Below are 52,974 nucleotides of genomic sequence, written 5' to 3'. Positions count from 1 at the left end.
TGTTTGGTTGGTGGTGCTTCCAAAAACTACCGCAAGGCGGGGTCAAATGCGACTCCGCTTTTTTATTTTCTTACTATTTTCCCCGGACAACAGTGTTTTGGAACCAATGTTTTATTTGCTGAACCAGCGCGCAATCAGTTGTCAGCGGGATATGAGATGATATAGTCCCATTTTCCATCTTCAATGTTCACAGTCTGGATACGGCCGTCGTACCAGTGGATTTCGATCTGTTCCGCCTCCGCTTCGGCTCCCATCACCTGGGTCACGCTGTTTTGCGACCAGTAGCCGGAACCCGCCTGTATTTCTCGCAGCGGTCCCCTGGTTTCCCGTCCCGCGTAGACCAGCCGAATGCCGGAACCGATACCATCCCGGTTTTCCGGGGGGCCTTCCAGGCTGACTCGATACCCCCTGTTTTCGGTCTGGTTCACGTAGAGCCTGGTGTCATAACTGTTTTGGGATACGGCCAGGTCCACCCGGCCGTCGCGGTTGAAATCACTGAATGCCGCGCCGCGCTGCTCCCCATAAATCCTGATGCCGGAGCGACTTCCCGGGACCGGTAGCAGGCCACCCTCTCCGTCACCTTTGAGCCACAGTCCCCTTCCCGCATCCTGCCGCGGTACCTGCCGGGGAAACGCGAAAAAGTTTTGGCTCAAAAAGAGATCTTCGTTTCCGTCGTTGTCCATGTCGGCCACTCCTGCGTGAAAAGCCACGCTGAACTGGGCTTCCATCGGGAGCGGGTGGGCTTCAAACCCGTTCTCTGAACTGAGAAAAAGGGTATGCTGCAGGGTATTAATTTCTTTGTAGGGGATATTTTGAAGCCGGGACCCGAAAAGTTCTCTCAACGTCGTGTTGGCAAACTGCTCGTGGCTTCGGATGCGATTGGCGATGGCCGGAACCGACCCGTAGTTAAAGAGCCGTTTTCTGGGTACGTACTCCCCTTCCGCTGAAGCATAACTCTCAATTATTTCCACCCACTGGTCGCCGTTAAAATCACTGAAATAGAGCCGGAGCGGCTTGCCCATCTCCAGCTGGTACGAACTGTTGAGTCCCCGGTTCGTGGCAACCAGGTCGGGCTTGCCGTCGTTGTTAAAATCTCCCGTGGCAATGCCGTGCCACCAGCCCTTGTATTCGTCGAGCCCATACCGTTCCGTGGCATCAGTGAAGACACCGTTTTGGTTTTCCAGGAGCAGCAGGGAATCCCATCCCCGGCTCAGCACCAGGTCCTGGTCTCCATCGCGGTCGATGTCGGTAAAGACAGCCCCCGTTACCAGTCCCGCCTCCTGCAGGGTTCGGGAATTCTGTCTATCCAGAACCATTGTACCCTGCTCGTTCCGGTACAACCGGGAAGGGGCATCCATCGGGTAGTGTCCGGGGACGAAGCGTCCCCCCACAAAGAGGTCCACCTGCCCATCGTTGTCGTAGTCGGCCGCAGCCAGCGGGCCGGTGGTAGAGATATTGTCAGGCAGGGAATCCCGGCGGACATCCGTCAACCCGTTGACCTGGTACTGGTACGCCGACGGCACCCGGAGCTTGCCCTGCTCGTAGTTTGCGCTCCCGGTAAAAAGCCGTACGCCGTGCTCCCCTTCCCACCCCACAACAGCGGTCTGGTCGCCGGGCGCTGTGCTGCTCAACTCATTAACCGTCAACTGACGAAACGCGGCGTCACCGGTATTATCATATACAGCGGTTTCCCCTCCCTGACCCGAACTTATCAGCAGCTCATCGTCCCGGTCCCCGTCGATATCGATCCACGAAATACCGGGCCCCAGCTTGCTCATGCCGATCGGCAGCAGCGGCTGCAGCTGAAAATCCTGGAAATCATTTTCGTGGTGGCGGTGACCAATCCGGCTGGAAACATCCTCAAATAATGGTGGAGCAGCTTCAGGGTCGGTTCTTCCTGGTTTAACGCGCTCACTCGCGGATTCCTCAATCTCATATATCCGGTCGGGATGTATATCGTCAATACGACTTACTGTGCCATCCGGCCAGGTAATCGTCAGGCGGTGATCGGTATTTTCAGGGTCGGCCGCAAACACCACCAACGGATCTGATCCTGAAAGGTAGTCTCCTCCCGAGGAGATCTCTTTCTGCTGAACGACCGGTCCCCCCTCCAGCTTTACTTTTGCTCCTATAGCCTGGGTATTGGGGGCTTCCCCGATTAATCGGACCGCAATACGCGGTCGTGTCGTATTATTTTGATATACGCCCGCCTCCTCGTTCATGCGGTTCATGACGAGGTCGAGCGCCCCGTCATTATCGAGATCAGCCACGGCCATGCCGTGGGAAATATCCGCTCCCACAAATCCGAGATCCGTGCTCTGGTCCCGAAACGTAAGGTCGCCGTTATTCATCAGAATCCTGTTCTGCAGCTCCAGGTCCGGGGCCCCCTGCATGAATTCGGTAAAATGCTCATCCATATTCCGGCCTTTCCGCATCATCCCGATCTGTGCATCCATATCCAGGATATGATAGAGGTACCCGTTATTAACGATCAGATCCTCATAGCCGTCCAGATCTATATCCAAAAAAGTGGCATCCCACGACCAGCCGGTGGCCTCCACTCCACTTAGGTACGAGATTTCCGCATAGGTTTCATCCTCCCGTTTCAGGTACAGCGAGTTTCGATTGTTGGTGGGGCGTGCTTCCGTGTTTCTGTAGTCATCGGGATTGGGATCGTCGGAGCCCACCTGGCGCAGCCGCTCGCTGTGTTCAGAGCTGAGCATCTCGGCCGTGAAAATATCGAGCTCCCCGTCGCGGTTGATATCGGCCATATCGACGCCCATGCAGGCGAAGCTCAAATTGCGGATGGCGTTGCGGGATATCGCCTGGAATACACCCTCTCCCTGGTTTATCCATACCCGGTCTTTGGTAAAAAAGTCGTTGCAGACATACAGGTCTGGCAAGCCGTCCCCGTTCAGGTCCTGGAACTTGGCCGTTAGTCCCCAGTCGGGCTGCAGGCCGTAGGGAGCTCCCTCCTCATCCAGGAACACCGGGCGCGTATCGGCAACCTCCTCAAAGGTTCCTCCCTGGTTTAGATAGAGGTCATCTTCCTGCCCGGTTTCCGCCAGGCCCGCCAGGCGGTTCTCTTCATCCATAAAGATCTCGTAATGCTCATCAAAGGGGGGGACCAGGGTATAGGGACCGGTTTGCTGCTGCTCATTATACGGTTCATTCAGGATGGTATTCCAATCAAGCTCTTCGGTTGTGTAGATATCCTTGACCGATTTCTCCTTGTATTTTGCCACGTAGAGATCCAGGTCCCCGTCGCCGTCAATATCGGCCAGGGTCATGGTGGTGCTGCCCTGCCCCGGGCCCAACCCGCTGTTTTCTTCGAGCGTGAAATTGCCATCCCCGTCATTGATGTAGAGCGCAATATCCTTATAGATAGAGGTCACCAGCAGGTCCAGGTGCGAGTCGCCGTTGACATCTGCAAAAACGGCACCCGTGGAGTAGTGGTCTTCGTGGGCAACACCGGCGGCTTCAGTCACATCCTCAAACTGCATGTTTCCCCGGTTTTTGTACAGCTTGTTCGGGTTTTTCAGTCCCGCAAAGTAGAGATCGACCCGCCCGTCGCCGTCCACATCTCCCGCGGCGACTCCGGATCCATTCAGGTAGTGGCGGTTGTCCGAAAGCTCCTGTTCAGTTATATCGTTTGAAAAAGTGATATTCGTTTCAGAGGAAGCGAGTTCAGTAAACCCGACCTCTCCACTCTCAAAAAAACCGGTGGCAGGCTCCGCCCAACGGTAGCCGTCCTCCTGCTGCCACTGTAGTTCTTCGGAACGATTGCAGCCGGCAACCAGTAAACCGGCAACTAGCACTCCGATTATATATCGCAGAGAACGCAGTCTTTTGTTTCTCAATAGATCAAGCATATTCTTTCAATATTTGATATGGCAATCTTCAAATCCGGGGGGCTTTTCTGGTAGTCACTACAAAAGCTTAACCTGATATATCAGATGTTACAAATTAAAATATTCTCGATAAATTCTGAGAGGCTCGTTCAAAAAGAAAGAATGGTCGCTGTCTTCGGTATACTATTCATCCCCGGTCGCTCATCACCATTCTTCCACGGCAGCTTATCCAATAATTTTATCGGCCGGCAGTGTAATGACTTCCGGCTTGATCTCTTCTTCTGCACCGATCTCCGAAACCAGCCGTTTAAACGCGCTTTCACCGAGTCCAAACGAAGGTTGATCAATACAGATAAACGGGTGCGCCAAATATTGATTATACTCGCTTCCGCCAAAGGTAAGAATAGGAAATTCTCCGGAATCGATGCCGTGATCCTGCATATACCGAAGGGCTCCGATACCGACCGGGTAGGTGACACAAAAAAGGGCCTCCGGCTTGCCGTACTGCTCCAGCAGCCGACCCATCGCGGCGTAGCCATCCTTCTCGCCATATGCCCCTTCTACAACCGCATTCTCATCGAATTCCAAACCGGCCTCCTCCATGGCATCCCGGTATCCCAGGTACCGCTCCTGGCCAATTTTCGCAATATTGCGATCCTGCCCGTTATCCACTTCAAGAATTCCCGAAAGATGTGCAATTTTTTTATATCCCCGTTCGATCAGGTGCAAAACACCTCTGCGTGCCCCGCCCCGATCTTCCACTTTTATATAGCTAAAGTTGTCACTAATAAATCCGCGATCATAAAATACCAGGTGCACCCCCATATCATGTACCATTTCGAACGTTTTCATATCTTTTGTTCGCTCAGATATGGAAACCAAGAGCCCTTCCACCCGCATATTAAGCATCGACTCTATATGTTTTTTCTCCAGCTCGGGATCCTCCATGGAGATTCCCAGGATCACCTCGTACTTTGTCCGCAGGGCCGCCTGGTAAATCCCCTGGATGACCGAGGAAAAAAAGGTATGGGCAATTTTGGGGACGATAACACCAATGGTATTGGTCTTTTGAGAAGTCAGCGAACGTGCCACAAGATTCGGGCGATACCCCATCTTGTCTGCCATCTCTTTTACTTTTTTCCTGGTTTCTTCAGATATATCCGGATGATCGCGCAGCGCTTTAGAGACACTCACCTTGGTGAGATCCAGTTTTTTTGCGATGTCTTTTAACCGTACATTTTTCATTGGTTATTATCTTAAGATTAATAACGCCAAATAAAAGAAAGTCCGCCTGTTTTACCTTTTTAATGCAGATCCAAGCTCTCCCCGTTGAGCTCTTCAACGCTCTTTAAAAAAGGTATTTTTTTAATATTAATACAGTTACAGTTTTTATCTTTGTAAAATCGCTGCCTTCAAAACATACATTGACGTGATTCCAGGTCCGGAATTCACCGCCGTGTCATTTTCCCTGTGTAAATATGAGCTCTTTGCAAAACCCTCGACTCGTCATTGTGAGGGCGCTGCAGTTCCGCCTGCGAGATCGTTGGGCCCCTGCAAAGCAGAAGGTTCTGCAAAGTTCCCTGTAAAAAGTCGAGGCATTGCAATGAGCCTGTGCAATGCCTCGAACGGATGTATCCAACATGTGTCAGTGATTCGCTCAGGCTCCGCGGGTTGGATGCGGCGTGAGCGACGTTAAATCATCTATGCGAACCGGTTTGCCGGATTCAATACTCTTGCGAGCTGCAATGCCCACCAGTATTGACATGGCGCCATCCCGGCTGCCGGCAGAGTGACCCAGGGGGTCATCCATATCGGTGTTACGGAAAATCTGGTTCTGCAGGCGAATATCTCCACCGCCGTGCCCGCCACTCTCCTGGAACACCTTGATCTGCTCATGCTTGCTGCTGAAGTTATCCATCACCATGATCTCTTCATAGTCAGTTGCCTCGTCCATCTCGTCCTGGGACATCTCCTGGCTGTGCAGCTCGGCCTGGCTCACTTTTTCCTGTTCTCTCCACGGGATGCCGTGCCATGCATCAATCCGGCCGTCAAATCCGTTGAAAGCGATCTTCATACCTTCATACGGTGAATACGTGGTAAGCGAGTAGTTCACCTGAACGTTATTTGCATACTCAACCTGGACAGACATCTTGTCGTATATATCGATTTCGTGCCTCCAGAGACAGTTGTCCCGGATATAGCCGTCGTGGTGCTCATTATCCACATACAGGTCCATGTAGGTGTCGTTCTGGGTAATATCCCAGTAAAATCGGCACTTGTCTTTATGAGGACAGGTTCGACACTTGTTCCCACGGAACGGATGATTGCTTCCATAGTGCTCCAGCGCCCCCTCGGCGTACACCTCAACGGGATCGGAGTCGAGCCACCAGTTCAGCAGGTCGAAATGGTGCGTGGCCTTGTGTACCAGCAGTGTTCCCCCACTGGATTCTTCTCCGTGCCAGCGACGGAAATAGGAGGCCCCGTGATAGACATTCAGGTACCAGTGAAAATCGACGGATGTGAGTTTGCCGACCCGCCGGTTCACCAGCATCTCCTTTAGCTTGGTGTGATGCGGACTGTACCGGTAGTTGAAGCCCACGATGACCTCGGCTTCAGAATTGGCCTCGGCATCCAGCACGCGCTGGCATTTAATTTCGTCCGTGGTCATCGGTTTTTCTGTAAGCACGTCTATATCCCGCTCAAGGGCCCCGATGATAAACTGGTGGTGCGTGGCATCCACCGTTGTGACGATCAGCATATCCGGGTTTACCGTATCCATCATCTCATCAAAATCGGTAAAGGTAGGGCAGTCGGCCCCGATAAAACCTTTACCATACTCCAGGCGACCCGGGTTGATATCACACAGGCCGACAAATTCGATGATATCGCCGTACCGTTCCCGAATGGTCCGCCCCCAGAACGTGATACCCCGGATTCCCGTACCTACCAGGGCGATCCGTTTTTTCTGGGTTTGCGGATTTTGAGGACTTTTCGAAAACGCCCCCGCCGGGGTGGCAAGCATGGACCCGGCAACAGCTCCGGTTGTACTTTTTAAGAAATCCTTACGTGTAAACTTTTTTTGTGACATATGAATATCCCGTCATTTGATTATTAACTATGTGTTGTTTAAACCTTCCGTTAAGGCTGTATACTCTGCACGCCGAAACATTCGGCTGAGGATACAACCCTCTGATCCCAAAACCTTTTATGAATCTACCAATACAAGCCGGAGTGTTTCAGGAATACAAAAGAGGAGTGCATAATACCACAGCCCTTTATCATCCCAATAAATACCGGTTTTGTGCCTTCCATCCGATAGCCATGACCCCCGGCCATCGATCCGTTACCGGTTCCCAACAACCCGCCCGACCACCTTGCAGCAGTCGAACCCTATCACTAATTAACCGGTTACTTTGATTATAAAGTATTAGTTAATTTTTAAAAAGACAATTTTATCCATCCCGTGTTTGCTAATGGGCCCTTGGGACAATTCCCGGCACAGCCCTGTGCATAACACCGGGCTTGGCTGCTTTCCGGCAAACAGGTCAAACTCCTCCCATCGCCAAGCCGCGAAAAACAAGGTACCCGCCCAGGGCCACCGCCAGCCAGGGCAATACGTGGTTGATACGCCGGCGCAGCCTCAGGCTGATCAAATTTGGAGCCATCGCCATCAGCATCATCGCGGGGAAGGTACCGAGGCCGAACAGCGCCATATAGCTCATTCCGCCGATAACCGACTCCGTGGTAAGCGAGGACGCCAACCCGACATACACAAACCCGCAGGGCAGCAACCCGTTGAGAATTCCTGTCACCAGCATCGTACTGTTTCCACGCCGGCTCATCTGCTGTTTAAGCTTTTGCCGAAGCCAGTCGAAAAACCGCTGAACAGGCTTGATGCGCTGTATTCCGGCGGAAGAGATCACGGGAAGAAAGGCGCCTGCGATAATCAGCATGCCAAGAAAAACGGAGAGCGGTCGCTGCAGACCGGCAAGAGAAACGGCCCGCCCCGCTCCCCCGACTACGCCCCCGAGCAGGCTGTAGGTAAGAATCCGCCCGAGGTTGTAGATCCCTTTCCGGGTCAGTTCGGCGGCCATCCCTGCCCCGGAACCGGGCAGTGCCATTGCAATGGGCCCACACATCCCCACACAGTGGAAACTCCCAAACAGGCCGATCGTGAAGGCGGTCCACAGTTCCATGCAGGGCTTTGTTTTATATTACGGGTTGAAGGTTAGTCTCACTTCGGTTTTGTTCTCCGCAGAGGTTATTGAAAACATGCGGTCGGTATCTTTTGATCCGTTAAATACTAAAGAAAAATGGATTCTTCCTCGAAATATTCTTTCTCCCCCGACTGCCACGTAACCTGAACCAACCACTTCCCTTTTGCAAGGCTTCGGGTCGAAATCAGCTGTTTACCATCCGCGTCAAGCGACAAGCTAACTGAGTGATCGAGGCTGGAATTGCTGGGCCGGTAAAGTCGGATTGTACCTTTGGGTTTCAGCGATAGCTGTGCCGCGGGAAATTGAATGTGTATCTCCCGCGATTCCGTCTGGCTGATCCTGACAGAATTTTCAAGAGACCGCGCGTGTTCGATACGATCAATCTGCTGCTGGTATTTGGCCGCCTGCTCGTAATGGTTTTCACTGACCATGTAGTAGTCCAGACTCACCAGGTAAAACACCACGCCGAGGGTCGTAATCACAAACAGGGCGATGACGACCGCAAGGCCTTTGCCCCAGTTCCAGAAGACTTTTTGTTGATTGTTACCAGGTTGCTGGCTCATATTCCAATTTTCAATTACAGATTTCCTTTGAACTGGTGCGAGCGTCCCGCTCGTACCATATTGTGAAGCATCGATTATAGATTTCCGATATCACTTATAAGGCTCACTGCGTATTAAGTCACCGTCTGTTAATTTAGTTATCGGTTATTAGGAATTAGTTATTAGTCGTCAATACTCGCCAACTAATAACCAGTAACAGATAACTAAATCGCGCCTTTGCTTCATTTACTCCGGGCGGTTCACGAATACCAAGGCCACGCTATTTAAAATCATTTCTAATTCTTAATTCTTCATTTTTCATTCCTGATTCCCTTCCGAACCTGGTCCGATAAATCCTGAAGTAACCGTTTCCACCTTTTCACCGTTTGCATAGACATCGAACACCAGTTCTGTCGATGCCGCATTCAGCTGGTTCCCGTCAAGCGTGACCAACAGCCGACCCTGCGCAGAACCCTGGGCCGGAATAGCGCTGATATCTCCCAGCTCCGAGAGCTCTCCCTCCGGCTGACGCAGGCGCACCTCGTAGTCGATCTCCTCAAAGGTTTTGTTGATCGCCCTGATTTCATAAATGTTGCTGTACCGGTTGTTTGGCAGCTCCTGGTAGAGCGTACCCGGCTGGCGCAGAATGCTGGTTTCAGTATCCGGACGCATACTAAGCAGAGTAACAAAAATACCCAGCAACACCACCAGTATGCCGCTGTATCCCGCCACGCGGGGCGTAAGAATCCTGCTCTTGCCCTCTTTTATCGCTTCTTCAGAAGAATATCGAATAAGCCCGCGCGGCTTGTCGATCTTGTCCATTACCTCGTCGCAGGCATCGATGCAGGCGGTGCAGTGCACGCACTCCAGCTGGGTGCCGTTGCGGATGTCAATTCCCATCGGACACACGCGCACGCATTGCTTGCAGTCTATACAATCTCCGTAGCTGGTGGGGCTGAGCCCGAGATCCCCGAGCGTCGCTTTCCGGCCAATGTCGTCGCGCTCCGACACTTTGCCCCGGGGTTCGCCGCGCACGTAATCGTACATTACGTTGATGGAATTGTTGTCCAGCAATACCGACTGCATACGCCCATATGGGCAAATAAAGTGACAGACCTGCTCCCGTAGAAATGCAAACACCCCGTAAAACACGCCGCTGAAGATGATCATCGCTGAAAGCCCGGCGATATGCTCTGAAGGCGGATCAGTGACAATGACATACAGTTCATCCACCCCGATGATGTAGGCCAGAAAAAGATTTGATATGATAAAGGCCAAACCAAAGAAAATCCCGTGCTTAAGCGTCTTTTTCCAGATTTTAGTCCAGTTCCAGGGCGCCCTGTCCAGCCGGATTTGCGCACCACGGTCGCCCTCAATCCAGTACTCTATTCGCCGGAACACCATCTCCATAAAGATGGTCTGCGGGCAGGCCCATCCACACCACAACCTTCCAAAAACCGCGGTAAACAGCACAATGAATATCACAATGGAAAGCGCCCCGAACACCAGCAGGTGTAGGTCCTGCGGCCAGAACGCCACCCCAAAAAACACAAATTTGCGCTCCAGGATATTCAGCAACAGCAGCGGCTGCCCGTTAACCGTGATAAACGGGGCCGAAAAGAAGAACAGCAGCAATATTACGGCAACGACATTCCGAGCCTTGTAATACCGACCGCTCGGTTTTTTGGGAAAAATCCAGTTTCGCCTGCCCTCTTCATCGACGGTAGACAGGTGATCCCGGAAGGATTCCCGGCTGTTGCGTATGTCATCTGATCGTGCCATCTGCTTCTTTTGAAGTACTGTAAATTGTGATCTCGCTACTTATTCTAATGTGGCAGCAAAGACTCTATTAATCCGGATTATTCACTAGGCCTGTTTGCACTATTTTAACTTCAACTCATCACATGATCAAATTTCGCAGCCGTTTCGAATAATATCCAAATGTTAGCTACAGATCATTTTCATTATGTGAAATAACCTCAGTTCGATATAAGAAACTGCTAAGCAAACAAGGCGCTTTCAAATCCCTCCTTCAGGAGGGTGCCGAAATTCCGTGTGTTTTCGGAATTTCGGCGGGAGGTGTCAGGTATCATGCATGAAGCTTCCGACACCCCTCAGATATATTTGAGGAATAACTCAAATCTATCATCTCCCCTTAAGGGGAGATTTAGTCGAGCCCTAATTACGAACCTGAGCTCAGCGGACCTTCCTGGCACGGCTGGGTGCGGCTCATATCCGCCTCTTTCGCGTCCGGGGGGTCGGTCCCCTGCAATGAGGCGATGTAGCTGACCAGGTGCTGCACCTGCTCGTTGCTCAGCTTCGTGCCGCTGCCGTATGGCAACATTCCCATATCGGGGTATCCGTTAATAATACTCGCGGCGATATCCCTGGGCGTACAGCCGTGCATCCAGTACTCGTCCGTCAGGTTGGGCCCCACCATGCCCTGCCCCTGGTTGCCGTGGCAGGTAAAACAGAGCTGACCGGGATTATCAAACAGTGCCTTTCCCGCGGCGATATCCTCCTGATCGGTACTGATGGTCCAGGAAAACTCCTCAACCGGATCGCCCTCCTCTTCAGGAGTTCCGAATCGGGCTTCAGCCGCCGCTACCTCCTGCTGGTATTCCTCGTGCTGGGTGGGGCCCCACCCGAGCACCTGGTAGTAGAGCAGGTAGCCCACCCCAAACGCAATGGTGAAATAAAACAACCAGAGCCACCAAACCGGCATATGATTGTCGAGCTCACGAATTCCGTCATACTCGTGATCCAGCAACTTATCCTTTTCGTCGTCAAATACTTTCATGATCCTTTTTGATATTGGGTTTCAATTTCTTCGTCGGTTTCCAGAGGCAGACGGGCGGCATCCTCCCAGTGGCTGTTTCCCTTCCTCAGCAGACAGATTACCAGCCAGGTAAAAAAACCGAAAAAAATCACCAGCGAAATACTGGGAAAGATACCGATACCCTCTATAGATCTGAGAACTTCTTTATACATGATGTTGTATTGCTTTTGGCCAGCTGTGACACTGAGCATCCCAGCCAGATATTCAATTTATGTTCACAAGTTGATTTCGTACCAATGTCACGTCAAATCCTGGATTTTGGTCTCTTCCTGACCGAACGCGAACAGCTCCGATCCTCCCCCTGTTCTCCATCTCCAGGGTGGAACTCTTTGACCGCATCTGGATTATTGCCGGGCCTTTATCCCGCATTGGCTACTCGCTTTCCGGTCGTTGTTCCAGTTCGGCGGTTCCGATCACCTTGCTGGACGGGAGTCCCTCAAACGGGTTGTTATCGCCCTTGATATCGACTCCCAGCCGCTGCAGGTAGGCGATCATCGCGATTATCTGCTTGTCGGACGTGATCTCAATGCCGTCCACCTCCTTGAACCCGGCCTGGTGCAGTTCCTGGGTAATCTCTTCTGCCTGGGCCTTCATATCAGCCAGGGCCTGCTCCTCATATCCCTCGGCATAGGGAACGCCCACCGACCTGAGAGCTGAAATCCGGTTGCCGATCGACTCCATATCCATTTGCTGGGAAAACATCCAGGGATACGCAGGCATAATGGAGCCCGGGGAAGTGGATTCAGGATCGTACATGTGCCGCAAGTGCCAGGAATCAGGATATTTCCCCCCGACCCGGTGCAGATCGGGACCGGTGCGCTTGGAGCCCCACAGGAAGGGATGATCATAGACAAATTCACCCGCCTTGGAGTACTCGCCATACCGCTCCGTTTCGGAACGGAACGGGCGGATCATCTGCGAGTGACAGTTGTTGCAGCCCTCGGCGATGTAGATATCGCGGCCCTCCACCTCAAGCGGCGTATACGGTTTTACGCTGGAGATAGTCGGCACATTGGAATCGATCAGGGCAGTCGGGACATACTCCACAATGCCCCCGATCAGGATTACGACCAATGTCAGCGCGGTAAGCTGAATCGGGCGACTTTCCAGGCGCCGGTGCCAGGTTTCTTTGGCGTTGGCCGAAGGATCGGCAATGGGCTGGGCCTCGTCCTCTTCGGCGGCGACAAACTGTCCGGAAGCGGCGGTTTTCCACAGATTATACACCGAGATGATGGCACCGGTAATAAAGAGTGTACCCCCGACCGCACGCAAGGCGTACATCGGGATGATTTGCTGAACCGTCTCCAGGAAATTGGGATACTGCAACACGCCTTCCGCGGTGAACTCTTTCCACATCAGGCTTTGGGTGATGCCGCCCCAGTACATCGGGATGACGTAGAAGATCGCCCCAAGCGTGGCGAACCAGAAGTGAACGTTGGCCAGCTTCGTGGAATAGAGGTCGGTCTCATAAATCCTGGGCGTAATATAGTAGAGCATCGCAAAGGTCAGTCCGCCGTTCCAGAGCAGGGCGCCCAGGTGTACGTGACCGATAATATAGTCGCTGTAGTGTGCCACGGCGTTCACGTTTCCGATAGAGAGCATCGGGCCCTCAAAGGTGGCCATCCCGTAGGCGGTCACTCCAACCACGAGAAATTTCAGCACCGGGTCTTCCCGAACGCGATCCCACGCCCCCCGCAGTGTTAACAATCCATTCAACATGCCACCCCAGGATGGCGCGATAAGCATGAGGCTAAAGACGGTTCCGAGCGCCTGCGCCCATCCCGGCAGCGCCGTGTAGAGCAGGTGGTGCGGACCCGCCCAGATGTAGATAAAGATCAGTGACCAGAAGTGCACAATCGACAGCCGGTAGGAAAAGATCGGTCGGTTGGCCGCTTTCGGGATAAAGTAGTACATGATGCCGAGGAACGGCGTCGTCAGGAAGAAGGCCACCGCGTTGTGCCCGTACCACCACTGCACCAGCGCATCCTGCACTCCTGCGTACACCGGGTAGCTTTTCAGGAGGGTGGCGGGGATCTCAATAGAGTTCACCACGTGCAGCACCGCCACCGTCACAAACGTGGCGATATAAAACCAGATCGCGACATACAGGTGCTTTTCGCGACGCTTCCAGATCGTCATCAGCATGTTGATGCCGAATATGACCCATATAACAGTGATGGCAATATCGATCGGCCACTCCAGCTCGGCGTACTCCTTGCTGGTATTAAAGCCCATCGGCAGGGTTATTACCGCGGATAGAATGATCGCCTGCCATCCCCAGAAGTTGATTTTACTGAGCAGGTTGCTCCACATCGGGGCCTTGCAGAGCCGGGGAAGCGAGTAATACACACCGTAAAAAATGGCGTTACCCGCAAACGCAAAGATCACCGCGTTGGTGTGGAGCGGTCGGAGTCGCCCGTAGGAGAGTTCCGGGATCAGGCCCAGAAAACCCGGCCAGATCAGCTTCAGGGCTATCGTCAGACCGACCAGGAACCCGATGATTCCCCAGAAGATGGTGGCTATCCCGAACTTCCGGACGATCTCGTTATCGTACTTAAATGTTTCTACAGCCATTAATCTTGATCTTGTTTATGGGTTGATGATTGTTTTTTATTGGATTTCGTTGTGTTGTCAAAAAGAATCCTTATCGACGGGGTGTGAGGGTCGTCAAACTGCCCGGACCGCACGGCCCAGAAAAATAGTCCCAGGAAAATCAGGGCTACCAGCAGGCTGAATCCTATGAGCATAAAAATTACTTCCATGTGGCCAGCCCCATCTTTTTTGCTGTTAAAAGGGTTGTTACGCTCGTAAATACCATGATGCTGATGGAACTCAGCGGCATCAGGACCGCCGCCACCAGGGGTGAGAGGTGTCCTGTTACGGCAAAACTGAGTCCCACAACATTGTAGATCAGCGACAGACCAAAGCTCCAGAGAATGATGCGAATACTCTTCTGCGCAAAATGGATGAAGCGATTCATCGAGGAGATCGCATCACCATCCAGGATGGCATCACAGGCCGGGGTAAAAGAACTGAGATTGTCGGTCAGCGCAATCCCGAAGTTGCTCTGCTGAAGGGCCCCGGCGTCGTTCAGACCATCGGCGATCATCAGGATGTTCCTGCCTTCGTTCTGCAGATTTTTGATGAAATCGAGTTTATCCTGCGGCTTCCGGTTGAAAAGCAGTGAATTGTTACTGAAATAACTCTCTAGCTCCGCTTTCTGCCGGTCGTTATCGCCGGAGACCAGGAAGATGCCGAAGCGCTTTCTGAGATCATCAAGCAGCGTGGCAACGCCCGGACGATAATGGCTTCTCATTTCGAACCAGCCTTTCCACTCCCCGTCAATGGCTACATGGACCCGGGAGGCGTATTTGGCAGATAGATCCTGATTCATCATGCCCAGACCGGTTTCTTCGGTTACAAATTCTGCAGATCCGATAACCAGCTTTTTCCCATCCACGGTGGCTTTAAGGCCCTTGTTAATAACTTCCTCAAACTCATTAACCACTTTGAGCGGCATCGACTCCAGCCAGCCCACGATTTTACGGCTCAGCGGGTGTACCGACTGCTTGCAGACCGATTTGACCATCCGGTATTCCTCTTCGGTCAGCTTACCGCCCTCAAACGAAACATCGGCCTGGTCAGATTTTGTCAAGGTTCCTGTTTTATCGAATACTACATCCGTAATTTTGGATAGATTTTCTATGACCTCTATGCCCTTGATGTAGAGCCCGTTGCGGGAAAAGATATTGAGTGCGGAACCCAGCGTAAACGGGGTAGAGAGCGCAAGCGCACAGGGGCAGGCGATGATCAGCACGGCCGTGAACACGTTAATGCCCTGACCGGCCCCCTCCGGCAGCCACATCAGTCCGGCCACCATGGCAATAGTTAGCACTGAAAGCGTAAAATGGGGACTGATGCGATCGGCCAGCGAGCTCACATTACCTCTTGTCGAAGCCGAATCAAATGCAGCGTCATTCCATAGTTTGGTCAGGTAGCTGTTGGAAACCTCACTGGTGGCGGTCATCAGCGCAGATTTGCCCACGATGCGTCCGCCGGCATAGATGGTCTCGCCCTGTTCAATTTTAACTGGTTCCGATTCGCCGGTGATAAAACTGTAATCCACAAAGCACTGCTCAGAAAGCAGAGTGGCATCGGCCGGAACAAGCTCCTGGTTGCGGATCAGCATGCGAACACCTTCGCCAATTTTGTGGATGGAGGTGGAGCGTTCTATCCCGTTCTGACCCAGGATGGTCACTGAAAGCGGCAGGTATGATTTGTAATCTCGATCGAACGCCAGCCGCTCGTAGGTTTTTTTCTGGATCATGCGCCCGATCAGAAGGAAGAAAACAAGGCCGGTAAAAGAGTCCATGTATCCCGTACCGATACCGGTCATGATTTCATATACGCTGCGGCCAAACAGCGCCAGGATGCCGATGGAGATCGGCACATCCAGGTTGATACCGCCCTGCCGCAACGCCGTCCAGGCCGACTTCAGGTAGTCGCTGCTGCTGTAAAGCAACACGGGCAGACCGAGGGCAATGTTCAGAATCCCAAAAAAGACAGCGAAGTAACCGTGACTGTCCAGGTCGGTGGCGCTACCGGCCAGGTAATCCGGGAAACTGAACAGCATGATGTTGCCGAATGCAAAACCGGCCACCCCCATCTTGAGCCACAGCCGCCGATCGGGGGTGGACCGTTTCTTATTTTCAACCTGGTCCAGCCGAAATTCCGGTTCATACCCGATGGAGTGGAGCAGCTCTGAAATAGTGCGCAGGCTGGTCTGCTGATGATTAAAGGTGAGGCTCAGTTCCCGTTTCAGGAAGTTGACACTGCTCTGAGTTATGCCATTATCCAGCTTGTAGATATTTTCCAGCAGCCATACGCAGGATGTGCAGTGAATTCCCGGGATATAAAGACGAACCGAGGTTTTTGCGCCATCCCGGAAGTCAACAATTTCGTCCAACAGTGCCTCATCTTCCAGGTACTCAAACCGCCCGGACCGTTGTTTCCCGTTCAGCGAGATGCCCGGCTGCTCCTGCAGGCAGTAGTAGGTTTCCATCTCGTTTTCATCCAGAATCTGGTACACCATCTTGCAGCCTTCGCAACAGAACGACTTTTCATCAACGGCAACCGCATCAGATCCACAGGCCTCCCCGCAGTGGTAACACGCTGTCGATCTGTCTGTCAGTAGCTGTTGCTGCATTCGATGCTTCCGCTGGTTCTTTATTTAATCGTTGTTAAACTGGAACCTCAGGTCGAACCACGCCTGCGACATCGACTGCTCGCAGTCGGCAAACGTGGTATTGGCAAGCCAGTCCTGGATTTTGTCTCGCTCTTCTGACCAAAAATTGTGAAACGGGCAGGGTTCAATGGTACCGCACCCCTCGATACCGAGGAAGCAGTGCTCAAAAAAGTCCATCCCGTCAATCGCCTTTATCACGTCGATTAACGGTATCTCTTCGGGATCGCGGACCAGATACACCCCACCGTTCAGTCCGCGCCGGGATTTGAGTATGCCTGCAGGCTTTAGTTTGGACAGCACCTGCGAGAGATAGGCCGGCGGACAGTTCAGCGGTTCTGCCAGTGCGGCAGCTGAAACCGTTGTACCCGGTGATTGTTTAGCCAGCGTAATAATTGCTGAAATGGCGTATTGAGCGCCCTGAGAGATCAACTTCAATGCTCAAGAATGATTTAAATCCTTTAAAACCGATAATCGAATATGATTATTCGATTTTACGGTTCTGGCTGTTTAGACTCAATATGAATTAAAGGTATTTTACTCCTTTATCTATTTTTAGCCCTGAGGAACGACAGGCACTCCAAGCAAGCGGGACGTGCCCAAAGCTCCCCCGTACATTCTTATTTGGGGGGGGGACCTTTACAGAACCTGCTTTTGGTTGGGAGGTGGTTATACCACCGACCTTATTGACCTTGTAAACGGGAATAGAACTCCCTCAGAATGAGGAAATGAGGGTTTTACAAAATCCTCATTTACCTCAATGACCATCAATGAACCAGAAGATTTTGCAATACCGTTGGCGCGTTATGTGCAGTTAAAAGTAGAGAATGGGATGTTCTTCGAATTAGGTTTGACTAACTGCTTGAATAGATTAGAAGAGTATAGCTTGCTATAAAAACCCTCGCGGATTACCTCTCAACAGACTCAAGTTTTTTTACCTATAACTATCATCCACCCGATGAGCAATCGATTTATATTTGGTGCGAAATACTTGTGCGTTTTCTCTTTAGTTTTTGAAAATAGGTGGGATGCAGCCCGGTGAACTTTTTGAATTGAGCGATTAAGTAGTGTTCGTTTTTGTACCGAAGCTTTTGGGATATTTCCGCCAGGGACAGGTCCTCATACAGCAGAAGCTCTTTAACCCGTTCAATTTTTTGTAGCAGGATAAACTGCATAATTGATATCCCCTTTACATCCGAAAATATTTTTAGTAACGATTCCCTTTCCGATCCCAGGCTTTTACCAATGATATCCTCAAAACTGAGGTTGGGCAATTCATCGGAATAATGGATCACTTCGATGACGGTGTTTATGATGCGATCGATAAGCATACTGTTACTTTGGTCAAGCAGCTCCAGGCCCGATTGCAGCAAATTCCTGTTGAGCTCCTCAAGTTGGGTCTGTGTCGTTTCTTCAAGAAACTCTACGGCGCCATGGGGGGAAATTGAGTATCTGAGGCTCGCTTTGCCAAGCTCCTCCTTAAGTATCATTTTGCACCTCAAACTCACCATATACTTCACATACCGCCGGGAAGATACCATGATCAACAATTTATTTTATCGGTTTTATTCATTTACACCTTTCGTCAAAAAGAGCCCTACCAGAGCTGTGAAAAATACTTAGGCCTCTATTACAAGGCTCAAATAGCAGAACTATAAAACCCACAGTTACGCTTCATTATTTTGTTTGTCCAGGTGGCTCCGAAGAGTTTTCCTGGTAAATCCCAATATTTTGGCTGCTTCGGTCTTGTTATTATCAACGGAATCAAGCGTTTGGTTAATTACTTCTTGTTCAACCTGTTTCAACGAGGACCCAAATTTTATTTGAATAATTTTATCAGCCAACGAATGGTAATTCACAGAATGAATGCTTCCATTTTTATATATCTGCATGGGAAGGTTTTCACGATCGATAATATCCCCTTCGGACAATATCACGCACCGCTCGACGGCGTTTTTCAATTCACGAACATTCCCGGGCCAGCTATGTTTCATCAGCGATTCTATGCTGTCATCAGAAAATTCCCTGGGCTCTTTCCCGTAAAGGTTGAGAAAATGATCTTTATAATACCGAGTCAACAGTCGAATATCCTCCTTGCGTTCGCGCAGCGGGGGCACATTGAGCTCGATAACATTAAGCCGGTAGAACAGGTCTTCCCGGAAGTCGCCCGACTTAACCTGTTCAGACAGTATCTTGTTGGTGGCAGAAATCAGGGAAATATCCACTTTAATCTCTTCTTTTCCTCCCAGCCTGCGAAATGTACCGAGTTCAACCACCCGCAATAGTTTGGCCTGCATAGATTTGGGCATCTCTCCGATTTCATCCAGGAACAAGGTTCCGCCATCGGCTTGCTCAAAACAGCCCGTTCTCCGCTCATGAGCGCCGGTAAACGCGCCCTTTTCATGGCCGAAAAACGTGCTCTCCGCCAGGTCTGCAGGTATAGCCCCACAATTTATCGTAACCATCGGTTTATCTCTGCGTGGCCCGTAATAATGAAACAGGCGGGCCATCACCTCCTTGCCCGTACCATTTTCCCCGGTAATCAATACAGCGGGGCACCCTGTTTGGGCGACTTGTCTAATTTTGGTAACCAAATCTTTCATATCCTTGTTTCGAGTCAGGCATACCGGTTTCTCGGTTGTGTTCTGTGCCATATTATTTACACTCCGTTAATTGCACTTAAACCATTTCCGTGATATAAAAAAGAAGGCAGGATCTCACTAGTCCTGCCTTCCTGGTTGAAGACAGTCCTCGCAAACTGCCTTCGCTCTCTCTTATTCCTTCCATATCTTAATTTCCAAACCTGATATTGCACTATCCTTTCCATCCGAGTGCCATAAGGCGCTGTTCAAGACCTGTCAACGTCAGGCTATTTCCGGTAATGTAATTCTGCAGGTTTGCCGTTCTCAAGTCTTCATTACATAAATTGTTCGCTTTTATTTTGCAATAAGCGTTAAACAGTACATTCATTTCAAGCATCTCTTTCTCATTCAAATAATAGTGCCTGGCTTTTTCCAACAGGAGACTTACCGATTGGGTCCTGACCACCAGTTGGTGGAAGTCATCCATAAAGTCATTGTAATCCGACATGATGTTAGAACCTCTATCAGGATCAGTTTGCTTGAACCTTGCAAGAGTTTGTTCCAGTTTTTTTAATCTGAGCTCCAAATCCATCAGCTTACCTCTTCATATCCGCTTTTGATTGTCGTGGATATCATTTTAAACCGGTCATTCGCCTTGAATGAATTGCGGGCGTGGGCCGGTACAATGATCGATTCGCCGGTTTCCAGGAGTGTTGATTTTCCATCGATTATAACCTCCGCATTCCCGTCAATAATCTGTATAAACTTATCGAACGGGGAGGTCTTCTCCTCCAGTTTCTCTCCGGTATCAAAAGAGACGGCATTAATATTTCCCGTCGCCTTCTTTATAATCGTTTTAATCACCACCGAATCGGGGACGTATTCGATGATTTCGACAATAATCATCGCTTTTGACTTTTCAAGCTCGAACGATTCTTTCATTTGATAACGATTACTTTGAAGGATTACCGCGTGGAAAGATCAGATCATTAATTGCCGATCCTTACACCTTTTTTTCGTTCGGTATTACGTAACAAAGGTCATGAAATTTTTGGGAGGGTACGTTACACACCTGTAAAAAAAATCTTACATATTTTACAGATTTTTGGATTTCTCTATCCATATATACGTGAGCATTGAATGAAGGAAGGTCTATGGGAAAGTTAGCCCGTCTTCCACGTTTAGGGGGCGAATCATTCGCACAACGTATATTGAGCCCGATTTCCACATCGCCTTGCACACGAACCAATTTCACAGTGAGAAATACGTGTTAGTTGCCCGTCGTACAAAGCTACTTAGAGCTTGGTCAAAAAGTCTCAATAGCTCTTTCCCCAAGATAGAGGTCTTCCTTTTTGTATGAACAAAGCGCCGACAGCAGTCGGGACTGAAGAAGCAAACATCCATAAATCATCGGTTGGGGATTTTTTTTGCCCGGGCAAAACTTCGATCCGACTAAAAAATCCCCTATGTTCTCTTTCGGTGACTTTCCGAAACATACAGTTTTCTCACAGTTCCTGCTTCACCAGATCCACTACAGGGGTTCTTTCTTAACGCCGGCGCTGCGTTTGCCCGGGCGGCTCATAAATCAAAAGCCGGAGGGATAACCCATTTTTCGGCGAGCACCCCAAGTCCAGAAAATCCCTGCAACTGAATCCGGTAAAACCACTTGGTGTGGAAAAGCAAGGGCCTGGTTGGAGTCGTCAATAGAACAATATCTAGGGATTTTATGGTGAGTTTTTTCGTTTTTTCCTCCCCGAAAAAGAACACTCAATATCGCCGATTACAAGAGGGCTTTGCAAAACCGTTGTTTTGGCCAATATCATCATTTTCTCGGATTCGAAATCCTCATTTACGAGATATAAACTGCGGTTTCGAATCCGCTCAGGCTTTGATCTTGATTAAAACTCCTGATTTTTCAAAGCCCTCTACAAGTTGTTTCCTGACGATAGGACTCAACATGGATCGTACAATTGAATCATCCATTCTTATTCACATACACCGTTTTTTTGTTAACAAATTCCAGGATTCCTTCTCTTGATAGCTCGCGACCATATCCTGAATTTTTGGTTCCGCCAAACGGCAGGCGGGGATCTGACTTTACCAGTTCATTTATAAAAAATGCCCCGTCCGGAATGTTGCTGACGCTTTTCCGCGCCCGTTCAATATCTTCTGTAAAAAGAGTAGTTCCGAGGCCGTACCTGGACTGTGATGCCAGCTCGAATGCTTCTTCCTCGTCTTTGGCCCTTATAATAGCAGCCACCGGACCGAACGTCTCCTCGTCAAAAGCCGGCATGCCCGGCTGTACATTGGTCAATACCGTCGGTTCATAAAATGCTTCTTGCTGGCTGCCCCCGGTCAACAGTTCGGCGCCCCGGGCAAGCGATTTTTTTACCTGCTCAGAGAGCTGATCGGCCAGATCCTTCCGGGCCAGTGGTCCCAGTTCCGTAGATTCATCCATCGGATCTCCTTTCTTAAGAGACTTGACTTGTCCTAAAAAATCCGGAACAAACTTGTCATATGCTTTCCCGACGAGTATAAATCGCTTGGCGGCAATACAGCTCTGGCCGCTGTTCAGCATTCTGGCCGTTACCCCGGTTTTCACCGCCTCTTTCATATCGGCATCTTCCCAGACGATGAAGGCATTGTTGCCTCCCAGCTCCAGCACCGACTTTTTCAAGTGCTTGCCCGCCAGGCTGCCCACGACCCGACCTGCCCGTTCGCTGCCCGTCAGGGTTACCGCCCGTACGATGTCGCTGGCCATGATCTGTTCCGTCCTGTCATGGTGGATAAAAAGATTTTGGAAAATGCCCTCCGCGAAACCGGCCTCCCGCAGCAGTTCTTCAATATGCGTGGCACAGCCGAAAACGTTGGAGGCATGTTTTAACAGGACGGTATTTCCGGCCATCAGGGCCGGAGCCGTAAAACGAAATACCTGCCAGAATGGAAAATTCCAGGGCATAATAGCCAGCACGGGACCGATCGGGTCATGACTCACAAAACTCTCGGACGCCTCGGTTTCAATGATCTCGTCCGCCAGGAAACGGGCCGCATTTTCGGCATAAAACTCACAAACCCATGCGCATTTGTTTATTTCCGCTTTGGACTCACCAATCGGCTTTCCCATTTCAAGGGTCATGGTGCGGGCATATCGGTCCACATTTTTCCTGAGCAAGCCGGCGGCTTTTCGCATTAATTGGCTTCTTTCCCGGATCGGCACTTTACGCCATGATTCAAAAGCCTCCAGCGATTTTTCCAGGATACTGTTTACCTCTTTTTCGGTGTGTTCGGTATAGCTGGCGATTTCCTCACCGTTGTAGGGATTTATGCTTTTGAACGTGTTCTGTTTGTTTTCTTTCATGTTGTGCCTGTTTTGAAATTTGAAAATTTATTGGGGCTTCCTTCCTCAAAAAGTCATTCTAGCCCTTTTCCCGTTACTAAATGTTCCTTTTTGTATGAACAAAAACGAACCCAAAAAATCACCGGCAGGGGATTTCTTCACCTGGCTGCACTTCGCTGCGGCTAAAAGAAACTCAGATATTTACGTTAAAAGTATCTCCCCACAAAAAGAGATTTTCCGCGCTTCTGATCTTTCCCGCAATCCTCCGCAGGGTTTCTTTCTTAACGCCTTCGCTGCGTTTGCCCGGATCGGCTCAGAAATCCATAGGCCGGCCCGATATATGTGGCAGCCTTCAAGTCCAGAAAATCCCTGCTTCAAATAGTTTTAACAGTAGCTAACGAGAAAAAGCAGTGCCCCGGCTAAGTGGCTGCAGACGTAACTATCTGGGATTTTATGGTGAGTTTTTTGGTTCGTTTTTTCCTCACCGAAAAAATGAACACCCACTCCAAGATTATTGGCTGTAATGCCGGTCCAGGATTTATCCGGTAAACCTGTTACACCAGCTTAAACCCGGTAAGATCAGACATCTTTTCGTCTAGCTCCTCAGTATCATCCGGTATCTCCGTGATGTAACGCTCGTGAATCGCTTTGATCCATTTTTTGGCGCGTTCCGTCAATGTAAAATCATCCGTCATCAACCGACCTCTCATTACCAGGATTCCCATATCAGCTCCTTCGTAGAGATACTTTCCCTTCTCGGCGATGCGTAAAAAGAACGCCTCGTTCTCTGACTCGACGGCGCGCCTGTGTGAATCCATCCGGTCGAATGTGATGGTTCCGTCTTTTTGTTGCTTCCAGATTCCCGAAGAGGGAGCCTCTTTAATATATTCGATACTATCTTTGGTGTGCTTGATGACAAGCTGACTCCAGCTGTCAATATTTTCAGGCTGGGACCACCGGTCGTTAATCGCTTCGATACTCAACTCGTAGGGTACATCCATCCACTCAAGCAGATGAAACATAAACAGCGGTGCATCAGCCAGGGCAAATACGGCGTGATTGGTGATGGAACTGGCCCCGGTAACCCGGGGATTAAGTTCTCCGAGATAGACTTCGCCATTGTCCTGGTCGATCAGGAAATCCAGCTCAAAGTATCCCTTGTACCCCTCTTCTCTGAGCTGGTCGCCGAGTAACTGTGTATATTGGCGCGCTTTCTCACGAATGGAAGGGGTAAAAGCATCGGCGTATATTTCATTCCCACACCAGCCGCCTTTATAGGGCGTCAGTTCCGGGAAACCGACCATTTCGGTCATCAGCGGGGCGACGATCGTTCCGTGGCGCGTGACGCAGGCCTCAATAGCCGAGCCCCGGCAATTGATCCGCTTCATGATTTTTACTTCATTCTCCTTGACGATCTCTTCCCGGTGTTTTTCAAAACCCTCGCTGTCGGAAATAAAGAAGGTGGTGTGCCCGGAATCTCCGAAGGGCGTCTGGATAACCAAGTCCTCACCCAGCTTTTTGGAGACCTGCCGCAAATGGTCATAATCTTTGACTTTTGAAAGCACATACGGCACACACGCTACACCCGCTTTCTCTGCAATGCGGTTGGTGTTCACCTTGTTATCCATAGAGGTACGCATTTTGGCTGATGGGAAACAGACTTCCAGGCCTCGTTTTTTGGCCAGTTTTTCCGTTTCTTCATCAAACATCAGGAACATCGCCTTGCCCGTCTCTCCGTTCCTTTTACGGGATTTTAAGTAATCGGTCACCTCAGGGTGCTCAAGCAGATAGTTGTTGATATCTTCGATGCTTTCAAATTCCTCGTGCGGCATCTCCTCTTTTGGTGAAAATACATTGGGATGCAACCCGTCAAAGCAGTTGATGTGACAGATAAATTTAAAACTCTTTATCCATTCGTCTGCCCCCAACAAGTTGAAATTGGTTGCGCTTATAAAATAGATCGGCGTTTCATTGCGGTGAAAAAATCGCCGGATGTCGGATAAGCCCTTCAGTGTTTTTACTTCTTTAGTCGTATTAGCCATGGTTATATTGTGATTAAATTGAAAGTAATTTGTTTATTTCTATGGAGTACAGGGTCAATCCTCCTGTCCTCCTTCTCCAAGGAGGAACTCGTTGTTCAGCAGCGATTTGCTAGTACGAGCAGTCTATCAAAAAGTCCCTCTTGGCGAAGAGGGATTTAGGCAGATTGAAATCCATGTAATGAAATTAATGCATGATATAACTAGTAAAGATAGTTTTTTGGTGTCCTTAATCTTCCTGTGTCTTCACTTCAGTCGGGGCTGAAATGGTTTCGGTTGTTCCCAGCACCTTTTCTTTAAATACTTTGACTCCCAGTTCGGGCCGGTACCCGTGTATCTCTTTCACATCCAGCACAAGCAGAAACCGGATAATTTCCCTGCTGATCACCTGTCCGGGCACCAACACGGGAAATCCGGGGGGATAGGGAATGACAAAGGTTGTAGATACCAGTTCGCGGCCATTTTCCAGGATATCCAGGCATTCATCAAGAGCGATATACTCACAGTTTTCCTGCCGGTAGGCCAAAAAATAAGCTTTTCTGATATCACCGCCGGGCACACCCTTAACGGCTTGAAAGCTGGAATGAAAATGGCTGAAATCGGGAAGGGGCGGCACATCTTCCATCAGCGAGGTTATTCGCTGCTCTACGATATCTTTTTCTTTCTTGTTCAGTGCCGGAAGCTCCTCATCCAGGTTACCGGCAATATGCAGCAGGGTGTTGATCAGGTAGGCAACACTGCCCCGGGTAGTGCCTATGCTGGTCATAAAAAGGATGGAGTTACGGGATGTTTTGTTGATCTGGATGTTGTACTGGTCCATCAGATACTTGTTTTTAAAAGTATCTCCATCAATGCCCGACAGCCCCACGGCGAGCGTAATTTTCGTGGGATCCAGAACAAATTCATCGTGCTCCCACGCGTCCTCCATCCGGTTCCAGCCTCCCTGGTCTGTGTAGTATTCATCCAGTCCCGAGGGGCGAAACTCGTCGGGGATAAAATCGCGGACCGTGAGCACCCGGAAGTATTTTTTCAGTACAGGATGGTCATGAATTTTGGCGCGGACAGACATCGCCAGCTCCACACTTTTCTCAACCAGCTCGTACCCTTCGAACTGCACCTGCCGGCGTCCCGCATCCAGCGAGGCCAGAATCTGATAGTTGGGAGAGGTGGAGGTATGGGTCATATAGGCCTCCTGGAAGCTGTCGGAGACCAGCCTCCTGAAATCTTCGTCCCATACGTGGATCATGGATCCCTGCCTGAAACTGGTCAGCGTTTTATGGGTACTTTGCGTGGCATACACGCGAATTTTCACTTTTCCTGGATCGGGCATGGACGGTACTTCATCCCCGGAAAGCGACTCGATATGATTTTTGTACCTGTCCCTGTAAGAATCTGACCGGTATTTGTTATACAGCTTGTTTGCTACAAACATACCCGTTCGCTGCTTATAGGTATAGGTAAAACCTGCAAATGCAAACCAGGCCTCATCCCACAAAAATATCACGTCCGGTTTGATGGCCAGCACCTCCTCCATCACTTTTTCCACGTTATAGACCAGCCCGTCGAAGGTGCAGTTGGTCAACAACAGCATTTTTACGTTATCCAGCCGGCCGGCCGACTTCAGTTCCAGAAGCGTTTTCTTAATTTCGTGGAGCGGAACGGCGCCATACATGCTGTATTTTTCTATCGGGTAGGAATCCAGGTAAACCGGGAGGGCTCCCGCCAGCACCAGCCCGTAGTGATGTGATTTGTGGCAGTCCCTGTCAATAAGCACCAGGTCCCCGGGTTCCACCAGGGCCTGCTGAACAATCTTGTTGGAGGTTGATGTGCCGTTGGTTACAAAAAATGTTTCCCTGGAACCGTACGCCCTAGAAGCCATCTCCTGCGCCTCTTTCAGGGTACCGGTGGGCTGAAGCAGGGAGTCTAGACCGCCGGATGTCGAGGAGGTTTCGGCCAAGCAGATATTGCGCCCGTAAAATTCACCGAAGTCCCGTATCCAGCGCGATTTGAAGACCGAATTTCCCCGGGAGATCGGCATGGCGTGAAACACGCCGACCGGCTTTTTGCTGTACTCTTTCAGGGCCGTGTAAAACGGGGTTTTGTATCGCTCGCGGATTCCCCGGAGTATGGCAAGATGCAGTTCCTGGATATCATCTTTCCGGTAAAAGATTCTCCGGAAATTTTTCAGCGTGGAATCTTTCAGGTTCTGTAGCGCGGTGTCGGTTACATAATACACATCCAGTTCCGGGCGGAACTGTTTGATGATTTTACCAAGTATGGGGCCAAGTTCCTCTTCCGATCGTTCGGAGTAATCCAATTCAATGACCTTCTCGAGAAACGGTCTTAGCAGTTCGTTGATCTCTCCCGATTTAAAAGGCGGAGCGTAGCGAATGACCACCGACTGTATGTTAAAGTTGATCAGCAGTGCAATGAGGGCATCCTGAAACGAACGCTGAACGGTAATGTCATATACCAGGTGCTCATCTTTTTCCCTGAGTTCACCTATTTTTCTCCGCAGGGCCTCTTCTTCATTTTTTGAGAGATTGTCTACAAACAGGACTTCAAAATAATTTTTCCGCGCCCCCCGGGGAGCCTGTTCTGTCCCCTCATCTTCCTGGTTTTCTTCCTCTTTATACTTCATGAATTGAGGATTGCTCCGATACGAGTCGCTTACCAGCTGGCGAACAAATTCAGCAACAGACCTAGAAACGGCAACATACTCTTCTCTTTCCAGTGATTTCTGAAGTTTTTTTACCTTTTTACTTCCGGGAAATGAGTAGTACTGTTCAACAGCTGCCAGGTTTTTTAGTAGCTCAAGCGCTTCTTTTTTATGATTTGTATTTTTCGCGGATTCCCAGGTATCAGAAACGATAGATTGTACTTCCGATCGCAGTCGATTCCACAAATCCACTCGTAATTGTGCAACATTGAAATGTGCCGTGCTTTTTTGGTCGTTTGTCATTCTCTTCTCTTTAAATTTTTAAGGAATACCGCTTTTGGAACTACTGCCTGGTGATAAAAAACAGCCCATTTACGAGCCGGTAAATTTTCAACTGATTTTGTCAGGTCATCCCCCCTGCCGAGGCTGTCCAAAAAGTCCAATAAGGGTGAACGCTACCTAAATAATTAAGGCGTGGTCAATCTCCCTAAATCCCTCTTCTCCAAAAGGGACTTTATGGTCGCTCATTGCATATATGAAGAGCTGTTTTTTCATCATTGAGTTCCTCCTTGGAGAAGAAGGACAGGAGGATTAATCTTCCATTTTTTCCACAAACCTAAATTATTAATGAGTGCAACTATCTGTCGAGTCTTTTTGGACAGCCTCACTTCAGAAATATTTTTAGTCATAGATGATAATTTTAAACACGCCTGTTCTGACACTAAGCACTATGTAGTCAACGGCCTTCTCTCTTACTATTTCTATCACAGCCTGATATTTAGTAACCAGGGGCTCGTTTCTATTTATAAGTTTGAGTCGGTATTCCGTTTATATTCGATATTGTCCTCCGTACTGTTCAGATTTTTTTCCTGCATCTTCAGGTCTCTCAATTCACTCACTCTGGCTGGTTTCGCAATTGGACCGAGGGAGTCCAGATAGGAATGTTTGGCCCCATTTTGGTAGATCGTAAAATCACCGATGTGATCACGAAAACTCTTAAGTGGCTGCCCCAGGCGCAACACGCCCAGTTCACGGCTCCGTTTAACCTTTTCCATATTTATTTCAAGTGGTATAAGTTCTTCTATCGTACTGGCCTGATAGATAACTCTGCCGTCAGGTCCGCAGATGATGGAACGACCACTGCCCCCGGAATCCAGCCCGTTGATATCAATGAAATAGCACTGGTTGGTTGCAGCCGAAGCCCTTGCGATAGCGAGTTCAATGTCCCTGTCGATCGTCCCCGTAAGTGTAGGATGCAGAATTACTTCAGCTCCCATGACCGCCAGTGTGCGGGTTGTTTCCGGGAACCACATATCATAACAGATGGATACCCCGAACTTCCCTACTTCAGGTACCTCAAACACGCAAAACTCCTTGCCCGGGGTAACCCCGCCCTCATAGGGATAGAATGGGAACATCTTACTATAGCGGGCTACAACTTCACCTTCCGGGTTGTACACCATGGCGGTATTGTAAATTTCATCTCCTCTTTTTTCGAAGATAGAACCCGGAAGCAGCCAGATACCATGTTTCTTGGCCATCTTCTGCATTTCCAAATCAAATGGTCCGGGTATTTCCTGCGCCGTATGGGTCAGCGGACCAAAACCGCACAGTTCACTGAACACAACCATCTCTACCCAGGGATAAAGATTCATGAGAATATCCAGCTTCACTTTCATCATCTCCACGTTGGAGTGGGTCGCGGAAACCTTCATCTGAACACCGGCTATGGCAAATGGTTTCATGCTTCTACCCCGCAGGCTGTGAGTACTTCCTCTTCCAGAATATCGAGTCCCTGGTTAAGCTGTTCATCGGGTATGACAAGCGGCGACAGGATCCGGATAATATTTTTGAAGGTACCGGCACTCAACAGTACCAGTCCGCGTTCGGCACACCCCTTCACTATGCGGGAACAAAGCTCCCCGTCGGGTTGGCGCGGATCGCCGTCTTTCACAAATTCAAGGGCCATCATCGCCCCCATTCCACGCACGTCGCCTATCTGGGGGCATTGGGTCTGGAGCTTTTCCAATCGACCTCGTGTGATGTTACCGACTTCAACTCCCCGCTTATTCAGGTCAATCTCTTTCATGTATTCGATCGTCGCCAGGGCTGCAGCGCAGCAAACCGGGTTCCCGATATACGTGCCGCCGATGGTACCGGGTGCCGCAGCGTCCATCACTTCCGTTTTGCCCAGTACCGCCGCTATCGGCATACCCGATCCCAGCGATTTGGCATAGGTCGAGATATCGGGCGTGACGCCATACTGTTGCCAGCTGGCCCATTTGCCGGTTCGCCCGAACCCGCTTTGCACCTCATCAAAAATGAGCATGATGCCGTGTTCATCACAAAATTTGCGTAATCCTTCCACATATTTTTGCGGGGCTACGTTGATTCCACCTTCTCCCTGAACAAGTTCGATGATAACGGCCGCAATATTCCTAGGATCCACGACATTGCGAGCACTTTCACGCAGGCGTTTTAGTTCCAGGTCCACAAATGCCTCCCTATCCTCGCCGCGGCTGTACCGGTAATAATTGGGATAGGGCAGGCGATACACTTCAGGCGCAAAAGGACCACAATTCAGTTTATAGTCGATTTTACTCGTCAGGGTCATCGCCATCATCGTTCGCCCGTGAAAAGCCCCTGTAAAGCACAAAACGGCTTGTCGTTTGGTAGCCTGTCGCGCTATTTTGATGGCATTTTCCACCGCTTCCGCGCCTGTGCTTACCAGCATCGCCTTGGTTGCAGATCCATGAGGCAGTATCCCGATCAGTTTTTCACACAGTTCCATGTAGGGTTCGTAGGTAACCACATTAAAACTTGTGTGGATATACTTTGCTGCCTGTTCCTGGATCGCTTTGACCACAGGTTCCGGGCAATGGCCTGCATTTACCACCCCGATCCCCCCCGCAAAATCGATCAGTTCTTTTCCATCCGCATCGGTAATGGTGGCGCCCTTGGCTGAAGTTACCGTCGCCGTATTGAAGACACCGACGCCATTTGCTACAACTGCTTTCCGGCGCTCAAGCATCTTCTCAGACGCCGTTTTACTCTTATTATCTTTAGAACTTATTTTGTTAAGAAATTCTTTAATCATAGATCTGTTTCTTTAATCGTTATTTTACAATTCTCCCTGTACTAAATTTCTTCAGGCTCTGGGTTATTTTTCTTTGGTATCTAAACGGGAAATTATTTCAGGTTAGCTCTTCTCTCCCTCTAATATTTAATACTATTTTACCCGATGATACTCGTTTCGGCAGGTGCTGGTATTAACTGTGTGGAATCCCGATACAACTCTCAGACACATGTTCTTATCAATATACTATCATTTTTAATCATATCCTTGTTAGAAATCAGAATGAGAGGGGCAGACTAACAACTTGTCCCGATTTTACTCCTTTTCCAACTTTGTGTGTTGTAACGGTCGTTAACTTTTTCGAGATACTGTCATTTCCGGCAAACGAATGAAGTCATGAAATGTCTGGTCAGACAGATACAGGGCCATAAAAAGCAGATATTTTCAAAAAATACCTTTAAGAAAAATGAGTGGTCTACAAGCAAATCGCATATGCCGCAACCCATACAGTATTCTTCCAAGAGTGTAAAATCTGCAACAAAAACCAAAACGTATGTAATAGCCTACAGGCAATTTTTTGGCATCTTTAATGCGATATCGCATTAAAGGACCAAACAAGATGTCTGCCGTCGAAAAAGTAACATTCAACAACAGCACCAGCCGGGAATTCAGTAACACTGTAAAACAGCGGGTCGATCAATATTTTGAAGAGCATGACCTCTCAAAACATGCCAACCTGCAGATGGTCCTGAAAACCATCGTGTTGCTGACCCTGTACTTCGGCTCGTATGCGTTGATTATATCAGGACAGCTTTCCCTTGCAGTGATGTGGTTTTTAACATTTGTGATGGGCGTCGGGATGGCCGGAATCGGCTTCTCGGTATCGCACGACGCCCTGCACGGGGCCTACTCTTCCAACAAGTATGTCAACCGCGCCCTGGGATACACCTTTGACCTGATGGGAGCGAACGGGTACATCTGGAAGATCACTCACAATATCATCCATCATACCTATACTAATATTCACGAGCACGACGAAGACCTGGAGGTGGCCGGGTTTATACGGCTTTCCCCTCATGCGGAGTGGAAACCTATCCACCGCGTGCAACATATTCTTGCCTTCCTTGCCTACAGCCTGGCCACCTTTTTCTGGGTCTTCGTAAAAGATTACAAGCATTTTCTGAAAACAAATATCGGGCCATACAAGAACAAAAGTCACCCTGTTGGCGAATGGATCATCCTGTTTGTGACCAAGGGCATCTATTACAGCTACATGCTGGTGTTGCCGATGCTGCTGCTCGATATTACCTGGGTGCACCTGTTGATCGGATTTTCCACCCTCCACCTTACGGCCGGCCTGATACTGGGTATCATCTTTCAGCTTGCCCACGTGGTGGAGGGGACCGACCACCCGGTGCCCGATGAAGAGAACATGATTGACGAGCACTGGATGATACACGAGATGGTGACTACCAATAATTTTGCGCGGGACAACAAGGCGTTGTGCTGGTTTGTCGGCGGATTGAATTTTCAGATAGAGCATCACCTGTTCCCGGGAATATGCAGCGTGCACTATCCGGCCATCAGCCATATTGTGGAGAAAACGGCCAATGAATTTGGCATTCCCTACAATCAGCATGACACCTTCCTCGAAGCCGTGGCGTCACATTACCGTACGCTAAAAAAATTCGGAGATCCTGGTTTCACCTATTCTGAAGCTCACATGTGAGAGATCTTCAGAGCGCTTTGGGATTATCGTTTGGAGTGAGTTGTACTCCCGCTAACGAGCATGTAAGGTCGGTGGTACAACCACCTCCCAACAAATTAGCTCGCATGTGAGATATCTGTAACCTTTTTATGGGTTTTTGTAACTATAAATTATCACCGACAGGGTACATTAAAACTGAATCAGATAATGCTAACAAATGGACTTGAACATGGATAAACATAATAAAGACCGAAAGAAAAAATCTTCCTCTCCCAAAAAATCCAATCCCAGGGGGAACAAAGACAACGATTCGAATCAGCCGGAAAAGAAAGCTGAAAAGAAGCAGGCTTAACCTTTAAGTATCCCCTTTAGGTCGAACCTCTGTTTTAGCCTGAGGTTCGACTTTTACACCGAGGGCCATGCAAAACCCTCAAAAAAACAGATACGCTCGCTTACCCTTACTGTTGATCTGAAATATACATATGGATAAAGCTTCAAAATAATTTCCGGATATTATAATCGCCAAACAAATTGCATGATGTAATGAATGATAAAGAGCCGGCCCGACCCCAACAATCTGTCTCTCGTGCTATCGAAGGGAATAAACAGTACCTGAACCTACAGCCATACGTAACGTTGGCTCAGCACATCATGGATGCACCGGTTTGTGAAATCCACATCATGGATGCTCATTACCAGCGCACGGTAGCACACAATATAGATAAAGCCGTCTATAAAGATATCATCAACTACAATGCAATAAGGCAAAACGGAACCGTTTATGAAGTGGAGGATCTCGCTAATAACAGGCGCTATAAAGATCACGCTTACGTGAAGAACCCTCCCTTTTTTCAATATTTCTGCAGCGCTAACCTCACTGCTAAAAACGGCAGGGATATCGGCTGTATCTACGTGCTGGATACCAAACCAAAATCTGTTTCAACCAACCAGAAGAAACAGCTCCGACACCTTGCCCGGTTAGCCGTGAACCTCATTGAATATGAAAACAGATACAGAGAGATGGTTTCGAAATTAGAGGTGCTGAGTGATAGCCTTCATAAACTCAACCATGATGTGCGCACCCCTATCAGCGGTATTATGGGGATCTCCGACCTGTTGATCGAAAAGAAAGATTACATTGAATTCCCTGCCCGGGAACTTACGATGATAAAAGAATCTGCCGAAACAATCCTCAATATTATCGATGGAGTTTTAGAAGCTTCGATCATCGATGACTACGTACAAGAAGAGCAGGGAAAAAAGCGATTCGGTATTATTGTTGAACAGTTACAACACCTGTTCGATCCTCCGTCGAAAGCAAAGGGGATCTCTCTGGCGTTTGACAGCCACGTAAACACCGGGCTCAAAGTGTCTCAATCTTTTGCTCTTAAACTGCTGCAGATCACCAGCAACCTTCTTTCTAATGCGATAAAATTTACTCCACAAAACGGTGCTATTGACGTTACGATAACCCGGGACAGCGATAACAATAACAATATCCTGCATATCACCGTTGTGGATAATGGACAAGGTATGACCGCCGATCAGATCGCAGCGTTTAATAATGGTGATGCGGTTGCAAGATCGGCCGGCACCAATGGAGAGCAGAGTTTTGGGGTAGGCCTTGAACATGTCAAGCAGGCGGTCGCCCAGGCAGGAGGAACCATCTCTGTACAGGCTGGAGAAAATAACGGAACACAGTTCTTCGTCTCGTTACCCATACCGGTCGATAACTTTGGCAAATTGCTGTCATCGTTATCTTTGCATAAGGAAACTAAACCCTCGGGTAATGGAGTAAAGTAACCTTACGAAAAGAGATCTTTGCAAAACCTGTTATTCCCGGGGTATTTAGGGCATCCTCAACAGATGCTACCTCACGATGTACCAGCAACGTGCTAGGCTAAAAGGGGCCATAACCGAGATGTCCCTTTAGGCTTGATCTTTATCCAGAAAGAACCAAAAAACCAAGGCGGTAAAAACGGGATGGTATTTTTTGTAACCCGTCCCTCGCCAGAGAGAAATTCTTCCAGTTTGGTGTTATAACTTGTTAATACGAACTCCTCTCCGTCGTTCGAAATTCGTTATTCGCGATTTTACATCCTTAATCCCCCATTCCCCTCCGCTCAAAGCGTTTCCTATATCACAGGTCTTCGAGATTCTTTTCCCGTTTCTCTTTCAGCTCTTTGAAATAGGTGGGCGTGAGGCCGGTAACCTTTTTAAACTGGTTGGACAGGTGGGCCACGCTGCTGTAGTGCAGTTTATAGGCTATTTCGGTCAGGGTCAGCTCATCATACAACAGCAGCTCTTTTGCCCGTTCAATTTTGTGCATAATAATATACTGCTGTATGGTGGTCCCCTTTACCTCTGAGAAGGTGTTGGAGAGATAAGTGTAATCGTAGCCCAGCTTTTCGCTGATATAATCGGAATCATTTACTTTCGGAACTTCATCCTCGTAGTGGATCATTTCCACGATCACGCTTTTTATTTTTTCAACCAGGATATTCTTTTTATCGTCAAGCAGTTCCAGGCCGGCTTTTTTCAGGTTCTCCGCAAATGTTTCCAGCTGCTCATCGGTAATGTCATCCTGAATCTCGACCACGCCAAGGTCAACCGATACGCAGTCAATGCCAAGCTTTTTTAATTCCTCCTTGACCACCATTTTGCAACGCAGGCTTACCATATACTTAATATATAGCTTCATACTGTGCCATTCTTAAACCGTGAACAAGCAAAATTTAAAAAAGATGATTCAAGCAGAGGTTACCCACATTCATTTTGTGGTTCTTCATTCCAACACCGGTATCCTCCCAGTATCCAGTTAAAACGACCGGTCTTTAAGTGGTGGGCACCGGCAAAGGCTCCTTTTCATGACCGAGAAGCTCACTCTCCACCCCGTCAACAGGTATGGCCTCCGAAAGGGGGAACTGCCACAGGATTATACTGGCTGTGAACGGTAATAACGGAACAGCCGGGCCGCCACTTCCTGGTGAATAATCCGTGCTTTGAAATACTGCTGTTTTGATCTCCCTGCCCCCCCTGTGTTTGCAAGTGGGGATGATGTGGAAGTATTTCAAAGTCCTCTCCCAATCGAAGCGGAGGGTTCTATTCTCGTTTTTTTTTCATTTTCTATGTACACCTTCATTAAAGAATCGTACTTCGTGACGAGATTTCGGACCATTTTTTAGTTGAGGTAGTGAAAAGTTAACAAGAAGGAATGCGGGGCCTGATACTCCCCGCATTCTCGGTTATTCGGGTAATCCCGAGTTTTGCCTTTTCTCTCTTGTCATCTATTCAAAACTTCTGCCATAAAAATATTAGAAATTTGTAAATAGATTCCCTGTAGTACGTTTTGCTATTTTCTTGTACCAATTATTGCTATAAAAAGTCCAGCGGACTCCTGGCGTGCCAAGGTTTTTCGTATTGACTCATGCACAGAGAGGAGGACAGTGTCGCTATATCCAGTTCCAACGAGGAGTATTAGAATGGGATACCAGACCAGGGCAGAAATGGCAAGGCGTTATTACACGGCTCTATTCGATCAAATTGTGTTCGATGGCGTACCTGGTCATTTCCACATTTGAGCTTAGGTTCATCTTGTCTTTGATGCGAGACCGATACGTATGGATCGTTTGAGGGCTCAGTGAAAGTTCCTCGGCGATAGCTGTCACCTTCATGCCCCTGGCAATCATGCAAAGAACCTGGAACTCCCGGTCTGACAACTCCTCGTGCATCAGATTGTCCTTGCCAATATCTATTTGTGAGGCAAGCTGCTCGGCTACTTCCGGGGTTATGTATCTCCGTTTTTCAGTAGTGATTTTTCGGATCGCCTTAATCAACTCGTCGGAAATACTTGTCTTGGTCAAATAGCCGTACGCTCCTGCTTTTAAGGCCCGGATGGCAAACCGCTCTTCCGAATGGATACTCAAAATAAGGACCGGAAGTTGAGGATATAGTTTATTGATATGCTTTAGCAGATCGAGTCCACTTTTGCCGGGCATCGTTATATCCAACACTAAAATATTAGGGGTTTTCTCTTCGAGTATATCCAGCAGCTCATCCCCGTCTTCCGCCTCACCGACCACTGTCAAATCGGTTTTGCTGTCGACTACTTTTTTTATTCCCTCTCGAATAAGGGGATGGTCATCGGCGATTACTACCTTAACCATATTTCATATTCCTGTATAGCTTATTCCTAAACTTCCCGAGGGCTTTGCAAAACCCCTCAATTCCTCGTTCTGAGGGAGTTGTACTCCCGTTTAAAAGGGCTATAAGGTCGGTGGTACAACCACCTCCCAACCAAATAGCAGGTTCTGCAAAGGTCCCTCCCCGGGTATTTTATTAATATATTAAGAGATAAGAATATAGTATAAATAAGAAAGAAAATTTATGATATTTTGTTTTTCCGAGGAGAAGAACATGACAACATTTTCATTTCGCCTTAAAAAATGAGATCAATTTTATGGCAGTACATGCAAAAAATGAACAGCAGGATAACAACCAGGATTTCCTGGTAGTCGGGCTGGGCGCTTCAGCCGGCGGACTGGAAGCCCTGGAAGCTTTTTTTGAAGCGATGCCGGATGCTCCGGGCATGGCGTTTGTCGTCATTATTCATCTCTCTCCCGATCATGAGAGCAGCATGGCCGAGCTGCTGCAGGACCACACCTCGCTGCAGGTATCACAAATTACCGAACAAACACAGATAGCGCCCAACCATGTGTATATCATTCCGCCGGGCAAGCTCTTGTCCCTGGAAGACCGGCACCTGGTGTTGGCTGAAGCTGACAAGAAGAATAAAAAACTTACCACGATCGATCTTTTTTTCCGCTCGCTCGGCAAAGCCAGGGGTAATTATTCCGCCTGTGTCATTTTATCGGGAACCGGCAGCGACGGGACCATTGGCCTTAAAACCATCAAGGAACAGGGGGGTATTGTAATCACCCAAGACCCTGAAGAGGCGGGCTACGACGGGATGCCCTACAACGCCATGCAGACGGGCATGGTGGATATGACCCTGCCTGTAAAACACATTCCCGCAAAGCTGAAGGAGTACCAGGAAAGTCTCAGGCAGATTAACATTTCCGATTCCGGGGAGCTTCCGGAACGCGAAACAAAGGTGCTCAGCAAGATCTTTGGAAAGATAAATGTTGCAATGGGTCATGATTTCACCCAGTACAAGCGTTCTTCGGTTCTTCGCAGAATTGAACGCCGCATGCGGGTCACCCGCATAACGTCGCTTTCCGACTACCTGGAGTATATCACTGAGCATCCGCCCGAAATTAAAGAGCTGTTCAAGGATCTGCTCATCAGCGTGACCAATTTTTTCCGCGACCCCGAGGCCTTTGATACACTTCAGGAAACAGTTATCCCCAGGCTTTTCGAGGGCAAGAATGCAACAGACAGCGTGCGCGTTTGGGTGCCGGGGTGTGCTACGGGAGAAGAGGCCTACTCCCTGGCCATATTACTGCATGAACACGCCCAAACGCTCAGCAGTCCGCCGCAAATTCAGATCTTTGCAACCGACATCGACCAGGAAGCACTGGATATTGCCCGCAAGGGGTGCTATCCCGAATCTATGGTTGCTGACATTACAACAGAACGATTACACCGGTATTTCAAAAAGGAAGGATCTGAATATTGCGTCAGGCAAAATATAAGCGGCATGATACTATTTGCTGTTCACAACCTGCTTAAGGACCCGCCCTTCTCCAAGCTTGACCTTGTCAGCTGTCGCAACCTGTTGATCTACCTGAACCGTGATTTACAATCGGAGGTGTTCAACCTGTTCCATTACGCCTTAAAACCGGAGCAGTGGCTGTTTCTGGGCATGTCTGATTCTATTCTGGAAGCCACCGACCTGTTTAACTCCATTGACAAAAAATACCAGATATTTCAACAAAGCACGGTTTCAAAATCCCAGGTGCGGCTGCCGAGGTACCCGCTTTCCAGGCAAAGTGATCGCCGCCCTGCCTATCACCGCCGTAACGAGGTGTATAGCAAAAGGCAAAGTAATATCGAGGAGCTCCACCATCGCCTGCTATTCAACCAATATGAACCGGCCAGCGTCATTATCAATAACAATAATGAGGTTCTGCACTCTACGTCTGACATTGACCGGTTCCTGAAATATTCGGGCGGAGAGCCCAGCCAAAAGATCCTTGATATGGTCATCCCGGACCTCCGAAAAGTACTCAGCCGCCTGCTGTTCCAGGCGAAACAAGATGCAGCCGCATCCACATCCAAAAAAATTAAACTCAATATTGAGGGGGGCTTCCGTCATTACAAGATTATTGTTCGGAAGATAACCGAACCGAATTTTCCTGAAGGATTGCTGCATGTCATCTTTATGGAAGATCCCGATCAAGCGAGCAGCCATCCACAACCAGTTGGACAAATTGAGTCGGTAACCGCGGAGGAATCTGATATTATTTCTGCGCTGGAAAAGGAGCTGGAGCATACCAAAGAACAGCTACACGTTACGATCGAGGAATATGAAACCTCCAATGAAGAGTTCCAGGCTTCCAACGAAGAACTGCAGTCGATGAATGAAGAGCTGAGATCTACGACTGAACAGCTTGAAACCAGCAAAGAGGAACTGCAATCGGTTAATGAGGAACTCAAGAGTGTAAATACCGAACTCGAGCACAAAATTGAAAAACTAAACGAGGCGAACAGCAACCTCAAAAACCTGATGGAGGCTACCGATATTGCTACGCTCTTTATTGACAGCAATAACTGCGTGCAGTTTTTCACCTCGTCGGCCACCGATCTATTTAACCTGATCTCCTCTGATACAGGTCGCCCCTTTAACCATGTGACCCATCAGCTCGACTACGATTCGATACCGGCTGATATCGGCGAGGTAACAGAGAGCCTGCAGCCCGTCAAAAAGATCGTGCCGGATGATCATGGAAATCAATATATCATGCGCGTGCGACCTTATCGCACCATCCATGACAAAATTGACGGGGTGGTGCTTACCCTTGTGGACATCACATCGCTAAAAAAAGCGGAAGAACAGCTTACAGAGCGGGCACGGAGGCAGGAAATTATTTCCGAACTGGGCCTGTTTGCCCTGCAGGAGGATGATCTGCAGAAAATTATTGAAAAGGCGATAGATGACATTTGTGATATTACCGGTATCGATTACGGTTTCGTGTTCGAACGTGATCAGCATGAAGATTTATTAAGGCTGATCAGCACTAATTTGAAAGAGGGTACACCAGGCGAGGCTACCATCGGGCTGGATACCGATTGGGATGTCGGCTATGCCATAATCCGGTCAGAACCATTGATTACGGAAGACTTCCGGGAAGAACAACGATATAGCATACTACCATTGCTTGATGAATATGAGGTTACTTCCGGCATACATATTAATATCGGGGGAAGAGAGGAAGACTTCGGAGTTTTATGTCTCTATACCAAAACATTATACCACTTTTCAACGCACGACATTAGTTTTATTAAAATTATCGCAAACATTATCGGTTCCGCTATTGAACGAAAACGTGCTGCTCAAGAGCTTCTTACAACCAATAATCGGCTTCAAAAAGAGGTTGAACGAAGTACCGAACTCCAAAAACAGATCTTGAGTAACAGCCTGGCAGAACGCTGGGAACTGGGGGGATACCTCCATGACGATCTGGCCCAGATCTTGGCATATATAAAGATGACCGTCAAAAATCTCAAGGATAAGCTGTCGGGCATGAGTCAGGCTAATGCTTCTTCTATGCTCGATGAGATCAATTCTCTTATAGATCTCCAAATTGATACCATCCGCGAACTAAGTCATGACATCATCCCCATTGATGTAGAAGAAGAAGGGGCATCCCATGCGTTTACCCTTCTCATCCGGCGGTCCCAGAAAATCCACAACGTAAAATGTTCCCTGGAAGCTGATGATATATTGGACAAAATCAACAACAGGGAGTTATCCTCCAGCTTATACCATATTACCCAGGAAGCGATCAAGAACGCTGCCACTCATGGAGAGGCGAGTCGAATTTTGGTAGCCATTAGCCAACAAAAAGACCAGTTGATATTGGAAATCAAGGATGATGGCAGGGGATTTTCACCCGAGGAAACAGACAGCAAGGGAATGGGACTGCGGATTATCGGCCATCGGGTTGACTTGCTGGGTGGGACGTTTGCCATTGACCGGCTGCCGGACTCGGAGGATTTCACTACGTGTGTGAGATGTACATTTCCGTTCAAGTCTGTTACATGAGGCTGGGTAAATTCTCCCTGTTCGGTCACGGGCTCCTAATGACCAACCAATTCCACCGATAATCAGACCTCTACTTTACAAGCGGGCTGTACCCTGACAAAGTCCCTGTACCGAGATGGAGCACAACGGGCAGTGTACTCCATCAGTATACATTTACAATATTCAGGATTCCTCAAAAAATCATAGCCGTCTTTTCCCGTGACAGAGGTGCGTTTTGGGAAGTAGTTCCAACGCCCGCCTTTTCCCGGAACCAGTGATATATGTAAGCCTTTTGTGATACAGTATAACACTTTTCAGACCTGGAATAGCGACCTTCTATTACAGTGGGAAATACATCAACTCACCGTTCGGAGGGAGTTGCACTCCCGTTTAAAGACCAATACAGTCGGTAGTACAACTACCTCCCAATAAAACAGTAGGTTCTACAAAGGCCTCTTACAGTAAAAAGACCAATAAATGGGAGCATAATTATGACCCCTACCAGGCATATAAATCGTGTTCTTCTGTCCGCAATTATTGCTGGCTTCGTTATGACAGCCGGTTGCCAGTCGACAGGAATGGAGCGCTCCGATGAAACCCGGATCTCCCTGCAAACCATGGACGACGATATAACGTCGGCGATACGACAGCTGGATGCCACCGGGGCGGCGCTGGGTGAGATCCTCAGGCCCGGCCAACCCGACCTAAAAAAGGCGCTGGAAGCTTTTTCGAATAACGTCGCTAAAATTGCTGTTACCGAGACCAAGTTTAGCCGTCATGCGGACGAACTAACCGAACACGGCACCGATTATTTCGAGGAATGGCAACAGGAGGGCACTGAATATAATAATCCGAAAATACAGCAGCTGAGTGACCGGCGTCGGTCAATACTGGGGGGCGTTTACGGGCGAATTTCTGCACAGAGTACCAGGATTAAAGCCTCCTTTAAAACGTATGCGTCTGATGTAACGGAAATCAAGGTGTTTCTCTCCAACGATCTATCTGCCAATGGCGTGACCGCCATCGCCCCGATCGCGCGCCGGGTTATCAGCGAAGGGGACAGTCTTAAACATGCTATGCAGAATGTCCAAAGCATCATTCAGAGTGCACGAAACGAAATGGCACAAAGCGGAAGCGGCCTGTAATGTTTGTTGGCACGACCATTAGCGGACCTTCTTTGGCTCTGATTGTTTTCCAAGTCGCGCAAGTGACATGGATGGATAAAAAGATAAGCAGAGGAGTAGAGCGTAGCAGTTATGAAAGATTTGTTTCACGTTACGCTCAGACATGAAAAAGAGATCGACTTTTATTCAAAACAATACCTGTCGGCCTTTGAAATATTACTGTTTTAACCTTCCCAAATTCCTTCTTCGTGTACAAGAGGGAATGATGAAGCGATATTTCAACAACCTCAAATAATCAAGGTAAAAACATGGATATCCTGAAAATTATTTTTGCAATTATTCTTCCTCCAGTCGGAGTTTTTTTAGAAGTTGGTTTAACAGGTGCTTTTTGGATAAATGTGATACTAACCATACTTGGCTACATTCCCGGAATTATTCATGCTATATGGATTATTGCCAAACATTAATATCCGGGATTTTATGGTGAGTGTTGCGATTCATTTTTTCCTCACCCAAAACGGACACTCCATTCCGGGATTACCGGTTGTACTGGGATATCAGAATGGCAATGGAAGAGATTTTTTGAAAAAATCAGAAATATCACCGCCTCCCATTTTATGATATTAGGAGTGGGGTGAAATACCTCGCCAATCCCCCATCTGGATGCAGTAGGGGGAGAGGTCGAAACAGTAGTTTTTTAGTGACTCTTTAAAACGCTTTTCGTCCTTGAATCACCTGTAATAAAACAGCTATTACGGCAATGACAAGCAATACGTGAATAAGGCCACCCGCGCTGTATCCAATAAATCCAACCAGCCAGCCGATTATTAAAATTACGGCAATAATATAGAGTAGATTTCCCATGGTAGTCTTTTTAAAAGATTGTAATCCAGCTCTCTGGATTATGTAATCTGCCTCTTATTAAAAATCGTGGCAAACAGAACCACACTACACATAGCCTGATCGTTCTTGTGGCCGCTAATTGCGAAGGCAGAGGTGGAGTGTATCTCCACCAAGAAATGTACTATCATTTAACCCGGTCAATATTACATGATCCTGAAAAAGAGTTACAAATATCACAGATCTGCCAGGCTTTTGGTTCTTTCGGTAAAACCCTTAAAAACCCGTGACCTGACGTTTTAAGGGCGTTGTACTCCCGCTTGCCAACCCCCCTCCCAACAAACAGAAGATCCTGCAACCCCGATAAATGAGGATTTTGTATTCTTGAGAATAGCAATATGGCGCAAAACAACAGTTTTGCAACGTGCTCGCTAAGATTTTCGGGACCTGTGATATATGCAAATCTTTTCCCCCATTGTATAACATTTATTGGGCATAAAGGGGGATCTTATAGTACATATAAAAATTTTGAGCCAACAGGTAGGAGAATCCACTCTGCCCGATCGTCGTCATTCTTGATTATTGGGCCGTTTGTTTCCCCGGCTTCAGTATTGTCACCTGGTACCTGTTCTGTTTGTAATTGCTGTTATAGCAATATAACGGTAGCTAAATCAACGAAGGCGGGTTATATGCTTGAAGTCTTTCACAAAAACATATCCAACTTTAAAAATAACGTCATGAATACGAGAAAAGCATTATACGCCATACTTGGTGGTGTGGCACTTACCACCATAATCGGAATCCTGGTAACGCCCTACAGAGACTCCTCGGGGCGAAAGAGTATCGTCGACAAAGCCAAAGACTATACAGACACTGCCGGAGAAACAATAAATGAGTCGGTTGACAATGTTAAAAAACAGGTAAAAAAAATGGGCGAAGACGCTGAGCGAATGATTAATGAGGGAGGAAACGCGGTATAAATTACGAAAGTGAAATGAAACAGACCGTTACCATAGCGATGTTTATCGCTGGAATGATTATTACAGGAACGGCCCGGGCACAAGATGAGATGCCAGCAGTTACTACGCAGTATCGGCTCGTTGAAGGGATTGTGCAACTGTCCAAACCCGGTGAAGAGTCGGTATTGATTAATCTCTGGGGAGATGTAAACGCCCCCGGGCGATTTATGGTCCCCACCGGTACCACACTTATCGAACTGATCTCATTCGCTCGCGGCCCGGCCAGTTTCCGTACGGGCGAAACCACCCTTGACTGGTCCAAATTGCGTGTTGAAGTCAACGTATCCCGGCGCAACCAGGAAATGAACATTGATGAAGTGGTCAATTTCAGGTTTCGCTATACGCAACAGTTACCAGCTGGAATGCGCGATTTCGTACTGCAAGAGAATGACTTCATTACGCTTGAAGTAAAAAGACGCCCGGCCTTTGTCGACTACATGCGGATTATAGGCCCCATCTCCACCGTTGTGGCCGCTATGATACTGCTCGTAGACAAGCTTTAGCCCGTATTCCTGGTGAGATACCCGGGTAAAAGATGATCCACTACTGCGCTGGCTACGGAATCACATGTCATGTCTCTTCCCCCGATTTCTGTGAAATGTGTGATATATACAAGCTTGCGTCGTTGATCTGTAACGCTTCCCGGGGGCAGAATGCTCATATTACTTCTGTGAAATTAATTCACAGCTGTCCCGCCAGTCGCGGGCAATTGAAGGAGTTTATGATGAAACTACTAAACCAAACTTATACGTGGCACGGTGCACTGCTGATAATAGCTGCATTAGTTATTACCAGTTGTGCTTCAACCGGCATGCAGCGTTCGCAAGACACCCAGACAACCATGGAGACCATGGACAATGATATTCAAGAAGCATCCCGGCAGCTCGATGCCACAGGAGCATCCCTGGATGAGCTTATGAGGCCCGGGCAGACCGATATAGCAGGCGCGTTTGAGACCTACAAGAATAATGTGGGAAAAATGGAGTCCATGGAGAAAAAATTTGCCAAACATGCTGAGCAGATGAAAGCTAAAGGCATTGATTATTTTGAGGAATGGAAAAAAGAGGGCACCGAATACAAGAACCCTCAAATTCAGCAACTGAGTGATCAGCGGCGCGCTGCACTTGGAGAAATCTATGACAAAATTGCTGAAAACAGCATCGGCGTAAACGAGGCGTTCAAAGCGTACGTGTCTGACGTAAGAGAGATCCAGACGTACCTGTCAAATGATCTGACTACCAAGGGAATCGCGGCCATTGCCCCGACCTCCGATAAAGTCGTCAGTGAAGGAGCCAGCCTGAAGCGGGCTATCCAGCATGTACAAACTGCCATTCAAAATGCGCGAGCAGAAATGTCACAAACCAGTAGTAACTAATTATGAAAAACTTTAATCCCATTATAGTGAAAAAACCAGCTTTAATACTCGTAATATCCATGATGACTACAGTCGTCCTTTTAACCGGCTGCAACAGCCCGGACCAAAATATGGAAAATGCACAATCAGCCGTAGTTGAGGCCAACCGGGAGCTGGAAGAAGCTACCCGGGAATACCAGGCCGATATGAACCAGTACCGTGAAGAAGCAGCCGAAAGGATTGCCGCCAACGACTCAACGATCACAGCTTTCAAGGAACGTATGGCCAACAAAACAGCCGATGTGAAGGCGACATACGAAAAACAACTGGCCGAACTCGAACAAAAGAACAGCGACATGAAAAAGAAACTCGCTGACTACAAAGGGGAAGGAAAAGAGCAGTGGGAAACCTTTAAAACTGCTTTTAACCGCGAGATGAATTCCCTCGGTGAAGCCTTTGAAGATTTTACTGATACCAATTCCTAACATCACCCTTATCGTTATCATCCCTTAATCCCTAAAAATAACATTCATCAAAGAGAAACCCCTCAAGGACAGAGATAACCCTCTGTCCTTCTTTTTTGGATCCTGTTTGCAAAATTAATACAGGAGGATACCCATCTGAAGTTTTTGGTCTCTTGGTGATAAAAGCGGGATAGTGTTATAACCATGAAGTAATCTTTGTCTATTGGGTATGTCAGTCAGTACTACCCTCGCCACAGATATCCCATTATAACCGGCAATCCCGGAATGTGAGTGTTCATTTTTTCAGTAAAGAAAAAACGAACCTAAAAAATTCACCATAAAATCCCCAGATATTGACCTTTTGCCACCTCCTAACAATTATTTGCCTATCCACACCAAGTGGTTTTACTGGGATCAGTTGCAGGGATTTTCTGGACTTGGGGGCGCTTGCTGGAGAAAATAGTCTTATATCCCTCCGGCATAGCGATTTCTGAGCCGCCCCGGGCAAACGCAGCGCAGGCGCAGGGTAGTTATTTGTGACTGGTTATTAGTTATTTGGGACAACGAATAACTAATTCCTAATAACCAATAACTAATCCCGCCGGCGATTCATTGGGTTCGTTTTTGTTCACACAAAAAGGAACACCTCTGCCATGAGAAAAGAGCTACCGTGATTTTTTGAGGAAGGAAAGCCCTAATTACATTATGAACCAACCGATAACAACACAGGCTTCCGCGTTTACTGAGTTGGGAGTTTTAACCAGGTACCTGCATCGATCTGTTCATCGAGGCCCACCTGGTTCATTATGGCCAAGTCCTCTGGCGACACTGTTATCGAATAGCTTTCGAGGTTCCCTGGAAGAAAGGACTGAAAGGTGCCTGAACGGCTGGCTTTTACCGCCTGCAGGCGAACCGGTTGAATATTCAATATCCCTGAATCGGTCAGCTGCTTGAATCCACTGGTTATCTCATCAAAACGGGAAGCATAGGTTCCATACTTCTCAGCTGTTGTGTAGTTTAAAAAGCGATAGATGGAGCCATCATATTCTATGGCATAGAGATAGAATTTAAGCTGGGTCCCGTCCTCGGTCTGTCCGGTGGCTTCTGCCCGGTATGCAGAAAGGCCGTTGCTTTGGGTATCTGATTTTCCCAGCGTGGTAATGCCCTCTTGATTTAAGAACTCGTTAACGGAGGCCTCTGCACCCGCCGACTCGCCGTCCAGCGTCATAATCGAAACGGCATCCTGGTCCCCGCTTACAACCGCAACCAGTGACCGCTGATTAACCACCTGCCAGTCCTCAGGATAGGGAAATTGAAATTTCATATCCGGATGGTAGAAATGGCCGTTACGGGTAAACCCCTCCCGCGGATTTTCGCCATAGATCATATTGTCGAGCTTGCCCATATACTGATCGGTGTTGTCAATGGTCTGTTCATATCCTTTTGCTTTCCACTCTTCGGCAAGTTCAGGAATACTCCTTGCCCTTTCGCCCGGATCGGGATGGGTTGATTGCCAGTCGGGAATGCTCTGGCCGGACTGTTTGGACATCCGCTCCAGGGAAACAAAAAACTGTGCCCCTTCAGCCGCCTCGTATTGTTGCATGGCGGCGTACTCAACCCCAAGGCGATCGGATTCCCGTTCGTCATCGCGGCTGTAGCTTAAAAACAGCAGCTGGGCTGCCTGGCTGCCAATACCAAGGATATCTCCACCGGGAAGCCCCAGCAGTTCCCCGCCTATGGCTCCCCCGATCAGGGCAATCTGTCCCATCTGCTGCTCGAAGGCTCGCTGGGAGGCATGGCGTGCAATCACGTGGCCGATTTCATGACCCAGCACCACGGAGAGCTGGGCTTCATTGTCAAGATGCGACAGCAGTCCCCGGGTTACATAGATGTATCCGCCCGGCAAGGCAAAAGCGTTGACGACCGGGCTGTCTAAAACACGAAAGTAAAAGTCCGTTCCTTCATACTCGGCAGGCGTGTCGGCCCGGTTCATATGGCTGACGGCCAGCATCTCCTGCCCAATATTTTCCACATACGCTTGCAGCTCATCATTATCATATACCCCGTATTGTTGTTGAATCTGCTGGTCGGCATCTTTGCCAATCTGTTTTTCCTGGTCCCAGCTATAGCCGTACGCCCGCCGTTCACCGCTTATCGCACTTTCCTGTATACTGCAGGCAGAAACCAAAAGCCCCAGCATGAATATCAGCCATATATTTGAAATAATGGGTCTCATAATCGATCTCTCCTAATTTTTCTTATTGTGTACACAATTCCGGGATATTAAACCGTCAAAGCCAATTTGGGACGATTGGATTCATCATATTTCACTGCCTAATAATTTTTCAATCCCCCCTCTAACGCAGCTTGGTTGGATGGGCCCATGAGTGATATGTCAATCAATAAAGATCAGCATAACAACCCTTATGGACTATTAGACCGACAATTGACTACTCCTTAGACTGATAAATGACTACTCCCAGAATGAGTACGATTAGTGATATGAGAATCGGAACCCAATTACCAGTACTTACAGCGACATCTGCCCCCAATAATTCAAAAGATTCAGAATCGTTCATATATTGAATTCCAAAATATATCACTCCGATCAATCCGCCTACACTTAAGATACTTCCAATTGTCTGTTTCATAATTTCTCTCTTTTTAATTTTCATTACTTGGAACCAATGTACACTCTCACAAAATAGCGACTCAGCTAGAATAAAATGCTCCCGTGACTGTAGCTATCTTTTTAGTTTTCCTCATCTGAAAGAGCAATTCTAACAGATTTCTCATAACAATTTTTAAATATTCGTGCCGGGATGTGTTACAAATTATTGTGAAAGTATTACATATATCGCAGGTTTTGTTTGTTTTTTACACAGAGGAGGAGCTATCATTTTTTCTAGCAGCTGTTATATGGATTTCCAGCCATCAAAGAGAGATTAGCGAAAGCGAAATCATTACCTATTTGCAAAAATTGAAGAGTCTTTTTCATCGAGGTCAGGAACGGCAGGTGCATTCAGCTTCAGTGATATATACAACTAATAACCGGCATGCTGTAACAACTCTCAGTCAATTTATGTGCAGATTAAAGGCGTGATAATTACTCCACGCTAATCAAAAATATATTATGAAAACAAATAAACAGTTATTTAAATGCACCACTCTCTCAGCCCTGCTTTTTGCCGGTTTTTCTGCTGGTGGTATAGCACAGGATACAAGCACTGTCGCTGAGCCAGAGACAAAAGCACCCGTCATTTTATCAACCATTCCCGCTGGTGATGAGTTGAATGTTGATCTAAGTAGCGTTATCGAGGTAACATTCAGCAGTGATATGAATGAAGAAAGTATCAATGGGAGGACATTACTTTTACATGCTACGTATGCAGATACAATGCACGGAGAGCATGGAGGCCATGGCGAGATCCTGGATAATCCAATCAGTGACCGGTCAACAATTAAAGATTCTGAAAATAGCCGGCAGTATTCTACAGGTCCTGTAGGTGGAACTATCAGTTATTCTGATAAAGTAGCACTGTTTACACCTGACAGGGAACTTAACGAGGGTACTCTGTACACCTTTACCGTTACAAATGGTGTCAAAAATTCAAAAAATATTGCACTTGAAAATGATCAAACCTGGAGTTTTACAACCACAGGAAGATCTGGCGCAACTGGCTTTGATAAAGAAAATGACAGATATGGTATGGATTGGACTGAGAACAGCTCAATGTATGCCATGTTAACAAATAGGACAACGAGTATTGATCTCGGTAAAGCCGGCCATTTTGTTATTCTGGCAAAAACATCTGTTATAAACAGTTCATCATCCGTTATTACGGGTCACGTCGGAGAAGGCGCTGTGGCAACCAGCACTCCAAAAGAGGAGGACATCTTTAAGCCAACACTGCAAACAACCTCCGGTCAGGTTTTTGTTTTGCATGCGAACCAACGGAATGCAACTTCTCCAGATGCCATTGAAGCCATCGAAGACATGATGTCTGCCTTCGGTGATGCATCAATGCAGAACGGAGATGATTCAACCAGTCACAAGGATGAACGTTTCCTCAATAGTGTATTGTCCCCCGGAGTACATGAATGGAGTGATTCCCTTCATATAGCCTCCGATATTACTCTTTCAGGCAGTGTAGATGATGTGTGGCTGATCAAGGTAGGTGAAAACCTTACCATAGGGGAAAATACGGTATTCTCTTTAACCAATGGAGCCCGTGCAGATAATATCTTTTGGTATGTAAAAGGCGATGTAACCATCGGCAAGAATGCCCATTTTGAAGGCATCATCCTGTCCATCAATGAAATCACGCTTGAAAAAGGTGCAAAACTGAACGGGAGATTGTTTAGTCAAACGTCAATCATCCTCGATGATAATACCGTTACTGAACCCAGAAGTATCGACAGCCAAACTTCTTCAACAATCAGGTAAGGCAGGAAAAACTGTTCTATAGTAATCTGAAGTAGTCATAAAGCGGGCACCGGCCGGTGCCCGCTTTATTAAATTATTCTTGCAACTAATTCATCTTGCAAAAAAAATTTTATGCAGCAATAACCTGGCTGACCGGCATAACCGGTATTCTAGAAGTATATCAGACAACCACAATTTTGCGCCTATTTATTAGGTTTTAGAAGGTCATCTCCTTCTTCAGGAGATCTTGACTTCCGGGCCTGTTCTAAAATTTCCTCATCATTGCTTTCCAGCTGTCCTTCTGCCTTCGTTATTAATTTTGAATCTTCTGCAACAGGTCTACTCACGGTTTTTTTCTTATCGGACGCTTCCGTTTCCTTTCGGGATTGAATGGTTACACCATCGAGGAATATTCTTTCCCTTGCATCATCAGGCATTGAAACCCCCTCTGCCAAATAAGCGGTTTTAATCTGCCTTAGCACAGATGATTTTACCTTTAATACATTATGTTTGCTTCCATCCACCCAAACATAGAACATCAAATTAATGGTAGAAGGAGCCAGCTTGTCCACCAAAACCAAGGGCTCCGGTTCCCTCAAAACGGCCGGATGTTCTTCAAATATCTTTGTGGCAAGATCCTGTGCAGACGTAACGCTGGCATCATATCCAATACCAATAACAAAACTGAATCGCTGGTTTGGATTACTGGTGTAATTGAGGATACTGCTTTTATAGACGATAGAATTTGGAATTTGCAGATGGTTGCCGTCAAGGGTCATAAGTAGCGTAGCCCGAATGGTAAGCCGCTGGACATATCCAATATTGTTATTTATCTCTACATGATCACCCGCATGAAATGGGTTTTGAACACTCAAAAAAATACTGGCCAGGAAATTTTCCGTTATATCCCGGAATGCGATCCCCAAAACAATCCCCAGCAACCCTGTACCTCCCAGTATGGTGAGAGCTACATTGGTTAAATCTGCAACATGAAAAACGATATATATACCCAGGAGGAAAACAAAAATGCCAATACCTCGTGCAGCAATATCCTGCAAAAGGTCGTTCATTTGACGATTTACCAAATAAGCGCGGGCACCTTTAGCTACCAGCAGGGAAATTCCCCAGAAGATAACCAGTACCACTATTCCGAAGATCAGGAATGGAATAGCACTCATAATATTTCGCCATAATTCCTGCAAGCCGGTATAAGCGGGTTGATAATCCCATATATCCGGATCCAGAATATCAATTCTATTTACGACGGCAGTTACGTCCTGGGTATTTCTGGCCAAATCTCCCGCCCATCTCTTATAATCACCGGTTTCTGTTGATCCACTTAGAAAAACTACCCCATCGTTCACCTCTACCTGTGGATTTTCGAACCACTCTGTTGCAGTTAAAATCCGGGCAAGCCGATCCCGTATCTGGGAATCATCTGCTACTGGTGCAACATCTACGCGTTCGGGAGCGGCAGTTTCATCCGGTTCAGTCGTTTCAGTCTGGTTCTGAACCTGCGCAAGCACGCTATGCGGCATGGTGATCAGCAGGAGAAGTACGATAAATATGTACTGATATTCTTTATGCATACAGGTCTCTTAATAGTACTGATATGTATCTGGCGGATTTAAACCAGCAAAACAATTTGGTAAATATTGCCTCTTGAAGCTTCAGAAATATGGCTAACAAAAACCTTAATCACAATTTGAATGTTATTTTGCCAGGGGAATTTCCCACCGGGATAACTTTCATAGATGTACATGTTAACCCGAATATCTCACAGATCAGTTGTTGAAAGTTTTGTTACCAAATGAAATGCAACTATTTGAATCAATGTATGGGATGGCTGAAATGAAATTAAATAAAAGCTCGTTACCTGTAATTAAGACCCCATATTAGTCAATGATAAGCTATTTGCTACAACCAAGATCCTGCATTGGCATAAAGGGACCCGCAAAATTGGAAGGGTTTTGGGCAAATTAGCAAAATTCCTTGCATTTAATCACCACATAAATACCTTTAATTTATTGGCAGCCAATGAAGTAATGGGGGGACTGAGGAAGGCCCTAATTAAACGGATATTTTGGGGATAAAAAGTAAAAAAACTCACATTGTCCAAAAGATCGGCACCAAGATGATGACAAGCGCCCACAACGTTAATTCAAGCGGGAAACCGACCTTGAAGAAATCCGTAAACCGGTAATTGCCGGGACCATAAACCATAAGATTGGTCTGGTAACCGATCGGGGTGATCAGCGACATGGAGGCCACCAGGGTAATCGAGATAAACAGGCCGCGGGCTTCAACGCCCTGTGACTCGGCAACCGACAACGCTATGGGGAACATCAGGGCTACCGCGCCGTTATTGGTAATAACTTCAGTGAGCAGACCCGTAACAATAACAACCCCGGCCAGCACCGCCCGGTGGCCGTACGCGCTGGTCAAATCCACCATCCACCTTCCGATGAGTTCGGACGTTCCGCTTACCTCCATGGCTTTCCCCAGACCAATAGCGGAACCAATGACTATTAAAACAGTCCAGTCAACCGATTTTCGAGCTTCACCGGCTTTAATGACATTGAAACTCAACAATACCGCAACTCCCAAAATGCCCGCCAGCGCAATATGAACCAGTCCAGTGGCGACCAGCGATACAATGCCCACTAACACGGCCACCGAAATATACAAATCTTTTCCCCCGGGCCGGCGCTCTTCAATGCTTGTTTCTGCCCCCACTGCTTCCCCACCGGCCGCACTAGTCAGGAAAAAATCTTTGGTATCCTCATGGACCTCTCGGAATCCAGGCCTTGTATCAAGCAACAGCACATCACCGGGATGCAGTACAAACGGTCCAAGAGGCTGGTCAACACGTTTTCCTCTCCTGCGCACGCCGGTTACGGCGGCTCCGAACCGGTCTAGGAGCCTGGCTTTTTCAACGGTGCTGCCCACCAGCGGCGATCCTTCTTTTACAACCACCTGGTGAAGCTCCCGTTCCGGGCTTCCCTCCTGCTGCACATCATCTCTCGGAGGCTTATGAACAACGTGCAGCCCGGAATAATCGGTCAAGTCAGGTGCTTTCACTGCAATGCCCCCTTTTGCAGTATACAAAAGATGATCGCCCTGCCGTAGTTTCTCATTTTTCGGAACAGGTGCTATTTCACGGTCCCCGCGGTTAATACGAGAAAGGAAGAAGCCCTGTATTTCATCTAACCCTGTTTCCCTTACCCTTTTTCCAATTACATCTGCACCTTCTCTAATCTCAACCTCCACCAGCAGGTTCCGTTCCTGCTCCTCCTCATAGCGAATATCGCGACGGGCCGGGGTTAACAGGGGAGAAATGAAAACGAGGTACAACAGTCCGACAACTGCACTGGGTACGCCAACCCAGGCTAGTTCAAAAAAGGAAAGACCCTCAAATCCGTGACTTTGCAGCAGTCCGTGGGTAATGA

Annotated in this window: 39 protein-coding genes (1 of these 39 cut by a window edge); 12 read left to right on the top strand and 27 right to left on the bottom strand. The window is 48.1% G+C overall.

Annotation, left to right across the window (positions count from 1 at the left end; translation table 11 throughout):
* Positions 1–134: 134 nt before the first annotated feature.
* The 17 genes from ACG2F4_RS11085 to ACG2F4_RS11005 form a co-directional block, all read right to left on the bottom strand.
* Entirely contained in the window at positions 135–3,818 is a 3,684-nt protein-coding gene (locus tag ACG2F4_RS11085) for an FG-GAP-like repeat-containing protein (protein ID WP_395260718.1), read from the bottom strand.
* Positions 3,819–4,076: 258 nt separating this feature from the next.
* Positions 4,077–5,096: a LacI family DNA-binding transcriptional regulator gene (locus ACG2F4_RS11080; RefSeq protein ID WP_395260717.1), complete on the bottom strand. Its 1,020-nt coding sequence runs from the start codon at positions 5,094–5,096 to the stop codon at positions 4,077–4,079.
* Between the two features lie 412 nt (positions 5,097–5,508).
* The gene (locus tag ACG2F4_RS11075; RefSeq protein WP_395260715.1) at positions 5,509–6,939 is read right to left on the bottom strand and encodes a Gfo/Idh/MocA family oxidoreductase; all 1,431 of its coding nucleotides are present in this window, start codon (positions 6,937–6,939) and stop codon (positions 5,509–5,511) included.
* A gap of 457 nt (positions 6,940–7,396) precedes the next feature.
* A complete protein-coding gene (locus ACG2F4_RS11070) occupies positions 7,397–8,047 on the bottom strand; it encodes a sulfite exporter TauE/SafE family protein (protein WP_395260714.1) in 651 nt (216 codons plus the stop codon).
* Positions 8,048–8,154: 107 nt separating this feature from the next.
* Positions 8,155–8,631, bottom strand: coding sequence for a FixH family protein (locus ACG2F4_RS11065; protein WP_395260712.1), 477 nt, complete (start codon positions 8,629–8,631; stop codon positions 8,155–8,157).
* A gap of 297 nt (positions 8,632–8,928) precedes the next feature.
* A complete protein-coding gene (ccoG, locus tag ACG2F4_RS11060; RefSeq protein ID WP_395260710.1) occupies positions 8,929–10,392 on the bottom strand; it encodes a cytochrome c oxidase accessory protein CcoG in 1,464 nt (487 codons plus the stop codon).
* A 400-nt stretch (positions 10,393–10,792) separates the two neighbouring features.
* Positions 10,793–11,410: a cbb3-type cytochrome c oxidase N-terminal domain-containing protein gene (locus ACG2F4_RS11055; RefSeq protein ID WP_395260708.1), complete on the bottom strand. Its 618-nt coding sequence runs from the start codon at positions 11,408–11,410 to the stop codon at positions 10,793–10,795.
* The gene (locus tag ACG2F4_RS11050; RefSeq protein ID WP_395260706.1) at positions 11,407–11,601 is read right to left on the bottom strand and encodes a cbb3-type cytochrome c oxidase subunit 3; all 195 of its coding nucleotides are present in this window, start codon (positions 11,599–11,601) and stop codon (positions 11,407–11,409) included. The genes ACG2F4_RS11055 and ACG2F4_RS11050 overlap by 4 nt, the downstream gene beginning before the upstream one ends.
* Positions 11,602–11,821: 220 nt before the next feature.
* Positions 11,822–14,023 (bottom strand): cytochrome-c oxidase, cbb3-type subunit I, encoded by a 2,202-nt coding sequence (ccoN, locus tag ACG2F4_RS11045; RefSeq protein WP_395260705.1) that lies wholly within the window; start codon positions 14,021–14,023, stop codon positions 11,822–11,824.
* Positions 14,023–14,211 carry a cbb3-type cytochrome oxidase assembly protein CcoS gene (gene ccoS, locus ACG2F4_RS11040; RefSeq protein ID WP_395260704.1) on the bottom strand — a complete coding sequence of 63 codons (189 nt, stop codon included), beginning with the start codon at positions 14,209–14,211 and terminating at the stop codon, positions 14,023–14,025. Before ccoS ends, ccoN begins: the two co-directional genes overlap by 1 nt.
* The gene (locus ACG2F4_RS11035; protein ID WP_395260702.1) at positions 14,202–16,655 is read right to left on the bottom strand and encodes a heavy metal translocating P-type ATPase; all 2,454 of its coding nucleotides are present in this window, start codon (positions 16,653–16,655) and stop codon (positions 14,202–14,204) included. Before ACG2F4_RS11035 ends, ccoS begins: the two co-directional genes overlap by 10 nt.
* 24 nt (positions 16,656–16,679) lie before the next feature.
* A complete protein-coding gene (locus ACG2F4_RS11030; RefSeq protein WP_395260700.1) occupies positions 16,680–17,129 on the bottom strand; it encodes an RrF2 family transcriptional regulator in 450 nt (149 codons plus the stop codon).
* 533 nt (positions 17,130–17,662) lie between these two features.
* A complete protein-coding gene (locus ACG2F4_RS11025; RefSeq protein WP_395260698.1) occupies positions 17,663–18,181 on the bottom strand; it encodes a helix-turn-helix domain-containing protein in 519 nt (172 codons plus the stop codon).
* Between the two features lie 177 nt (positions 18,182–18,358).
* Positions 18,359–19,345, bottom strand: coding sequence for a sigma-54 interaction domain-containing protein (locus ACG2F4_RS11020; protein WP_395260697.1), 987 nt, complete (start codon positions 19,343–19,345; stop codon positions 18,359–18,361).
* Between the two features lie 160 nt (positions 19,346–19,505).
* Positions 19,506–19,865 carry a hypothetical protein gene (locus ACG2F4_RS11015; protein ID WP_395260695.1) on the bottom strand — a complete coding sequence of 120 codons (360 nt, stop codon included), beginning with the start codon at positions 19,863–19,865 and terminating at the stop codon, positions 19,506–19,508.
* The gene (locus ACG2F4_RS11010) at positions 19,865–20,215 is read right to left on the bottom strand and encodes a cupin domain-containing protein (RefSeq protein ID WP_395260694.1); all 351 of its coding nucleotides are present in this window, start codon (positions 20,213–20,215) and stop codon (positions 19,865–19,867) included. Before ACG2F4_RS11010 ends, ACG2F4_RS11015 begins: the two co-directional genes overlap by 1 nt.
* Before the next feature lie 1,033 nt (positions 20,216–21,248).
* A complete protein-coding gene (locus ACG2F4_RS11005; protein ID WP_395260692.1) occupies positions 21,249–22,631 on the bottom strand; it encodes an NAD-dependent succinate-semialdehyde dehydrogenase in 1,383 nt (460 codons plus the stop codon).
* Positions 22,632–22,725: 94 nt separating this feature from the next.
* Here ACG2F4_RS11005 and ACG2F4_RS11000 point away from each other — a divergent pair, with 94 nt between their 5' ends.
* The gene (locus ACG2F4_RS11000; protein WP_395260691.1) at positions 22,726–22,992 is read left to right on the top strand and encodes a hypothetical protein; all 267 of its coding nucleotides are present in this window, start codon (positions 22,726–22,728) and stop codon (positions 22,990–22,992) included.
* Positions 22,993–23,164: 172 nt separating this feature from the next.
* Here the strand turns inward: ACG2F4_RS11000 and ACG2F4_RS10995 are convergent, their stop codons facing one another.
* The 4 genes from ACG2F4_RS10995 to ACG2F4_RS10980 form a co-directional block, all read right to left on the bottom strand.
* A complete protein-coding gene (locus ACG2F4_RS10995; protein WP_395260689.1) occupies positions 23,165–24,652 on the bottom strand; it encodes a biotin carboxylase in 1,488 nt (495 codons plus the stop codon).
* Positions 24,653–24,878: 226 nt separating this feature from the next.
* Positions 24,879–27,611, bottom strand: a complete 2,733-nt coding sequence (locus ACG2F4_RS10990; protein ID WP_395260687.1) for an aminotransferase class I/II-fold pyridoxal phosphate-dependent enzyme — start codon at positions 27,609–27,611, stop codon at positions 24,879–24,881.
* A 500-nt stretch (positions 27,612–28,111) separates the two neighbouring features.
* Positions 28,112–29,053: a carbon-nitrogen hydrolase family protein gene (locus tag ACG2F4_RS10985; RefSeq protein ID WP_395260685.1), complete on the bottom strand. Its 942-nt coding sequence runs from the start codon at positions 29,051–29,053 to the stop codon at positions 28,112–28,114.
* On the bottom strand, positions 29,050–30,405 hold the full coding sequence (locus ACG2F4_RS10980; RefSeq protein ID WP_395260683.1) for an aspartate aminotransferase family protein: 1,356 nt from the start codon (positions 30,403–30,405) through the stop codon (positions 29,050–29,052). Before ACG2F4_RS10980 ends, ACG2F4_RS10985 begins: the two co-directional genes overlap by 4 nt.
* A gap of 598 nt (positions 30,406–31,003) precedes the next feature.
* Here ACG2F4_RS10980 and ACG2F4_RS10975 point away from each other — a divergent pair.
* The 3 genes from ACG2F4_RS10975 to ACG2F4_RS10965 all read left to right on the top strand — a co-directional run bounded on the left by ACG2F4_RS10975 (position 31,004) and on the right by ACG2F4_RS10965 (position 33,895).
* The gene (locus tag ACG2F4_RS10975; RefSeq protein WP_395260681.1) at positions 31,004–32,113 is read left to right on the top strand and encodes a fatty acid desaturase family protein; all 1,110 of its coding nucleotides are present in this window, start codon (positions 31,004–31,006) and stop codon (positions 32,111–32,113) included.
* 208 nt (positions 32,114–32,321) lie between these two features.
* Positions 32,322–32,444, top strand: a complete 123-nt coding sequence (locus ACG2F4_RS10970; protein WP_395260680.1) for a hypothetical protein — start codon at positions 32,322–32,324, stop codon at positions 32,442–32,444.
* A 191-nt stretch (positions 32,445–32,635) separates the two neighbouring features.
* A complete protein-coding gene (locus tag ACG2F4_RS10965) occupies positions 32,636–33,895 on the top strand; it encodes an ATP-binding protein (RefSeq protein WP_395260678.1) in 1,260 nt (419 codons plus the stop codon).
* Positions 33,896–34,232: 337 nt separating this feature from the next.
* On the opposite strand, the gene ACG2F4_RS10960 is transcribed toward ACG2F4_RS10965, so the two are convergent.
* Entirely contained in the window at positions 34,233–34,793 is a 561-nt protein-coding gene (locus ACG2F4_RS10960; protein ID WP_395260676.1) for a helix-turn-helix domain-containing protein, read from the bottom strand.
* Between the two features lie 829 nt (positions 34,794–35,622).
* The gene (locus tag ACG2F4_RS10955) at positions 35,623–36,258 is read right to left on the bottom strand and encodes a response regulator (protein WP_395260674.1); all 636 of its coding nucleotides are present in this window, start codon (positions 36,256–36,258) and stop codon (positions 35,623–35,625) included.
* A 293-nt stretch (positions 36,259–36,551) separates the two neighbouring features.
* On the opposite strand from ACG2F4_RS10955, the gene ACG2F4_RS10950 reads away from it, so the two are divergent.
* From ACG2F4_RS10950 to ACG2F4_RS10940, 3 genes are all read left to right on the top strand, one after another.
* Complete coding sequence (locus tag ACG2F4_RS10950) at positions 36,552–40,319, top strand: chemotaxis protein CheB (protein WP_395260672.1); 3,768 nt, start codon at positions 36,552–36,554, stop codon at positions 40,317–40,319.
* A gap of 557 nt (positions 40,320–40,876) precedes the next feature.
* Positions 40,877–41,443: a DUF2959 family protein gene (locus tag ACG2F4_RS10945; RefSeq protein ID WP_395260671.1), complete on the top strand. Its 567-nt coding sequence runs from the start codon at positions 40,877–40,879 to the stop codon at positions 41,441–41,443.
* Positions 41,444–41,730: 287 nt separating this feature from the next.
* Positions 41,731–41,889, top strand: coding sequence for a YqaE/Pmp3 family membrane protein (locus ACG2F4_RS10940; RefSeq protein WP_395260670.1), 159 nt, complete (start codon positions 41,731–41,733; stop codon positions 41,887–41,889).
* A 241-nt stretch (positions 41,890–42,130) separates the two neighbouring features.
* On the opposite strand, the gene ACG2F4_RS10935 is transcribed toward ACG2F4_RS10940, so the two are convergent.
* On the bottom strand, positions 42,131–42,286 hold the full coding sequence (locus ACG2F4_RS10935) for a lmo0937 family membrane protein (protein ID WP_395260668.1): 156 nt from the start codon (positions 42,284–42,286) through the stop codon (positions 42,131–42,133).
* A gap of 713 nt (positions 42,287–42,999) precedes the next feature.
* Between ACG2F4_RS10935 and ACG2F4_RS10930 the strand changes: the two genes are divergently transcribed.
* From ACG2F4_RS10930 to ACG2F4_RS10915, 4 genes are all read left to right on the top strand, one after another.
* Entirely contained in the window at positions 43,000–43,242 is a 243-nt protein-coding gene (locus ACG2F4_RS10930; protein ID WP_395260667.1) for a hypothetical protein, read from the top strand.
* Positions 43,243–43,256: 14 nt separating this feature from the next.
* Positions 43,257–43,784, top strand: a complete 528-nt coding sequence (locus tag ACG2F4_RS10925; protein ID WP_395260666.1) for a hypothetical protein — start codon at positions 43,257–43,259, stop codon at positions 43,782–43,784.
* 218 nt (positions 43,785–44,002) lie between these two features.
* Positions 44,003–44,656 (top strand): DUF2959 family protein, encoded by a 654-nt coding sequence (locus ACG2F4_RS10920; protein ID WP_395260665.1) that lies wholly within the window; start codon positions 44,003–44,005, stop codon positions 44,654–44,656.
* A gap of 59 nt (positions 44,657–44,715) precedes the next feature.
* A complete protein-coding gene (locus tag ACG2F4_RS10915) occupies positions 44,716–45,120 on the top strand; it encodes a hypothetical protein (RefSeq protein WP_395260663.1) in 405 nt (134 codons plus the stop codon).
* Between the two features lie 718 nt (positions 45,121–45,838).
* Here the strand turns inward: ACG2F4_RS10915 and ACG2F4_RS10910 are convergent.
* Positions 45,839–47,335, bottom strand: a complete 1,497-nt coding sequence (locus ACG2F4_RS10910; protein ID WP_395260661.1) for a M48 family metalloprotease — start codon at positions 47,333–47,335, stop codon at positions 45,839–45,841.
* 897 nt (positions 47,336–48,232) lie between these two features.
* On the opposite strand from ACG2F4_RS10910, the gene ACG2F4_RS10905 reads away from it, so the two are divergent.
* A complete protein-coding gene (locus tag ACG2F4_RS10905; RefSeq protein WP_395260659.1) occupies positions 48,233–49,546 on the top strand; it encodes an ice-binding family protein in 1,314 nt (437 codons plus the stop codon).
* A 182-nt stretch (positions 49,547–49,728) separates the two neighbouring features.
* Here ACG2F4_RS10905 and ACG2F4_RS10900 read toward each other — a convergent pair whose 3' ends face one another.
* Together ACG2F4_RS10900 and ACG2F4_RS10895 are read right to left on the bottom strand one after the other, a co-directional pair.
* On the bottom strand, positions 49,729–51,114 hold the full coding sequence (locus tag ACG2F4_RS10900; RefSeq protein ID WP_395260657.1) for a mechanosensitive ion channel domain-containing protein: 1,386 nt from the start codon (positions 51,112–51,114) through the stop codon (positions 49,729–49,731).
* A gap of 517 nt (positions 51,115–51,631) precedes the next feature.
* Positions 51,632–52,974 carry the 3' portion of an SLC13 family permease gene (locus ACG2F4_RS10895; protein ID WP_395260656.1) on the bottom strand. Its footprint extends 475 nt past the window's final position, so only the last 1,343 of its 1,818 coding nucleotides appear in the window; the start codon falls outside the window, past its right edge; it ends in the stop codon at positions 51,632–51,634.

This window comes from Halalkalibaculum sp. DA3122, assembly GCF_043951865.1.
Lineage (GTDB): Bacteria > Bacteroidota > Rhodothermia > Balneolales > Balneolaceae > JAMQKA01.
This window is presented reverse-complemented; position numbering and strand designations above follow the sequence as displayed.

What these genes read in the sequence shown, in the direction of transcription:
- ACG2F4_RS10960 (WP_395260676.1), bottom strand. Translation starts at nt 34,793, where the DNA reads ATGAAGCTATATATTAAGTATATGGTAAGCCTGCGTTGCAAAATGGTG.
- ACG2F4_RS10985 (WP_395260685.1), bottom strand. Translation starts at nt 29,053, where the DNA reads ATGAAACCATTTGCCATAGCCGGTGTTCAGATGAAGGTTTCCGCGACC.
- ACG2F4_RS11055 (WP_395260708.1), bottom strand. Translation starts at nt 11,410, where the DNA reads ATGAAAGTATTTGACGACGAAAAGGATAAGTTGCTGGATCACGAGTAT.
- ACG2F4_RS11075 (WP_395260715.1), bottom strand. Translation starts at nt 6,939, where the DNA reads ATGTCACAAAAAAAGTTTACACGTAAGGATTTCTTAAAAAGTACAACC.
- ACG2F4_RS11035 (WP_395260702.1), bottom strand. Translation starts at nt 16,655, where the DNA reads ATGCAGCAACAGCTACTGACAGACAGATCGACAGCGTGTTACCACTGC.
- ACG2F4_RS10920 (WP_395260665.1), top strand. Translation starts at nt 44,003, where the DNA reads ATGATGAAACTACTAAACCAAACTTATACGTGGCACGGTGCACTGCTG.
- ACG2F4_RS10950 (WP_395260672.1), top strand. Translation starts at nt 36,552, where the DNA reads ATGGCAGTACATGCAAAAAATGAACAGCAGGATAACAACCAGGATTTC.
- ACG2F4_RS10995 (WP_395260689.1), bottom strand. Translation starts at nt 24,652, where the DNA reads ATGGCTAATACGACTAAAGAAGTAAAAACACTGAAGGGCTTATCCGAC.
- ACG2F4_RS10900 (WP_395260657.1), bottom strand. Translation starts at nt 51,114, where the DNA reads ATGCATAAAGAATATCAGTACATATTTATCGTACTTCTCCTGCTGATC.
- ACG2F4_RS10910 (WP_395260661.1), bottom strand. Translation starts at nt 47,335, where the DNA reads ATGAGACCCATTATTTCAAATATATGGCTGATATTCATGCTGGGGCTT.
- ACG2F4_RS11050 (WP_395260706.1), bottom strand. Translation starts at nt 11,601, where the DNA reads ATGTATAAAGAAGTTCTCAGATCTATAGAGGGTATCGGTATCTTTCCC.
- ACG2F4_RS11070 (WP_395260714.1), bottom strand. Translation starts at nt 8,047, where the DNA reads ATGGAACTGTGGACCGCCTTCACGATCGGCCTGTTTGGGAGTTTCCAC.
- ACG2F4_RS11080 (WP_395260717.1), bottom strand. Translation starts at nt 5,096, where the DNA reads ATGAAAAATGTACGGTTAAAAGACATCGCAAAAAAACTGGATCTCACC.
- ccoG (WP_395260710.1), bottom strand. Translation starts at nt 10,392, where the DNA reads ATGGCACGATCAGATGACATACGCAACAGCCGGGAATCCTTCCGGGAT.
- ACG2F4_RS10975 (WP_395260681.1), top strand. Translation starts at nt 31,004, where the DNA reads ATGTCTGCCGTCGAAAAAGTAACATTCAACAACAGCACCAGCCGGGAA.
- ACG2F4_RS11005 (WP_395260692.1), bottom strand. Translation starts at nt 22,631, where the DNA reads ATGAAAGAAAACAAACAGAACACGTTCAAAAGCATAAATCCCTACAAC.
- ACG2F4_RS11065 (WP_395260712.1), bottom strand. Translation starts at nt 8,631, where the DNA reads ATGAGCCAGCAACCTGGTAACAATCAACAAAAAGTCTTCTGGAACTGG.
- ACG2F4_RS11000 (WP_395260691.1), top strand. Translation starts at nt 22,726, where the DNA reads ATGAACAAAAACGAACCCAAAAAATCACCGGCAGGGGATTTCTTCACC.
- ACG2F4_RS10965 (WP_395260678.1), top strand. Translation starts at nt 32,636, where the DNA reads ATGAATGATAAAGAGCCGGCCCGACCCCAACAATCTGTCTCTCGTGCT.
- ACG2F4_RS10970 (WP_395260680.1), top strand. Translation starts at nt 32,322, where the DNA reads ATGGATAAACATAATAAAGACCGAAAGAAAAAATCTTCCTCTCCCAAA.
- ACG2F4_RS10980 (WP_395260683.1), bottom strand. Translation starts at nt 30,405, where the DNA reads ATGATTAAAGAATTTCTTAACAAAATAAGTTCTAAAGATAATAAGAGT.
- ACG2F4_RS10930 (WP_395260667.1), top strand. Translation starts at nt 43,000, where the DNA reads ATGAATACGAGAAAAGCATTATACGCCATACTTGGTGGTGTGGCACTT.
- ACG2F4_RS10935 (WP_395260668.1), bottom strand. Translation starts at nt 42,286, where the DNA reads ATGGGAAATCTACTCTATATTATTGCCGTAATTTTAATAATCGGCTGG.
- ACG2F4_RS10905 (WP_395260659.1), top strand. Translation starts at nt 48,233, where the DNA reads ATGAAAACAAATAAACAGTTATTTAAATGCACCACTCTCTCAGCCCTG.
- ACG2F4_RS11020 (WP_395260697.1), bottom strand. Translation starts at nt 19,345, where the DNA reads ATGGCACAGAACACAACCGAGAAACCGGTATGCCTGACTCGAAACAAG.
- ACG2F4_RS10925 (WP_395260666.1), top strand. Translation starts at nt 43,257, where the DNA reads ATGAAACAGACCGTTACCATAGCGATGTTTATCGCTGGAATGATTATT.
- ACG2F4_RS11010 (WP_395260694.1), bottom strand. Translation starts at nt 20,215, where the DNA reads ATGAAAGAATCGTTCGAGCTTGAAAAGTCAAAAGCGATGATTATTGTC.
- ACG2F4_RS11025 (WP_395260698.1), bottom strand. Translation starts at nt 18,181, where the DNA reads ATGATACTTAAGGAGGAGCTTGGCAAAGCGAGCCTCAGATACTCAATT.
- ACG2F4_RS10915 (WP_395260663.1), top strand. Translation starts at nt 44,716, where the DNA reads ATGATGACTACAGTCGTCCTTTTAACCGGCTGCAACAGCCCGGACCAA.
- ACG2F4_RS10990 (WP_395260687.1), bottom strand. Translation starts at nt 27,611, where the DNA reads ATGACAAACGACCAAAAAAGCACGGCACATTTCAATGTTGCACAATTA.
- ACG2F4_RS10940 (WP_395260670.1), top strand. Translation starts at nt 41,731, where the DNA reads ATGGATATCCTGAAAATTATTTTTGCAATTATTCTTCCTCCAGTCGGA.
- ccoS (WP_395260704.1), bottom strand. Translation starts at nt 14,211, where the DNA reads ATGGAAGTAATTTTTATGCTCATAGGATTCAGCCTGCTGGTAGCCCTG.
- ccoN (WP_395260705.1), bottom strand. Translation starts at nt 14,023, where the DNA reads ATGGCTGTAGAAACATTTAAGTACGATAACGAGATCGTCCGGAAGTTC.
- ACG2F4_RS10955 (WP_395260674.1), bottom strand. Translation starts at nt 36,258, where the DNA reads ATGGTTAAGGTAGTAATCGCCGATGACCATCCCCTTATTCGAGAGGGA.
- ACG2F4_RS11015 (WP_395260695.1), bottom strand. Translation starts at nt 19,865, where the DNA reads ATGGATTTGGAGCTCAGATTAAAAAAACTGGAACAAACTCTTGCAAGG.
- ACG2F4_RS10945 (WP_395260671.1), top strand. Translation starts at nt 40,877, where the DNA reads ATGGAGCGCTCCGATGAAACCCGGATCTCCCTGCAAACCATGGACGAC.